The following is a 54550-nucleotide window of genomic DNA, read 5'->3' as shown; positions in this document are numbered from 1 at the left end:
CGACCTTGAAGGCGGCAGCCAGGCGTTTGCCTTTGCCTCCGGGCTGGCGGCGATTTCCACCGTGCTGGAACTGCTCGATGCGGGTGCGCATATCGTCTCCGGCAACGACCTGTACGGCGGCACCTTCCGCCTGTTCGACAAGGTGCGTCAGCGCAGCGCCGGCCACCGTTTCAGCTTTGTCGACTTGAGCGACTTGCAAGCGTTTGAAGCGTCGTTGCAAGACGACACACGCATGGTCTGGGTCGAGACCCCGAGCAACCCGCTGCTCAGCCTCACTGACCTGAGTGCCATCGCGCGAATCTGCCGCGACCGCGGCATCATCTGCGTGGCCGACAACACCTTTGCCAGCCCATGGATCCAGCGCCCGCTGGAGCTGGGTTTCGACATCGTGGTGCACTCCACCACCAAATACCTCAACGGCCACTCCGACGTGATCGGCGGCATCGCCATTGTCGGCCACAACCCGGAGCTCGCCGAGCGCCTGGGTTTCCTGCAGAACTCGGTCGGCGCGATTGCCGGCCCGTTCGATGCATTCCTGACGCTGCGCGGCGTGAAAACCCTGGCGCTGCGCATGGAGCGCCATTGCAGCAATGCCCTGGAGTTGGCCACCTGGCTGGAACAACAGCCGCAAGTCTCACGGGTTTATTACCCAGGCCTGGCCTCGCATCCCCAGCACGCACTGGCACGCAAGCAGATGCGCGGGTTTGGCGGGATGATTTCGGTGGATTTGAACAGTGACCTGGCCGGCGCCACACGCTTTCTGGAAAACGTGAAGATCTTTGCCTTGGCCGAAAGCCTGGGCGGCGTCGAAAGCCTGATCGAACACCCGGCGATCATGACCCACGCCAGCATCCCGGCAGCAACGCGGGCGCAGCTGGGCATTGGCGATGGTTTGGTGCGCTTGTCGGTGGGCGTTGAGGACGTCGAAGACCTGCGGGCCGACCTGGCGCAGGCATTGGCTCTGATCTGACCCAATCACCCAAATAATAAAGCCCCACCTGTGGGAGCTGGCTTGCCTGCGATAGCATCACCTCGGTACATCTGAAGCACCGAGGTGTCTGCATCGCGGGCAAGCCCGCTCCCACAGGGTTTACGCGTCAGGCTGAGGTGATATTCGCACGCGCCGCGTGCAGCTTTTTGTAGCTGTCGATCAAGCGCAAATGCCGATCCAGCCCTTCCAGCTTCATGCTGGTTGGCGTCAAGCCATAAAAACGCAGCGTGCCGTTGACCGAGCCGATCACCGCGTCCATGCGCTCATTGCCGAACATGCGGCGGAAGTTGGCCTCGTAATCCGCGAGTTCCAGGTCCTCGTCCAAGTGCATCTCCAACACCGCGTTCACCGCCTGATAGAACAGGCCGCGATCAATGGTGTTGTCGTTGTACTGCAGGAACATCTCCACGCACTCTTTCGCCTCCTCATACTGCTGCAAGGCGAGGTAGATCAGCAGCTTCAACTCCAGAATGGTCAGTTGGCCCCACGCGGTGTTGTCGTCGAACTCGATGCCGATCAAGGTGGTGATGTCGGTGTAATCGTCCAGCTCGCTTTCCACCAGGCGCTCAGCCAGTGCTTTGAGCTCGTCATCGCTGAGGCTGTGCAGGTTGAGGATGTCGGCCCGGAAAAACAGCGCCTTGTTGGTGTTGTCCCAGATCAGGTCGTCCACCGGATAAATTTCCGAGTAGTCCGGCACCAGGATGCGGCAGGCGGTTGCGCCGAGGTGTTCGTACACCGCCATGTAGGACTCTTTGCCCATGCCTTCGAGAATGCCGAACAGGGTCGCGGCTTCCTGAGCATTCGAGTCTTCGCCCTGGCCCGAGAAATCCCATTCAACGAACTCGTAGTCCGACTGGGCACTGAAGAAGCGCCACGAGACCACGCCGCTGGAGTCGATAAAGTGCTCGACGAAGTTGTTCGGTTCGGTGACCGCGTGGCCTTCAAAGGTCGGCTGCGGCAGGTCGTTCAAGCCTTCGAAGCTGCGGCCCTGAAGCAATTCGGTGAGGCTGCGTTCCAGCGCCACTTCCAGGCTCGGATGGGCGCCGAACGAGGCAAATACGCCGCCGGTGCGCGGGTTCATCAAGGTCACGCACATCACCGGGAATTCACCGCCCAGTGACGCGTCCTTGACCAGTACCGGGAAACCCTGGGCTTCCAGGCCTTGAATACCGGCAAGAATTCCCGGGTACTTGGCGAGCACTTCAGCCGGTACGTCCGGCAGGGCGAATTCGCCTTCGATGATTTCGCGCTTGACCGCGCGCTCGAAAATCTCCGACAGGCACTGCACCTGCGCTTCGGCCAGGGTATTGCCCGCGCTCATGCCGTTGCTGAGGTAAAGGTTTTCGATCAGGTTGGACGGGAAGTACACCACCTCGCCATCGGACTGACGCACGAACGGCAGCGAAACAATACCGCGCTCTTCATTGCCCGAATTGGTGTCAAACAGGTGCGAGCCACGCAGCTCGCCATCGCGGTTGTAGATTTTCAGGCAGTAGGCGTCGAGAATTTCAGGCGGCAACTCGTCTTTGCGGCCGGGCTGGAACCAGCGCTCATCCGGGTAATGCACGAACGGCGCGTTGGCCAGTTCTTCACCCCAGAACTGGTCGTTGTAGAAAAAGTTGCAGTTAAGCCGCTCGATAAACTCGCCCAACGCCGACGCCAGTGCGCCCTCTTTGGTCGCGCCCTTGCCGTTGGTAAAGCACATCGGCGAGTGGGCGTCGCGGATATGCAGCGACCAGACGTTGGGCACGATATTGCGCCACGAGGCGATTTCAATCTTCATGCCCAGGCCCGCGAGAATGCCGGACATGTTGGCGATGGTCTGCTCCAGCGGCAGGTCTTTGCCAGCAATGTAGGTGCCCGCCTCAGAACTAGCACCAGGCATCAGCAACGCCTGGGCATCGGCGTCGAGGTTGTCCACCTCTTCAATCACGAACTCGGGCCCGGCCTGCACGACTTTCTTCACGGTGCAACGGTCGATGGAGCGCAGGATGCCCTGGCGGTCCTTGTCGGAGATATCCGCCGGCAACTCGACCTGGATCTTGAAGATCTGGTTGTAGCGGTTTTCCGGATCAACGATGTTGTTCTGCGACAGGCGAATATTTTCGGTGGGAATATTGCGCGTTTCGCAGTACAGCTTCACAAAGTACGCCGCACACAACGCCGACGAAGCCAGGAAGTAATCGAACGGACCCGGGGCCGAACCATCGCCTTTATAGCGAATAGGCTGGTCGGCAATCACCGTGAAGTCATCGAACTTGGCTTCAAGCCGAAGGTTGTCGAGAAAGTTGACCTTAATTTCCATGCGGGCACACCAGAACGAGCTAAACAAATTGGCCGCCATTATGAAGATTTTCGCCGGGAAGTCTCAGGGTTTTCCGAATTGGCTGCCGATCGGTGCCTCTTTGCATCGCTGCGTCAGCTGCTTGCAGCCCTCAGCTGACGTAGCGATGCATCAGGCTATAACGCTCGCGGACTCAGGCGCTGCGCAAGGCTCGTTCGGTTAACGATGAGTTCGTCTCGCACATCGGGCCCTCTATAAACCATGGACGTCTCATGGTGTATGTAATCACCCGAACGATCCGCGCTCAGCCAATTGAACGACCCGACACACAGCAATTCTTCATCGGCCATGACAATCTTGCTATGCACCTTGTTGACCACACGAACCTGCACATCACGGGATTTCAAAGCAGCTATGGCCTCCTTGAATTCTGCTACTTTGCCTGTATCACCATCGGGCTTACCGCGCTTGATATCAGTATTGAAGCGCAAGTCGGTATAGACCGTTACTTCGACACCACGCTTCACCGTCCCGCCCATGACGTCCAAAGCACCGCTTTCATGCATCCTGTGTAACTTAACCCACGGCGTCACTATCTGAACCTGGTGGCGGGCCATCTCCAAGGTACGCAACAGGAACCGATCATGTTCGGCAAACTCATGCAAATGGCTCAATCCGGTGCGCGTAGTGAGCAAATCGACCCTAGGCTGGAAATCAAACTTCAGCTCATTCGCCGCGTCACTGAGCAGGTAGAGGGCCAAGCGTCCGCGCGGTTTGCTGGCGGACACCTGGGTGAACAAGTCCATATCACCGAACACCAGGAAGCTATCTTTAGCCCGCGAAACAGCAACGTTCAGCATGCTGTCCCTGCGGTCTATAAAAGGACCATCGGCATGTTTGGAGTAAACCGCCGAAAAAATCACCACTGGCCGTTCTGCCCCCTGAAAGGAGTGAACAGTGCCGATGGTGACTTCACCGTCGCCTTTGCCGGTACGGATACCCAACGCTGAGCACGCCTCGATGATCGACTGAGTCTGTGCGCCGAAGGGGGTTATCACACCCAGAATCTCCCACAGTTCCTTCTTGTAGCGTTGTGTGAGTTCCTGTTCATTAGCCTTAATCCACGCGGCAATCGTCTGCGCTTCGAGCAGGTTGTGACGGCTACCGCCCTGTTTCTGCTGGCACCTGCCATCAATGTGCAGATAGCCGAGCCCAGGCAAGCCACCGTGCGGTTTTGCACCCCGGCGCGGTTCTAACTTGCCTTTGTAGCAAAGGGCATTGCAGTAATCGATGATCGAGTCATAGCAACGACGGTGTTCATACAAGTACATACCCCGGGCGAGGTCGCGATCGTAATGGTAACGGCTGGTCGACTGCGCAATTGACATGACACTGCCGTTGGCGGCACTGCGTCCGCTGTCGCAGAAGGCAGCGTAGTCATCATCCACCTTGTCCCGAGACAACAGGCCCGCGCTGATCAGGTTGCCGATGTCGACAGCAGCGGGAATCGACCAAATAGGTTCAATTTGCTGAGTATCACCAATGACCAACGCCTGCTTGGCCAATGCGAATGATGGCGCTGCGACCTCAGGCAAGACCTGACCAGCCTCGTCGACGATCAGCAAATCGACAAAATTCAATGCGTAATCATCAACAAAACCGTTGCCATCGTGGCGCTTGCAGTGCAGTTCTGCTGGTAGCCTGAAAAACGTAGCCACGACGCACGGTGTCAGCTTCATCCAGCGCCGCCAGTTCTTCTCCAAGGTCTTGCGACCCTTTTTGCCACGGCTTTTAAGAATTTCTGGCAATTCGTCAGCGACTTCCATCAACCAACGTCCTTCCCAGTAATGCGTAGTGAGCAAGAAGATCTCGAAACGCAAAGAGGTATCCGCCCAACTGTCGCAATCATCAAATGTCACCTGTGCGGCCGCTTTGCCAGCAGCCTTCGGTAATACCGCGATGACCGTCTGCCAATTCGACACCTCACGTTGCACGCTCTGCATCAACTCGCGGACCTGCGCCAGTTGCGTTTCAAGTGGTTTCAACGCCTGGGCGGCCAGAGCAACAACGGCGGTCAACTGACGTTCGATCGAGCTGACATCGGCGGCTGCCTGCAGCGCGGTATCAGCTTCATCAACTCGCAACTTCGCCAGTCGAAGACGTTTAGCCGCGACTGGACCGAACCAGCTAAACAGCGAGTAGATCAATGGTTCATGAGCCAGGTAATGCTTGAAATCCTTGAGGCGGGCTTGCGCTTTGGCAAGCTGTTCGGCGTGGTTCGTGAGTTGGGCTTCAAGACGTGCGATCCCCGCCTGTGGATCATTCCCCAGCAGCCGTTGAACAGCGTTGCGGACAGCCACCAATGTTGCCCACCCTTTCTCAATCTCGGCGAGCTGGTGCTGACGCGTTCGTATCTCTGCCTGAAGTTTACTCACTGTATTCTTGACGGTAGGAACCGGCTCACCTGCAAATGCGATGGCGGCTTTGCCAAGATAAGCTTGCTGCGCTTTATCAAGATAGGCCTGCGACTCAAGTTCCTGGAAAAAGCTTTTGGTTTGATAGGTGCGGGCCATTTCCGCTTCTGCCGAGGACTTGGGGAAGTACGCCCCGAAGCTCTTGATGTCGGGTAGCCAGCGTCCCGCAAAGGGGCCGGTGCCCTCTGAGAAATCTTTACCGAACGCCTTGATGATGTTGGTGACAGCCTGGTTGTTCGTAGAACTGGCGACAATCACTGGCGGCTCATCACCGTCTACCGCAGCCTTGGCCCAGAGCGAGGCAACAACGGACAAGAGCAATGTGGTTTTACCGGTTCCAGGAGGCCCGTTAACGGCCAACACATCACCGCTCTCGCCGCAAAGCAGGTGCGCCAGGCTATCGCGTTGGGCGGGTGCTAACGCGTATTCGTCACCGGCATGCCCTAGCCGCCTGGCGAACAGGCTATTGGTGGGTAAACAGGGTTCGTCTGGTGTGGGTTCACGTTGAGCGAAACGATCAAACAAGGGCGCCGTGGGTTTTGCCTCTCGCAGATGATCATAGAGCGCGACGATATTGCGGCTAAAACCTTCTGCCTTTTGTTCCTTGAAAATAAAACAATAATTGACCGGATCAAAACCATCATCGACCCCATTCCAACCGTCGGAAACCGTGTGGAACATCTTCTTGCAGAACCGTAGATAGCTGATCCACTTTTCTTGATATTGATCGGCACTAAGCTCGCTACCGGCCGCAGGCAGATCCAGCTGTGGCGCATGTTCTGCTGACAGAAACGTGTCCAGGTCGAACTGAGCACCGATGGTGAAATTATCGCGATCCAATGGATCAAGGATGTCGCGAGGCACCAGCGCCTGTGCAGTCGGATAAATACGCCCATCGCGGGTCACTGATACGCGGCACAGAACTGGAGTGATCCACGCGGGTAAACCATTGCGCGCCTGACGGTGTTCCAGGCGCGACTTGTACACAAAGGGGCGCAGGGTGACTTCAACGTGCAGCTGTTGGGCAGGCTCGCCCGCAAACAACAAGCTGAGCTGCTCATCAGGTACACAGCCCTTGGCTAACGCGTCAATGGGCAAAGCAGTATAGGTTTTGACTTGGCTCGGCGATAAAGCGCCATTGCCGTTTTCGGCATCGGCCAGTGAATTACGCCAATAATTTGCGAGCTTTGAAGAGTAGTCGTTCATCGTCCTGATTCATGAAGGCCGTCACTCACTGTGACGGTCGGTTGATGGGTAATGGGCGCCGAGAGTAGCGTTTCGACACGCGGATGACTAATCACCACAGGTGTTGAGATAAGAAAGTCCAAGGTGCCTGGGCATCGAGGATAAGGATTATGCCATCCACCTCATCATCAGTGCTCATCCTTGGCCAAGCGGTCCATACCACGCCGTTGCGACGGCGCTGACCCAACTGAAATCCGGCGTTAAAGGCTAACCACTTACGCCGCTTTCGAGTCTTGCGCCTTTGTCGACAACGCGCAGTCCTAGGCCAGCGCCTTGGGCAAATCCGTTATTGGCGCTGATTCGAAGCTATGCTGGACCCCGACCCACATTACGCTGGCGCGGCAATAAAGAGTTTTGCGACGCGGTAATCGAGGTCAGCGTTGGCCTCCTTGAATATCTGGCCGGATTGGATCTGACGCCTTACTTGAACGGAAAAGCCCATGTCCATCACTGACAACCTCCTCGCCTTCACCTTCGCCGCTACTGTGCTGACGCTCACGCCGGGGCTCGACACCGCTTTGGTGCTGCGCACCGCCACGGTAGAAGGCAAGCGCCAGGCGCTGCACGCTGCCTTCGGCATCAACGCGGGCTGCCTGGTGTGGGGCGCGGCCGTGGCTTTTGGGCTGGGCGCGTTGATTGCAGTGTCGGAGGTGGCGTTCAACCTGCTCAAGTACTGCGGCGCCGCTTACCTGGCCTGGTTGGGCGTGAACATGCTGCTGCGCCCGCGCCGTTCACTGTCATCGGCCAACGCTGACGCCAGGCCCGGCGGCAACTGGTTTTTCAAGGGCATGCTGGGCAATGTGCTGAACCCCAAGGTGGGGATTTTCTACGTGTCGTTCCTGCCGCAGTTCATTCCCCAAGGCCATTCGTTGATTGCCTGGACTTTCGGCCTGGTGAGCATTCACGTGGTATTGGGGCTGGCATGGTCGTTGGCGTTGATTGGCGCCACCCGGCCACTGTCTGGCTTCCTGCGCCGAGAAAAGGTCATCCAGTGGATGGACCGCACCACTGGCTTGATCTTTGTTGTATTTGCCGCGCGCCTGGCATTCAGCAAGCGCTGAGTGCCGGCTGTTTAGCCAACAACACCCACGCCACCACCACCGACATCGCCACCGCCACGGCGCCTGCCAGGTACACCGACCCTACCCCGGCGGCGCCGGCCAAAGCGCCGGCCAACGGGCTGCTGATCCCTAACGCAATATCGAGGAAAGCCACATAGGCACCCATGGCCAGCCCGCGCGTTTGCGGGGGCGCACGCTTGATCGCCTCGACACCAAACCCCGGGAACGCCAACGAATAACCGAAGCCGGTCAGCGCTGCACCCAAGTACGCCATCAGCGGTGAGCCTGCGCCCCAGATCAACAACTGCCCCGCCGCTTCGATCAGCACACAGACCAACGCGACGACTGCGCCACCGAGCTTGTCCGGCAGGTGCCCGAAGAAGATTCGCGCGCCAATAAATGCCAGGCCAAACGCGGTGAAAGCGAACGACGCGTTGCCCCAGTTCTTGGACGCAAACAGCAGCGCAATAAACGCTGTGATCAGCCCAAAACCGATGCTGGAAAACGCCAGTCCCAGGCCCGGCAACCACACCGTGCCCAGCACTTTGTAAAACGAGGTGCGCCGCTGGCTAGTGGGCGCAACGCCCTTGGCCCCCGCAACGATGGCAAAGGCGCACAGCGGCAGCAGCAGGGTCGCGATACTGATTCCACTGAACCCCCACTGGCTATTGATCGCCACGCCCAACGGTGCCCCGAGCGCAAATGCGGCATAGATCGCAATGCCGATCCAGGCCATGACCTTGCCGGCGTTCTGCGGCCCGACCAGGCCCATGCCCCAGCCCATCGAGCCGGTGATGATCAGGCTTTCACCCAAGGCCAGCACCACGCGCCCGGCGAGCAGCACCCAGACTGACAGCGCCGGTGTGTCGACAAACGCCAGCGACGCCAGGTACAGCACGCCGGAACTGGCCGCCACCAGCATACCAATCAACATCGCGCGCTTGGGCCCACGCATATCGGCAAAATTGCCGGCCCAGGCCCGTGACAGCAACGCCGCGGCGAACTGCGCACCGACCACCATACCGACCACCAAGGTGCTCATGCCCAGCGTGTGGTTCAGGTGCAACGGCAGCACCGGCAACTGCAGGCCGATGATCAGGAAACCGACGAACACCGCCAGGGTGATCGGCAGCAGTTTCAGCACGACATTTTGAGTCATGAAAACCGCCTGTCAGAGGGTGAAGTAATCGCTTTGATCGAGGTCTGTCAGCAAGTCCGGGCCGCTGGGCACCCAGCCCAGCAGGTCGCGGGTATGCGCGCTGGAAACGGCCATGTCAGCCCCGGCCATCATCGCGAACCAACCAAAATGCTCACGCGGCCGAGCTTCCACCGGCACACCGAGGCGACGCCCGATCACTTCAGCGATAGCTTTAAATGGCACGGCCTCGTCCGCAACCGCGTGGTACACCGCTTGGCTGACGCCCTCCTCCAGCGCCAGGCGGTAGACCCGCGCCGCGTCGGTGCGGTACACGCCAGACCAGCAATTCTCGCCGTCGCCGATATAGGCCGAGACGCCCGTCTGCCGCGCCAGCCGAATCAAAATCGGCAGAAAACCATGGTCGCCCACCCCATGCACCGACGGCGCCAGCCGCACGGTTGCCGCCCGTATGCCCCGCTCAGCCAACAGCCGCGCGGCGGGTTCGGATTGGCGCGGGGCGCCGGCGTTCGGCAAGTCACTCTCCAGCGCGCCGCGCGCCAGGCCCGACAAGCCTGAGGTCACGATCAGCGGCGTGTCCGAACCTTTGAGCACACTTTCCAGCGCCTCGATCACGCGACGGTCCTGCGCGCAGTTTTCGATGAACCGTGTGAAATCATGGTTGAACGCGGTATGGATGACCGCGTCCGCGCCCCACGCCGCACGGCGCAGAACATCCAGGTCATCCAGCGAGCCGCGCAGCACTTTCGCACCGGTGGCCGCCAGTGCCTGGGCCTTGTCATCGCTGCGGGCCAAACCGGTGACCAGGTAGCCGGCGCCGATCAGGTCCTTGACCACTTCGGAGCCCACCCAGCCGGTGGCTCCCGTGACAAATACATGCATGAGGTGACTCCTGTTAGCGCAAGCGGATCGAGAGTTCGATGTCATCGGCAAAGGGTACAGACAGGTAGCCGTTCGCAGGCTCGCGTACGTGCGCCAGGTAATGCGGGCAATAGTCGGTATTGTCGGCTATCACCAGCGCGCCGGGCCGCAGGTGTTTTTCCACCAGGTTCAGCACATCGCCATACAGGCTCTTGGCGCCATCGAGCAGCAGCAGGTCGACCGCTTCCGGTAGGCCCGTGGCCAACGTCACCAAGGCATCGCCCTCGCGGATCTCAATCAGGTCACTCACCCCGCCTTGAATGAAATGCTCGCGTGCCAGGGCGATCTTCGAGGGCTCGAATTCGCTGCCAATCAACACGCCGCCACCGTTGTCGCGCAACGCGGCGGCCAGGAACAAGGTGGACAGGCCAAACGACGTCCCAAACTCCACGATAGCCTGCGCCTTGGTGCTGCGCGCCAACAGGTACAGCAAGGTGCCGGTGTCGCGGGAGACCGGCAGCCACAGATCTTTGAGCATCGTGTAGAGCGCGAGGTAGTCGGTTTTGCTGTGCATCAGACGGTCGCGTTCTTCACGCGAAACGCTGTTGATCAGTGGGCTGGTGGCCGCGTTGGCTTGTGCGTAGAGGCGTTCGATCAGGGGCGCCATTGGCGCGGTGGTCAGGGTCGACATGATTGATTTCCGTGAGGTTGGGGCTAAGATGCGACCAATTCGTCGCATTAAAAGTATGCGAGTGATTCGTCGCATTCGCTATTCGCGTTAGCCCCGCTGCTGGAGCCCCAGATGACAACCCGCCAGACCGCCCGTATTTCCTCACGCAAACAGCCACAACAAGCGCGTTCCACCGAGCTGGTGGCGGCGATCCTGGAAGCGGCTATTCAGGTTTTGGCCAAGGAAGGCGCCACGCGTTTTACCACCGCGCGGGTGGCGGAAAAGGCCGGTGTGAGTGTCGGTTCGGTGTACCAGTACTTCCCCAACAAGGCCGCCATCCTGTTCCGACTGCAGAGCGATGAGTGGCAGCAGACCACGCAGATGCTGCGCGACATTCTGGACAAAACCGACGTTGCGCCGCTCGAGCGCCTGCGCACCCTGGTGCATGCGTTTATCCATTCCGAATGCGAAGAAGCGCAGATGCGCGTCGCCCTGAGCGACGCCGCGCCGCTGTACCGCGACGCGCCCGAAGCCGTGGAAGTGCGCGCGGCAGGTCAGCGCGCCTTTGAGACGTTCATGCTTGAATTGCTGCCCGAGGTGCCTAGTGAAAGCCGCGCGCTGGCCTGCGATTTGATCCTGACCACGCTCAGTTCGGTGGGTAAGGATTTTTCCGGCAGCCCACGTACGGCGGCAGAAATATCTGTTTACGCCGATGGAATGGCTGATATGTTTCGCGCCTACGTAAACGCACTCAATCAGCTGTAAAGCACTCATCTCCAGCAAAGGAATGCCCATGAACTTCTTCAAGAAGTTGTTCGGTACTGCCAAAAAACCCGACGCCGAAGCGGCCCTGCCCGCGCCGACTGAACCTGTTGAACCGGTTGAAACTGCAGCAGATGCAGCCAATATCGCAGCGCGCCTTGCCAGCGGTGAATGCCTGGACCGTCACTGGCAGACCGTGGGGAGCGTGGAACAGGACGTGCTGACGTACATGATCAGCCCAAGCTTTACCGGCGGTCCTCATTGGCCCTCCACCCGCCAGGCGTACCGTGTGGTGCGCCGTGATAAATCCATCGTCCTCGCCACCGAAGGCCTGTCCGATCCCTTCGACGATGCAGAAGGCCTGGGCAATGGGTTTGAGATGGAATTGTTCCTGGAAACGCCGGATATTCCCGACGACGCCCGTGGCGAGCCGGGTGATGTCGACCCTTTGCGCCGCAGTTGGGCGTTCGAACTGCTCGAACACGTCGCCAAGACCGTGGCCAACGCGGGCGGCATTACCCACCAGTTGGACACTCACGGCGTACTGTCTTTGGAACTGCCTGGGTTCAGCCTGTCACATCAAATGAGCGATCAAGTGCCCAAGCTGTTCGTCACCGAAGACGACGCCACCGGCGTGCTGCTCGGTGGGCCGCAACCCGACTTCCCTACCCGCCTTGAAGACATGCCGCTGTCGCCGGTGCGACTGGTGCCGGTGGTGTTGATTACCGCGTCGGAGCTTGAGTATGTGCGTACAGGTGGGCGTGCGGCTCGAGAGGACCTGGTGGCGCGCTTGAACGCCGCTGGCGTAGGGCATACCAGCGCCTTGTATCGCGAAAGCGTGGTATGAGGGGGCGTTGCGCCGCCGCGTTGATTGTTTAACGAAGCCACAACTGAAGGTACACAAACGGCGATTTAACGCACCTGCGCGTGGTGGGAGCATCGGCAACCATGATTTCGCTATTGCGTGTGTTCTCTCGCCACCTGCAACCTTGCTTCCCGAAGGCGCAGGCGCGTCCCTGCGAAAACCCGCTGTTCAATATCATCCTGGCCTTCTGGGCGCTGTGGCATTGCCGCCATGCGCGTCCGCCCGATGCACGCCTCTGATCAAGTTGAAACGCCTTACCGGCATTCATTTTTCAGAAGGATCATTCCATGACCGCAGCCATACGCCCTGTCATCGGTGCTGCCCAGCGCAGCGCTTCGTATTACACCGCCAGCCTCAACGACGCTACCCAGTACCCGACCCTGCAAGGCCAGGTCAGCGTTGACGTGGTGATTATCGGCGGCGGCTTCACCGGCGTTGCCAGTGCCGTCGAGCTGGCTGAACGCGGGCTCAAGGTCGCGATTGTCGAAACCAACCGGATCGGCTGGGGCGCCAGTGGGCGCAATGGCGGGCAAGTCACCGGCAGCCTGTCGGGCGATGAGGCCATGCGCGAGCAAATGCGCAACCGCCTGGGCACGCAGGTCGACGACTTCATCTGGCACCTGCGCTGGCGTGGCCACGAGATCATCGAGCAACGCGTGAACAGGTACGCAATCGACTGCGACCTCAAGCACGGCCACTTGCATGCGGCGATGAAGCCCTCGCACCTGAGCGAACTTCGTGCTTTCCACGATGAAGCACAACGGCGCGGCATGGGCGATCAGGTCAGTCTGCTCGATCAGGCCGCCATGCGTCAGCATCTGGACAGCCCGCTGTACCTCGGTGCGCTAAAAAACACGCGCAACCTGCACGTGCATCCACTGAACCTGTGCCTGGGCGAAGCCCGCGCGGCGCACAGCCTGGGCACGTTGATTTTTGAGAATTCCGAAGTGCTGGAAATCGTGCATGGCGACCGGCCTGCCGTGATCACTGCCCTTGGCCGCATCGACGCGCGCCAGGTGCTGCTGGCCGGCGACGTGTACCACAGGCTCGAACCCAAACAGCTCAAGGGCAAAATCTTCCCGGCCATGGGCGGCATTGTCACAACCGCGCCGCTGGGCACGCTGGCGCAGCAGATCAACCCACAGGACCTGGCGGTGTACGACTGCCGGTTCGTGCTCGACTACTACCGCCTGACGGGCGATGGTCGTTTGCTGTTCGGTGGCGGCGCGAACTATTCCGGGCGCGACTCACGCGACATCGCTGCGGAGTTGCGCCCATGCATCGAGCGTACGTTTCCCGCATTGAGGGGGGTAGACATCGAGTTCCAGTGGAGTTGTGCGATGGGCATTGTGATCAATCGCATCCCGCAGCTGGGCAAGCTCTCAGAGAATGTCTGGTACTGCCAGGGTTACTCGGGGCATGGCATCGCCACCAGCCACATCATGGGCGAGATCATGGCCGAAGCGCTGACCGGCACGCTGGAAAAGTACGACACCTTTGCCGGCTGCACACACATCAAGGTGCCGCTGGGCGATGTGTTCGGCAACCCGATGCTGGCGGTGGGCATGTGGTACTACCAGATGCTCGAGAAGCTGCGCTGACCCACTCAGGGTTGAGCGGGTTGCTTGCGGTACAGGCCCGTGAAGTAGTCCGGGCTGTCCGGCGCCGAGTTATGTTCGATCACCGCGAAGTTTTTCACCCGTTGGATGTGGTACGGACCAACGCGCTGCGACGCCAGCGGCTCGCGCACGATGATCAGGTTTTCGGTTTCCATCGGCACCGTATAGTGCGCCGTCGCGGTCTCTTTTGCGCTCGCGGCGTTCTTGAGGATGAGGGTGATTTCTGCCAGTAGCGCGCGCATCCAGAGCATCCTTGCTGAAATTGGGGGCCGCAGTGTAAAGGCAAACAGCGCCGGGTTCGAACAAATCCCTGTTGGCATGCCGGCAATCGCTGATATGTTCGCTCCAGATCAGCAAAAGGATGGGCCATGGAACCGTTAGCCACAAACGCAGCATTGGTAATCATCGACATGCAACAGGGCATGCACCATCCCAAGCTTGGGCGCCGCAACAACCCAGAGGCCGAGTTGCACATGCAGCAGCTTCTGGGCGCGTGGCGGCAGTCGCAACGCCCGGTCGTGCATGTCCGGCATATGTCGCGCACACCCGGCTCGGTCTTTTGGCCAGGCCAGCCAGGCTGTGAATTCCAGGAAGCGCTGGCGCCGCTCGCGCATGAGCAGGTGCTGGAGAAAAACGTGCCGGATGCGTTCGCGGTCACCGGCCTGGAGCGCTGGCTGCAGATGCGCGCGATCAGGCAGCTGGTGATCGTCGGCGTGATCACCAACAATTCCGTCGAGTCTACGGCGCGGTCCGCCGGCAACCTGGGTTTTGACGTGATCGTGGCTGCAGACGCTTGCTATACATTCGATCAAACCGACTTGTCGGGGCGGCTCTGGCCTGCCGAGGATGTGCATGCGCTGTCGCTGAGTAACCTGGCGATGGACTACGCCAGGGTCATGCAAACACTCGATATTCTTGCCGCTGCTTAAACGGCAAAAATGCCCGCGTTCACCAGCATCTCAACCAGTCCCTGGGGCCATACCGTGTCCTTGGTCGATCGCAACGCCTGAGCGGACCACCAGTGATGGTCGGCCATCACCTGCGTCTCTTGCGGCGTCCACTCTGCCCTGGAAAGCGCCTCGCTCGCGACGTGAACGATAAAGTAGTGCTCAATCGCCAATACCGTTTCACCGCTGGGCAGCATCAACTCAAAGCTGCTTTGTGCCACTGGCGCTTGAACAGTGCTGACCACAATGCCCGTCTCCTCGCGCAGTTCACGGATGGCTGCCGCGTGGAAGGTTTCGCCCGCCTCGACGCCGCCGCCGGGCGTGGCCCAGTAATCCCGGCCGGCCAGGGCGCCGTCTTTATGCACAAACCTGAACAGCAGGACTTCGCCCGCCGGGTTTATCACCAACAATCGTGATGCCTTGCGCTCGCGCATTCGCTTTATTCCTTGTTTGAAACCGGGTGCTGATGGGCTTGCAGATAGCCCCGTAACAGCAGCGTGGTCTGCTGCTCAAGTCCGGCTTCGAACGCGGGCGATGCGTTGCCTTCGAGCAGGGTCCGTACCGGGCCGACGATAGCGCTCAGGGAAATCCCGGCGGTCAGGATCGGGTCTTCGAAATGCGCATCCGGCGCCGTCTCCAGCATGGCGGCGATCACCGCTACCATGCGCTTATTGATGCGCGCGACCAATTCGGCACCGCCCCGCTCGCCCGCAATGGCATACAACGCCTTGGAAATGCCCTGGTCGCGCAACTTGGCGGTGACCAGCGCGCTGACCAGGCCGCACGCCATTTCCGCCACCGGCCTGCCCTGGTGCCGGCCGCACGCCAACTCGACCGCTTCGGCCACCCACTCGAGGTGTTTTTGCAGTACGGCGGCAAGCAGCGCGTCGCGGTTGGGGTAGTACTGGTAGAGGCTGCCCACCGACATGCCGGCGCGCTCAGCCACTCGGGTGGTGGTGCAGCGGATCAGGCCCTGCTGGGTCAAAACCTGAAGCGTTGCGGTGTGCAGTGCCTCGACGGTGGCGACTGAGCGCGCCTGAACCGCTGATTTTCTTGGCTTTAAAGTGACTTTGACGGCGCTCATGGAATGCGAATTCCAAAATCTGAAGGATCCTTCATATTAGAGCCTTACTCAGATGAAGCAAGGGTGACGGCTATGACGGGCTTGGCAAACAGCGGCACATTCACATTGGGCGACCGCCAGGTGAACCGCATCGGTTACGGCGCGATGCAATTGGCAGGCCCGGGCGTATTCGGCCCGCCCAAGGACCGAGCGGCCGCGCTGGCTGTACTGCGCGAGGCCGTCGAAGCCGGCGTGAACCACATCGACACCAGCGACTTCTACGGGCCGCATATCACCAATCAGCTGATTCGCGAGGCGCTGCACCCTTACCGCGATGACCTCACCCTCGTCACCAAGATCGGCGCCCGCCGTGACAGCGAAGGTGGCTGGCACGCCGCGCCTTCCAGGGAAGCGCTGATACAGGCCGTGCATGACAACCTGCGCAACCTGGGCCTGGATGTACTGGACGTGGTCAATTTTCGCGCGTCCCACAACCTGATGGGCCCCGGCGAAGGCTCGAACGAAGCGCCACTGACCGCGCTGGCAGAACTGCAACAGCAAGGCCTGGTGCGCCATATCGGCATCAGCAACGTGACGCCGACGCAGGTGGCCGAGGCGCGCAACATCGTCAAGTTCGTGTGCGTGCAGAACCTGTACAACATCGCGCACCAGCACGATAACGCCCTGATCGACGAGCTGGCACAGCAAGGCATTGCCTACGTGCCGTTCTTCCCACTGGGTGGTTTTACGCCGGTGCAGTCATCGACACTGACGCGTGTGGCAGAGCGACTGGGCGTGACGCCCAAGCAGCTGGCGCTGGCGTGGCTGCTGCGCCGCTCACCGAACATTCTGCTGATTCCCGGCACCTCGTCGGTGGCGCACTTGCATGAAAACCTGGCGGTGGGCGAACTTAAATTGACCGATGAGACTGTCGCTGAGCTGAATGCCATCGCGCACTGAACCACGCGCTATGTGGGCACCCCGTCATCGAGCCGGCGTGCCCTTTCGCCAAGTCGTTCGACCAGCCTGACCAAATAGCCGTCCGGGTCCTGCACAAGAAACTCACGCTGCCCGACCTCGACCTCACCGGCCCTGTACCAAACATCCTTGCAGGGCTTGAACATGGGATACGCCGCAGCATCCAGCCGCTCAATCACCGGACCTACCGCCGCGACATCAATCTGCAGATTCATACCGCGCCCCAACGGCAGGTCCAATGCCGCCGTTTGCCATTGATTGGCGCGCGGGTCGATTTGCTCGAGCATCACCTGCGCGCCGTTGAGGTCCAGGTAGGCAAACCCTTCGTCCAAGCGTTGGTAAGCCACGTTAAAGCCTACCCATGACACCCAGAATTCGAGGCTGGCATTCAGGTCAGTGACCATCAATTCCGGGACCAGCTTATTTCTTTGCATCATCATCCTGCGTCCAGTGTGGAGGTCAGCAACTGCGCGAGCTTCTTGCGCAGGTCACCGTGCTGCTCTTCAGCGTAAGGCGGTGCCGTTTTCCAGTCGTAGAACCATACGGGCATCGTGCGCTTGTCGTCCGGCTCCGTGGCGTAGCGAGGGAAAATATGGCTGTGCAACTGCGGTTCCGAGTTTCCCAGAATCTCGTAATTAATGCGCAACGCATCGGTGGCGGCCAACAGGGCATCGCCGATGCGCGCCATGTCGAGCAGGTACGTAGCGCGCGCGTTGGCGTCCAGGTCATTGAGGCTGGCGACCACGGGATCGGGCAGCAGCAGGCAGTAACCTGGCAAAAACTGAACGTCGCCCGTGACCGCCCAACCCGAGGCCATGCGGCAGATAACCTTGTCGTTGGCACCCTTGCGGGCCAGTTCTACGCGGTGTGAAATCAGCGGCATGCATTGTCCTTAATGACGCGGGGAAGAAAGCTGCAGGCTATGTGAACCAGACGCATCCATGCAAACATTGGCCGCGCTAACCCTGTCAGCTCAGCAACCGAACGGGCGCACGGCATGCCGACTGAGGAGTGGCTTCGATGGACAGTGCAGCGCAGCCGACTTGGAATAACCCGATGCGAATTACTTGCCTGCATACCGCTTCCAGCAATATCAGGGTCTTCGATGCCGCCGCAGAAAGGCTGGGGATCGCGCCCAATGTTCTGCAGCATGAAGTACGCGCAGACTTGCTCGCCGCCGCCGAACAGGCCGGTGGCCTGACCGTGGACATTGCCAACGCAACCGCCTCGGCGCTGCGCCTGCTCTCGCTTGAGGCCGACGCCGTGGTGCTCACCTGCTCGACGTTGGGCCCGGTGGTCGACGGGCTTTCGCCAGGCGCCGCCATTTTACGAACTGACCAAGCACTGGCCTTCGCGGCGGCTCAGGCAGGCGGCAACATTGCCGTCCTGTGCGCCGTGGAAACGACACTGGAACCCACCGCTCGCCTGTTCCAGCAGGCCGCGCAATTCACCAGCGCGTCGGTGGATGTGCAATGGGTGCCAGGCGCGTGGGCGCTGTTTAAGGCAGGCGATCTCGACGGCTACCTGGCCGTGATTGCGAGCGCGGCAGACTGCGCCTATAGGGATGGTGCCTCCACCGTCGCACTGGCCCAGGCTTCCATGAGTGGCGCCGCCGCGCGGGTCACCGCAGGGCCGCCGCCCCTCACCAGCCCGACGGCAGGCCTGAGCGCCGCCCTGCAGACCATCCTCAAGGGTCGATGACTGGCGGCGGTCAGCAAGCCTTTTCCAGCAGCACCGGCGATAGCCCGACCTGCAACAAGTACGCCTCCAAGGATTCGACACTGCCTGACGAAACAATCGCGCCGATATAGCCATCCGGACGCACCAGCACCCACTCGCCAGGCGCCAGTTCGTAAGCGTCTTGAAACTGCCCCTGGTCATCGATTAGCTCACCGTGTGCGCCGATGAGGTGGATATGCAGCCCGGCCCGAGGCGACACCAAGGCGGGTGCAACGCCGTATCCCAGCAGCGTCCAATGCGGCCCCTTGAATAGATCAAACAGGCGCAGTGATTGCCCGCCGGCGCCGCGAAGCCCCGCATCCGGCGCACGGTTGCCGACGCGTTCGGCGTGCCCCAGTGCGAGTGACGATTGCGGGTAGCCCAGGTCGAGTTGATGCACTTCCCTGCCCCGGCGCATGTCGCCGCGTTGCATGCCCTGGAGCAACTGGGTCGACAAGCCCAGCACCGCAGCGGCTATCGGGCGCCGCTCTTGTTCATAAGTGTCGAGCAGCGTTTCAGGTGCACCGTTGGCCACCGCCGCCAGTTTCCAGCCCAGGTTGTAGGCATCCTGCACGCTGGTATTGAGCCCCTGGCCGCCGGTGGGTGGATGAATGTGCGCAGCGTCGCCGACCAAAAACACCTGCCCGACGCGGTAGTGATCGGCCAAGCGGGCATTCATGCTGTAGGCCGACGCCCAGGACACGGCGTGCACCTGGATGTCATCGCGCCCGGTGCGCTTTGCGATGAAGGCCGTCAGCCCTTGTGCGCTGAGGTCGACCTGAGCCTGGAGCGCAATCGGCGCCTGAATCTGGAACAGCTCGGTGCCCGCCAGAGGGCACACGGCGACCTGCCGTAGCAGATCGCCTTCGCCGAAGCGGTGCCAGCAGTCGCGCGTAAGCCCTGACAACTGCACATCGGCGACCAGCGCACGCGCGCCCAGCGTCTTACCCGGAAAGCCGATTTCAAGGGCGTGACGCACAAAACTGCGGCCGCCATCGGCGCCCACCAGCCAGCGCGCGCGCACCGATTGCGTACCTGCCGCGCTGGCCAGCTGTACGCTGACGCCCTCGTCATCCTGCTCGAATCCCACCAACTCGCAACCAAACTCCGGCCAGTGCCCTAGCTCGAGCAAGCGTTCGCGCATCACGCGTTCGGTCAGAAATTGCGGCACCATCAACGGTTGTTGATACGGCTCGGCCGCCGTCGAGGCGTTGCGCTCGATGGAATCGGCATCGGTGTAGCTGCCATCGTCGCGGTAGCGCCGCTCAGTCGGATAGACTCCACCCACAGCGAACAGGCGATCCAGAATCCCGAGGTCTTCGAAAATTTCCTGTGACCGCGGCTGAATGCCCTTGCCACGCGAGCCGTGAAAAGGCTCGGCGTTTTTCTCGACCAGGCGGAACGTGATACCCCGTCGCGCCAAGTCGATCGCCAGGGTCAGGCCGGCCGCACCGGCACCGCAAATCACTGCATCGACAACGCATCGCTTGTTCATACGGATCACCTATATGTGCAATACGCACATATTATGACGGAGAAACACAGTGTCAACAAAAAGCGTGCAAAACGCACATATGAGCGCACAACTGCGTGACTTGCACGGCTCGCTCGTGGAGATCGTCGGGGTGATGAACCGCCCCCAGCGTGACGAAGCAATGGTGCGCGAGGCCGGGATTTCCCTGGACCGCGCGCTGTTTCCGCTGCTGGTGCTGGTTGAACGGCTGGGCCCGATTGGCGTGGTCGAACTGGCCGACCGCGTGGGCCGCGACTACACCACCGTGAGCCGCCAAGTGGCGAAACTGGAAAGCCTTGGCCTGATCCTGCGCCAGGAAAGCGCCGTGGACCGGCGTGTACGCGAGTCAGTCATCACCGAAAAAGGCAAGGCCATGACCGACCGCGTGGATGACGCCCGCGAGCGCATGGGCGTGTCGATCTTCTCGACCTGGGAGGAAGGCGATTTCGAAAACCTGGTACGCCTGATGCGTAAATTCGCCGAGGACATCAAGGACGACTCGATACGGGCAACCAAAGGTCTACGCTGACACCCCACGGGCAAGGGTCACCAGGGTAACGTCACGCCGTGCCGAGCCGTGAAGGTCAGGCCCGGCACACCGGCGTGCTTCCACGATGTCCACTACCAGCGGGCTGCTTTCGCCGATTTCGAGCCGCGCGCCGGGGCCGCCCATTTGCGTGCGCACCCAGCCGGGCGCGGCCAGCAGATAGCTACACGCCATCAATCGAGTGAGCGGGCGCTGCCGCTCGCAATCCCAGAACAAAAGCTATTTTTGTTGTACACAAAATATTTCTAAAGATTTACTGCCTCCGAGCCGAAACAAGCAGTGATAGCAAATCGCCGTCTCGCTGATAGAGACGATGATTTGGTCGCCCTCTCTGCCGATGGTCGTCTCGATGAAGATAAAAAATAAGCTGGTACTCGCGTTCGTCTCCGTGGCCTTTATCCCGGTCAGCCTGGTCGCGCTGATCTGCGTGATGAACACACGAACCCAGGCGGTGGAGCAATTCATCGACGGCAGCACCCGTGAAATACGCCAGATCGATGGCAACATCCGGCAATTCTTCGATGGCACCTTACAGAACGTCGATCAGATGTCCGCTGATCCTGTATACACTTCGCTGAACACGCTCAAGGATTACCGGCCTGCCAATGCGGCCAGCCAACCGCTGCCGGCCCAGGCTCAGCAGGTCATCGACCAATTCGCGCGCTTCGGCGCCACCCACCCTTCGGCGGCCATTTTGTCCATCGGCCTGGAAGACGGCACCTACGCCAAATGGCCCGATGACCCGCAACTGTCCCAGTACGACCCGCGTACCCGCCCCTGGTACAAGGCCGCGATGGCCAGCCCCAACAAAACCGTGCGCACCCCTGCTTACTATTACGACAAGGATGACGTGGCCCTGGTGGGCACCGCGCGCGCGCTGCTGGACACCACCGGCAAGGCCAAGGGCGTGTTCGTGGTGAGTGTGTCGCTGAAGAACCTCACCGAATTGCTCAAGAGCATCAAGCTGGGTGAAAGCGGTTACGTGATGCTGATCGAAGACGGCGTGGTGCTGGTTGACCCGCGCGATGCCGCGCACAACTTCAAGCCGCTCAAAGCGCTCGGCGCGCCTTACGCGCATCTGGCCGAAACGGCCCAGGGTTCCACCGAGGTGGTCATCGACGGCGTGCGCTACATGGCCAACGTCTGGACCTCGCCCGGCCTCGGCTGGCGCTACGTCGGGCTGATCGAATACAACGAGGTGATGGCGGCTGCCACGCGCATGACGTACCTGACCGCAGCCATTGTGGCGGTGCTGGTGTTGATCTTCGGGCTGATTGCAGCGGCGTTTTCCAAGGTGATCGTCAAGCCGATCGGCCAGGTCAGCACCGGTTTGCAGTCTATTGCCCAAGGTGAAGGCGATCTGCGCCATGAATTGCAGGTGCAGGGCAAGGATGAAACCGCCGAACTGGCTGGCTGGTTCAATAAGTTTCTCGCCGCTATCCGTCAGCTGATCCAGCATATCGGCGCGGCCTCGACCAACTTGCAGGACGCGTCACGGGTCAACAGCCAGGTGGCGCACAACATGAACGACGCCGCTGGGCGCCAGCGTGAGGCGGTGGAACTGGTGTCCACTGCGTTCAACGAAATGGTCGCCACCGCCAACGAGGTCGCGCGCTCCTGCAGTGGCGCTGCCGAGTCTGCCGAGAATGGCCATCGCCGCGTAGCCGAGGGCAAACAGCAGATCGAAGTCACCACCGATAACGTCAATCGCCTGGGCCGCCGCCTGACCGAGTCGTCCCAAGCGATGGTCGAGCTGGAAGCCGGCAGCCGCAGCATCAACCAGATCCTCGGCACCATTCGCGCCATCGCCGAACAGACCAACCTGCTGGCGCTCAACGCGGCGATCGAAGCGGCCCGCGCCGGTGATCAAGGCCGTGGGTTTGCCGTGGTGGCCGATGAGGTACGCGCGTTGGCCAAGCGCACTTCGGACTCCACTGGCGAGATCGAGCAACTGCTCGGCACCCTGGGCAGCAAGACCGAGGAAGTCACGCAGAAGATGAGCAGTTGCCTGGACCTGTCACGCGCCAGCGTGTCGTCGATTGAAAGCGCGCGAGACAGCTTTGAGGGCATTCAGCTGTCGGTGAATGAAATCCGCGACCAGAACCTGCAGATTTCCGCCGCCGCCGAGGAGCAACACAGCGTCGCCGAAGAGATCAACCGGCACATCCAGCAGATTTACGACGAGGCGCGATTGGTCGAAAGCCTGGCCAACTCAGCCCAGGATGATTCGGGGCGATTGGCAGGTTTGTCGGATGAGTTGAACGCCTTGGTGGGACGCTTCAAGTCCTAAAGCGTGCGGCGCTGGAAGTCTGCAATCTGGTGCCACATCGCCGCCGGGTTGGAATACATCGGGAAGTGCCCGCACTGGGCAATCAGCGCCAGCCGCACGCCATGGGCGCTTGGCGGCGCGGCCGAAATGCTGTTCTTCGGCAACGGCGAGGAACAGCCAGAGGTGGCGAATCAGGCGAAAGTTGATCATAGGCTCAGCGCCAATATACCTATCTAGCCTGCGGTGAAACCATCCAGCTGACAAAGGCCTGCAGGCGCGTGGAAAACGCCGCGCATTCGGCACTCGGGTTACGCGCCTCAAACAGGAAGTAGGCGATCTGGACACGCATCGACGGGTAATGCTGCACGAACAAAGCCACATGCTCTTCCAGCGTTTGCGGCCAGCCTGACGCGTCTGCCGTGCGCAACGTGTGCGTCGACCGAATCAACTTGCGCGCCGCTTCGCGTTGCAGGCGAAGTCGCTCAGGTGCCGAGTTGGCGTGTTCGATGCGTGTGAGGTAACCGCTCAACACCGGCTCGAAGTCACCATTGAGCGCCAAAGCGATCTCACGTGAGGGCCGAAACGGCTCGAAGCGCAGCGACAGATCATCGCCCCACACGCAACGGCAATGGTGCTTGAGCCAGAAGCCCCAGCGGTTGCGGTTCTCGGGCGCCAGCACCGCGGCGCGGTGGCCGATGTCGAAGTCGATCTTGCTCACCACCTCGTGCCGTTGCTCCAGGGCCTGGCGCAGCTGCTCCAACGCCTCGAGTACGTGCGCATCCGGCGGATCAGTCAGCACCAGCGTCACATCAAGGTCGGACTCGCCTGGGCTGGCATCGCCCCTCGCGACACTGCCGTAGAGGTAAAGGCTGTGCAAGCCCAGCCCTGCGCCTGCCAGAGACTCGCGCACATCGGCCAGCAGCGGTTGGAATTGAGTTTGAATGGGCGCATTGGCAATGGTCAGCACACAGCCATTGGCATCGATACCTGGAGGCGCGCTCATGGGCGATGCACCTCAATCACCAAGCCTTCCGACTCACTGGGCACACAGAAATGGCGCGTGATCAGGTCGAACTCGGCGTCCGTGGCGGCAAAATCATGCTCGCCCTGAGCATTGCGCGCATGCAAGCGGGCGCGGCAGGTGGCGTCGTCCAGTTCCAGGTAATGCAGGCGGTGCGGCGCTTGAGCTGCTTTTGCCAAACCCAGCAACCATTCACGGTTGGCCAGTGTGTTCGCCGGGAAATCGAGCACCACATTGATGCCTGATTTCAACAGATTGATCACCAACGGCCCCACCACCGCGCGAACACGCTGGGCGCAGCGCAGGTAATCGGCAATCGACAGAATCTCACCCGGATAGAGCTGCGCCAGCCACTGGTCTTCGCTGAGCACCAGGGCGGCTTGCTCGGCGGCCAGGGTTTGAGCCAGGGTGGATTTGCCGGAGGCAATCTTGCCGCACAACAGATGCAGGGTTGGCATGGAACGGTTCCTTATGTCGGGCCACGCAGCATGCCATTTTTCACGCCGAACGACGTTGCCAATACTCATAAAATGCCAGCGCCGCGACGTTCTTGTCTTTGGCCTCCAGCATGATGTCGAAGCGCTCGAGAAACTGCAGCGCGTAGTCATTGGTCCAGCGGTTCCACATTTGCGCGCTGTGGGCGTACAGATCGCGCTTGGCGACCACCTTCAGGAGCGCGTCCATTTCCAGCTTGTGCTCGGCGTCAAACCCCAGCGCTTGCAGGCTTTCCTGGGGCTGGGAGTAATGCATCGTCGGGCGTACGCCGCGCCAGCTTTCGATGACGCGGGCAACCCGTGGCGAATCGGGGTCGATGTATTCGTCTTCGTTGATCCAGCAGTGATGAATGTCCAGCACCACCGGTGCCAGGTCGGCGACTTGCAGACAGTGGTCCAGGCCGTAGGTTTTTTCGTCGTTTTCAAAGGTAATGCAATTACGCGCCACCTCGGACAAGCGTGACCACACCGCGCGGGTGCCTTCAACGCCCAAGCGGCCGGCGATGTGGACGTTGCACTTGAGGTCCTGAAAGCGGCGGCCGTAGCCCATCATGCGGATCATGTCGGCGTGGTATTCGAACTCGGCCACGCTGTTTTCCACCACGCCGAGGTTGTCCGAGCCCAGCACGCAATATTGCCCAGGGTGAAAGGACAAACGGATATCCGAGGCGCGAGCCAGGTCGCCGATGGCGGCGAACCCCTCGCTCAACTGACGCACAAGGGCCGGGTCTTTGTAGACATCTGCCACTTTCGGGTGGCTGTAGAACGGCAGCAGGTCACTGCTCAAGCGCAGCATGCGCAGCGTCGCAGGCAGCTCGGCGACATAGGCCAGCAGGCTCAATTGCGCCGCGAGGTTGTGGGTCACCACCTCGACCAATTTGCTGCGGGCGACCCGAGGTTCGACGCTCTCCATCCAGCGCAGGGTGGTGGTACGCGGGTTGTAGGGGCCTTCGATTAACTTGAGCGCACTGGCCGACGGCAGGCGTTCAGGGTGCTTGTACTGGCAGGCAAAGCCGATGCGAGGATGGGTCATGGAAAGGCCAGGTCATAAGTGAGCGTGAGGACAACACAATCTTAGGCGCATGCCGCCGCCAGGGGTTCATTCAACCCGCGTCGTGGGTGAATCAAGTTGAATCCCGGTTTCACCTGGCGGTCATCTATAAGGAACGATAACGCAATGGAGGTGACGATGAACCTTGCAATGACACTCTGCAGCCTGTTTGCCGGCTGGATGGCGATTGTGTTCTCCATGACGTGGGGCCTGTTGCGCGTCCTGCGCTGGCACCATGCTTAACACCCCCGACGGGCGCTACTTTGTGGTCAAGGGTCAGCTGTGGCGCTGCACCAACCCCGCGCTGGATGAAGCCACGCGCCAGCACTGGGTCAACGCTTTGATGGACGCGCGCCGCGCGGTCAAGTCGGCCAAGGCCAGCGGCGACGCCAGCCAATTGCGCGCGGCTCGCCAGCAGGTGCAGCAGGCCAAGGTCGCACTCGGTGAGCGTGGCCCGGTGTGGTGGCGCGATGGCAGCCCGGACTACAACCGTTACCAGGTGGCCAATACGCCGTATGCGGCGTGGTTTGAAAAACATCTCGACACGAAGCCCCACTGAACTTTCTTACAAATGCCAGGCTCCTTTCCTATGCGAAGTCACCGTGCCCTGATCCCAGGGTGCTGAACGATAAGGAGCCGCCACCGACATGACTACCCTCCCCGCCTATCCCACCGTCAGACCTGGCCCGCTGCACTCGATCTTGCTGGCCGGCGCCGTGCCATTGTTTTTGGGTGCGTTGCTCAGTGACATTGCCTACGGCCAGACCTACCAGATCCAATGGGCCAACTTTGCGTCCTGGCTGATCGCCGGCGCGCTGGTGTTCAGTGGCTTTGCGCTGTTGTTTGCGCTGGTCAACCTGCTGCGCGCCGAACGCAAGGCCGGGCGCCCGGCGGCTTATTTCCTGTTGCTGTTGGCGACGTGGGTGCTGGGGCTGGTCAACGCCTTTCAGCATGCCAAGGACGCCTACGCGATGATGCCTGGCGGGCTGATCCTGTCGGTGATTGTCACGGTGCTGGCCATCGCCGCAACGTGGATCGGCCTGACTAACCTGCGCTCGGGAGCTACCCAATGAAACCATTCCACACCCTGAGCGTATTGAGCGCCGCCCTGTTGCTGACCGCCTGTGGTAGCGAAGGCGACAAAACACAGGCCCGCGGCCCCGACCCGAAATTGCCCGAGCAACAAAGCAGCCTGTTGCCGAGCATGAAAATTGCCGAGCCCGCGCCCTGGGGCGAGCAGAAACCCAAGGTGCCCGAGGGCTACAGCGTTACCGCCATTGCCACCGACCTGGCTATCCCGCGCCAGACCCTGGTGCTGCCCAACGGCGACATCCTCGTCGCCGAAGGCCGTGGCGGCAGCGCGGCCAAGCTCAAGCCCAAGGACGTGATCGCCAGCGTGATCAAGGCCGAGGGCAACACCAAGGTCAAGGGCGGCAACCGCCTGACGCTGCTGCGCGACGCCGACGGTGACGGCACCTATGAATTGAAAACGGTATTTGCCGAAAACCTCAACGCGCCTTATGGCCTGGCCTACGCCAACGGCAAACTCTACGTCGCCAACCAGGATGCGCTGGTGCGCTTTGACTACGCCGACGGCCAGACCAAAGCCAGTGGCCCGCCCACCACAATCACCGACCTGCCGGCGCAGATCAACCATCACTGGACCAAGTCCCTGGCCGTGAGTGAGGACGGGCGCCAGCTGTACGTGGGCATCGGCTCCAACAGCAACATCACCGAGCGCGGCATGGAAGTGGAAATCGACCGGGCGATGGTCTGGCAGATCGACGCCGCCACCGGCGCGCACAAACCCCACGCCACCGGCATTCGCAACCCGACCGCGCTCACGATTCAACCCGGCTCCGGGCAATTGTGGGCGGTGGCCAACGAGCGTGATGAACTCGGCCCGGACCTGGTGCCCGACTACCTGACCTCGGTGCGTGAAGGCGCCTTCTATGGCTGGCCCTATAGCTACTGGGGCCAGAACGTCGACCCGCGCGCGCAACCGCAGAACCCGGCGAAAGTCGCCGCCGCCATCAAGCCTGATTACAGCCTGGGCTCCCACGTTGCAGCGTTGGGTGTGGACTTTTCCAGCCCTGCGATGGGTGAGAAATTCGCCGACGGTGCGTTTGTCGGCGAGCACGGCAGCTGGAACCGCGATAACCCGGTGGGCTACAAAGTGATCTTCGTGCCCTTCAGCAATGGCAAACCGGCGGGTGAACCGATTGATTTTGCCACCGGTTTTCGTGGCGATGACGGCAAGACGCGTGGGCGCCCAGTAGGCGTGACGGTGGACCCCAAAGGTGCGCTGATCATTGCCGATGACCTGGCCAATACCATTTGGCGCGTAACACGTAATCGCTAGTCCGTGTATGACAGGGGCGATTCGCCCCTGTCAGCCCTCACCGTGCAATTGCATTTCAAGCCAGGCCAGCAGCGCCGCAACTTCGCTGCGCGGGCCTGCGCCTTGGTGCCTGTAGACCGAAATCGCCTCGGGTAGCTGCACACTCTCGGCGCAGGGCCTTACCAGCGCCCCACTTTCAATCAAACGGCTGGCGGTGCGACGCCAGCCCATGGCGATACCGTGCCCTTCCACAGCGGCCTGCAACATCAACGGGTAGCTATCGAAGGTGGCGCCACGCGCATCCGCGGCCAATACCTGACCGAATGCCTGCAACCACTCATCCCACTCCATCAAATGCGGTGGCGCGGCGCTGTGGTGCAAAAACGTATGGGCGTGCAATTCGGTGAGTGGCAAGGGATGTTCAGCGTTCAGGTACGCAGGACTGCAGACCGGAAATACCTCGTCAGAGGCGGTGAGCATCAACGGGTGGGCGCCACTGGGGCGTCGGGTACTTTGCAGGGCCACGTCGAAGTGGTCCTTGAACTCCGTGAGGGGCCGGGTCGAGGTCACCACCTGGATTTCGATGTGCGGGTATTGCTGGTGAAACGTCGACAGGCGCGGCATCAGCCAATAAAACGCCTCGCAGAGCTGGCAGAGCAGCACAACACGGCGCTGGGCCGTGGACGCACGCAAACCCGCAGCGCCGTCACTGATGCTGTGCAGCGCCTGGCTGACCACCTGGCCCAATTCACGCCCTTCCTGGGTCAGGAAAACCGCACGATTACGTCGATAAAACAGCTTCACCCCGAGGTTGTCTTCCAGCCCACGAATTTGCCGGCTGACCGCCGCCTGGGTGATGTGCAGTTCATCCGCCGCCCTGGAAAAACTCTCCAGGCGGGCCGCCGCTTCAAACGGTAGCAGGCTGGCGAGCGGCGGCAGGTTTTTACCAAGCGTATTCATAATCTGAGGTTATGCATCCGGGGCCGAGAACTCGTTTGTAGCACAGCCCGGCGGGTGTGCACCATTCATCCATGACTTCACGGATGCCTCGGATGACCTCACTACGAACCTCTTTTTTTGTTGGCGTGCTGCTCGCGTGTGTCGCCACATTGGGCTGGGCGCTGAACTTCATCGCCCCTTATGTCACTGGTAACTACAGCCTCTATGACCTGATGGCCGTGCGGTTTCTGGGGGTCGGCGTGCTGGGCGTGGGCGGAGTGATCCTGTGCCGGGCCCAACTGAAATGGCTCAGCCCAAGGCAATGCTGGCTGGCCGCAGCGCTTGGTGCGGCAGGTTGCCTGGCGTACGGCGTGTGCATCGGCGCAGGCGTGATGTTGGGCGGCCCGGTATTGACGCCCGCGTGTGTCGGCATGGTGCCAGTGCTACTGGCCCTGGTTGGCAATGCCCGGAACAAGACCATGGCGTGGGGCCGGCTGGCGGCGCCTTTAGCGTGCCTGACGCTGGGGCTTTTGCTGTCGAACATCAGCAGCCTGCACCAACCGGCGTTGAGTACCGTTTCGTGGCTGGCCGGTGTGTTTTTTTCGTTCAGCGCCGTTGCCTTGTGGCTGGGATTCAGCGTGATCAATCAAAAACACCTGACAACCCTTCCGGCAACCGCCACCGGCCTCTGGACCGCGTTAATGCTGGTGGGGGCCGGCGGCACTGCCCTTTGCCTGCTGCCGTTGCTCTGTGTATTCAACCTGCTGCGCCTGCCAACCCTGGGATTTGGCTTCGCCCAGGCGGGTGCGCTGTATGCCTGGAGCCTGATCATCGCGCTGATGTCCACGGTGGTCGGCGCCTGGGCCTGGAATGCTGCCATCCGACGACTGCCGATGGTGCTCAGCGGCCAATTGATTGCCCTCGAATCACTCTTTGCGACCCTGCTCGGCCTGTGGTTTCACGGTCGCGGCCCTTCGTGGATGGAAGCCACCGGCCTCGCGGCGGTGCTGATCGGCGTGGTCATGGCGGTGGGTATTATCCTGACCGGCACAAAGCCCGCCGCAACGCGCGACACTGACGGGAGCGCCGAGGATGACCCACAGCATCGGCTCACTTGCACCCATCGAGACCTTTGAGTGTCACGACCTGGCTATCTGGTGAAAGCAGCGAAGAGCGATCGTCGGGCGTTAAAACGGTTGACCTGATTGCCTTAGGCAACTATATATTTGCTTAAGGCAACCAACCGAGCACTGCCATGACCACGACCCTTGTCGAACGCGCCGCGATCATTCGCGGTTTCAACCGTTTTTACACCCATCAGATCGGCGTGCTGCAGGAACACTTGCTGCAAAGCGATTTCTCGCTGACCGAAATCCGCGTGATGTACGAACTCTCCTCCCGTGGCGACCTGACCAGCGCCGACCTGTGCCAGATGCTCGGCCTTGATGCGGGCTACCTGAGCCGGCTGATCAGCGGTTTCGAAAAGAAAGGGCTGGTCCAGAAAGTGCGCTCCGTCACCGATGCGCGTGCGGTGCAACTGCACCTCAGCGACCTCGGTCGATCAGTGCTGGCGCCGCTGGAAAACCAGACCCAACAGGAAGTCATCGCCTTGCTCGAAGCCTTGCCCGAGCAGCAACAGCAGCAACTCACGGCGTCGATGCAGCGTATCCAGACACTGTTGCAAGGCGGCACGCCAAGTTACCTGCTGCGCGATCCGCAGCCCGGCGACATGGGCCGGGTGGTGCAACAGCAATCGGCGCTGTATGCGCGTGAGTACCACTGGAATTGGGAGTTTGAAGCGTTGGTGTCGGAGATTGTCGCCAAGTATTTGCGCGAATTCGACCCGAGCGCCGAGCGCTGCTGGATCGCAGAAAAGGACGGCGAAGTGGTGGGGTCAATCTTCGTGGTGCGCCATGACGAAACCACCGCCAAGCTGCGCATGCTCTACGTGGACGCCAGTGCACGGGGCATGGGCATCGGTCAGCGGCTGGTGGAAGAATGCCTGCGTTTTGCGCGCAATGCCGGTTACAAAAGCATGCTGTTGTGGACGGTCGACGCGCTGACCGATGCGCGCAAGCTGTATCAGAAAGCCGGGTTCCACCTGGTAGACCAAGAAGCGACGGTGAGCTTCGGCAAATCGTTGATCAGTGAAACCTGGGCCCGCGAGCTGTAAGGCGTTCCCGCGCTGTCGCCAGCGCGGGCGCTTGCGCGATTACAGGTCAGTGATTTCCTTATGGCGCGGTACCAGCGCCTTCATCACGCTCCACGCCACCAGGTAGGCCAGGGCACAGATCGCAAACATGATCATGTAGCCGGTGTGGATGTCGTTGATGGACTTGTAGTAGTCAAATACCCAGCCACCGATCTTGGTCATCACCACACCGCCCAAGCCCCCGGCCATACCGCCGATGCCAACCACCGAAGCCACGGTTTTTTGCGGGAACATATCGGACACCGTAGTGAAGATGTTGCACGACCACGCCTGGTGCGCCGAGGCGCCCACACCGATCAGCAGCACCGGCACCCAGAAGCTCAGGTAGCCGAAAGGCTGCGCCAGCAACACCACCAGCGGGAACAGCGCGATCACCAGCATGGCTTTCATGCGCCCGTCGTAGGGAGCATCGCCACGGGCCATGAAGTAGCTGGGAAACCAGCCGCCGCCGATACTGCCGACCATGGTCATGCTGTACAGCACGGCCAGCGGCATCACGATGTCCGCGCCTTTCATGCCGTATTGCGCCGACAGGTAAGTGGGCAGCCAGAACAGAAAGAACCACCACACGCCGTCAGTCATGAACTTGCCGAAGGCAAATGCCCAGGTTTGGCGGTAGGTAAGCAGTTTGAACCACGAGACTTTTTTCGCGGCAGCACCCACGGGTTCTGGCGTGAACGGCTGCACCGTCTGGTCGCTGCGAATGTAAGCCAGCTCTTCGGCCGACAAGCGTTTTTGCTGTTCCGGTTTTTCGTAAACCGCCGCCCACACCGCCACCCAGACAAAGCCCAGCATGCCGATGACCATAAAGGCCGCTTCCCAGCCCCATATGCCGGCAATCAAGGGCACGCAGATCGGCGCCAGGATCGCCCCCACGTTAGCCCCGGAGTTGAAGATACCGGTGGCTAGCGAGCGTTCTTTTTTCGGGAAGTATTCGGCAGTGGCCTTGATCGCGATGGGGAAGTTGCCCGCCTCGCCAATCGCCAGCACGGCGCGCGACAGCATGAAACCGGCAATCGACACTGGGATCACCGCCAGGCCGATAGCGCCGCTCACTGCAGCGATGCCCTCACCCATCGGCACCGAGAACGCATGCATGATGGCGCCGGTGGACCAAATGCCAATCGCCACCACATAGGCGGCCTTGGTGCCGATCTTGTCGACAAAGCGTCCGGCAAACAGCATGGAAATCGCGTAGACAAACTGGAACACCGCCGCGATGTTGGCGTAGTCCGTGTTGCTCCAGCCAAATTGCGTCGACAACTGCGGCGCCAGAAGGCTGAGGACTTGGCGGTCTAGGTAGTTGACGGTAGTGGCAAAGAACAACATCGCGCAGATGGTCCAGCGATAGTTGCCGACGGCCGTGCCGACGCGATGGGCGTTGATGGGCTCATTCAAATTCATGGCATCACTTTTTATTTTTGTTAGATAAGACATATGTAACGTCATATGTCGTCGTACAACTGTGACTTTTATATCGGGCCGCCTACCCGGTGTCAATCTCCAAAATTGCCTTTTAACCAGGGATTACGCAGATCTGAAAATGCTTAACTACGCGCAGTTGTAGGATGACAAATCCTGAATACCCGACTGGGTACTTTGCCGGGCACATCATCAAGCAGGCCGAAGGGCTGCATGCCGAGCTTCTCCAGCACACGGATCGACGCGGCGTGATCCGGTCGCACCAGCCCGAATACCTGAGGCAATCCCAGCGTTTGAAACGCCATCGTCAGCGCGTCGTGGCCAAGCTCGGTGGCATAGCCCTGCCCCCAGGCATCGACCGCGAAGCGATAGCCCAGGTTGATGCGCCGCTCGGTCAGGTAATTGAGCGGCGCCACTCCGCCAAAGCCGATGAGGTGATCGGGCGCCTCGCGACGGGCAATGGCCCACCAGCCATAGCCCTGGCTGGCCCATTGTTCGAGCCAGTGGTTGAGCAGGCGTTGCGCGTCGTCGAGGTTGGCCATTGGGCCACTCGGGTTGAACAGGTTTGTCTGCGGGTCGCCGAAGATCGCGAACAATCGGTGCACATCGCTGGGCTCTGGCGTGCGATAGATCAGGCGTGAGGCGGTGACGGGCATTCTGATAATTCCCTGGTCAGGTCGTGAAGTTCAATTCATCTGCAAAAAAAGGTAAATAGCGGTGAATTATTTCATGTCCGCTTGTATCTGAACTGACAGAGCGGTGCCATCGCAACGATGGCACCTCCCCTGTTCTGTTTTAGAGTGGCCCGCATGAAATTACGTAAGAAAAGCGTCAAACCCATCGGATTGAAAGACATCACCATCGTCGACGATGCCAAGGTGCGCAAGGCGATTACCGCCGCCGCCCTGGGTAACGCCATGGAGTGGTTCGACTTTGGTGTCTACGGTTTCGTCGCCTATGTGCTTGGCAAGGTGTTCTTCCCGGACGCCTCACCGAGCGTGCAAATGATTGCCGCCTTGGCCACCTTCTCGGTGCCCTTCCTGATTCGCCCGCTGGGTGGCCTGTTCTTCGGTGCGCTGGGCGACAAATACGGACGGCAGAAAGTCCTCGCCGCAACCATCGTCATCATGTCCTTGAGCACCTTTGCCATCGGCCTGATTCCCGGGTATGCCTCGATTGGCATCTGGGCACCGATCCTGCTGTTGCTGTGCAAAATGGCCCAAGGGTTCTCGGTAGGCGGTGAGTACACCGGCGCCTCGATCTTCGTCGCCGAGTACGCCCCGGACCGTAAACGCGGGTTCCTCGGCAGCTGGCTGGATTTTGGTTCGATTGCCGGTTTCGTGCTCGGCGCCGGTGTGGTGGTGCTGATTTCGACGATCCTCGGTGAGGCCGATTTCGAGGCGTGGGGCTGGCGTCTGCCGTTCTTCCTCGCCCTGCCTTTGGGCATCATCGGTTTGTACCTGCGTCACGCGCTGGAAGAAACCCCGGCGTTCCAGCAGCACATGGACAAACTTGAACAAGGCGACCGCCAGGGCCTGACCCACGGTCCCAAGGTGTCGTTCAAAGAGGTGGCTACCCAGCACTGGCGCAGCCTGCTGACCTGCATCGGTATCGTCGCGGCCACCAACGTGACGTACTACATGTTGCTCACCTATATGCCGAGCTACCTGTCGCACAACCTGCATTACAAAGAAAACAGCGGCGTGCTGATCATCATCGCCATCATGGTCGGCATGCTGTTCGTGCAGCCGTTCATCGGTTTTGTCAGCGACAAGATTGGCCGTAAACCCTTCATCATCGCCGGCAGCGTCGGGCTGCTGTTGCTGTCTATCCCGGCGTTTATGTTGATTACCAGCGGTAAAATCGGCCTGATTTTCGCCGGTCTGTTGATTCTGGCCGTGGTGCTGAACTTCTTTATCGGCGTGATGGCCTCGACGCTGCCGGCTATGTTCCCGACCCACATTCGCTATAGTGCGCTGGCCAGCGCGTTCAACGTCTCGGTACTGATTGCCGGCCTCACACCCACCGCGGTGGCCTGGCTGGTGGAAAGCACCAACAACCTGTACATGCCCGCTTACTACCTGATGGTGTTTGCGGTGGTCGGCCTGATTACCGGCCTGACCATGAAGGAAACCGCGAACAAGCCGTTGCGCGGTGCGGCGCCAGCAGCGTCCGATATGGAAGAAGCCAAGGAAATACTGCAAGAGCACCATGACAATATCGAGCAGAAGATCGAAGACATCGATGCCGAAATTGCCGCCCTGGAAGCCAAGCGCCAGAACCTGGTGCAACAGCATCCGCGAATCAACTGATACCTGACCGTGCGTGGCGGCCCCCGCCGCCACGCCTTTGGAGTGCCCAAGCATGGTTCCAAGCGTCACCGCAGCCCACTCGTTACTCAGCGCGGACGAACGCGCCGCCATCGCCGAAATCGAAGCCACCACCAGCATTCTGCAACTGGTAACCCGCCTGACGGGCATGCGCTTTGCCAGTATTGCCAAATTCACCGACCTGGAATGGGTGGTGTGCTCGGTCCATGACCCGCTGCACATGGGGATTCATGTCGACGACGTACTCGACCTGGAAACTACCTTGTGCAGTGAATTCTGCGTCGACCCGCAGGCACTGTTCATTCCGCAAATCAGCCAGAATGGCCGCTTCGCCACCCGCCCGGTGGTCAAGCAGTACGCCATCGAAAGTTACGCCGGTGCGCCGATCTTTCTGCCCGACGGCCGCCTGTTCGGCGCGCTGTGCGCACTGGACTCACGGGCAATGCTGTTTGACGACCCCAACCTGCCGGAAACCCTGAGCCTGTTTGCGCGGCTGATTGGCTGTATTTTCTTCGCTAACCTGACAACAGCTGATCAGTAACCACGGCCCTGCCCCGCCGTGCAGCACTCTCGCGCTTTGGCGGCATGCCAAACAATCGGCTGAACTGTGAAGGGTTTTCATAGCCCACAGCGCCCACAGGCTGGTGGATTTGGCTTTCCAATGGGCAATCGACTCGGGTGCCACCCTGGGTATCTGGCTTACCTGACCTCGCGGCGTACCACAGCGACCTACGTACCCCCCAGCGCTATCTGAAAAACTGACTCGGGGTTTTGCCAAACTGTTTCTTGAACATGCTGGTGAACGCGCTTGGGCTTTCATAGCCCAGCTCGATGGCCACATCGATGATCTTCTCCCCCACCGCAATGCGCTCCAGCGCCAGCAGCAACCGCGCCTGCTGGCGCCATTGGCCGAAGGTCAGGCCGGTTTCCTTGCGGAACAGGCGCTGGATGGTTTTCTGGTCCAGGTCCAGGCGATCACTCCAATCGGCGACCGTCGAGGCATCACCCGGTTCCTGCTGCAGCGCCTGGCAGATACGGTTGATGCGCAGGTCGGCCGGCTGGGGCAGTGACAACGGCAAGGCCGGCAGGATCGCGAGTTCGTCGAGGATCAGGTGCATGATCCTCGCCTCGCGCGAGTCCTCGGCGTACGGCGGCTTCAAACTCACCGAGGCTTTGATCAGCTCGCTCAACAACGGCGACACACCGACGGTCTTGGGCTCGCTCGGCAGGTTGGGGAAACAGTCCGGGCGCACAAACACGCTGCGCATCTTCAACGTGCCCACACAACGCAGCGAATGCACTTGCCCGCTGGGCATCCAGAACCCGCGATTGGGCGGCACCGTCCATTGGTTCAACGCCGAATACACCACCATCACGCCTTCGACGGCGTACAACAGCTGATGCTTTTCGTGACTGTGGTCGGGGATCACCCAGTTTTCGGGGTAATCGGTCGCAGAACTGATGACAGCCCAGTCGCCCTCGTCGATCTCCCGCAGAAATACATCCAGTGGTTTGATTATTTCGCCCTTTTTGCGATGGTTGGCGCCCGAATTACGCGAGACAGGCATTTTCAGCGAATCTAGCATAAACGCCGCAACATTTAGAAACGGGCAGCGCGCTAAAGTACGCACTGCCCCTGTTCGCTGCCTTGTATGGAATGCCTGCATGTCGAGCCTGACCGCGCCACCCGCCACTGCAACCGCTACGCCGCAAATAAGCCCCTTGGTCATGCGTGTCCTGGGCGCCTGTGCCCTGGCGCACATGATCAACGACCTGATTCAGGCCGTGCTGCCGTCGATCTACCCGATGCTCAAGGCCAACTACGGGCTGAGCTTTACCCAGGTCGGCCTGATCACCCTTACCTTCCAGTTGACCGCGTCCTTGCTGCAACCCTGGATCGGCTACCACACCGACCGCCATCCCAAGCCCTGGCTGCTGCCGGCGGGCATGGTGTGCACGCTGATCGGCATCCTGATGCTGGCGTTTGTCGGCACCTTCCCGTTGATCCTGTTGGCGGCGGCGCTGGTCGGGGTCGGGTCGTCGACCTTCCACCCGGAAACCTCACGCGTGGCACGCCTGGCCTCGGGCGGGCGCTATGGCCTGGCACAATCGACCTTCCAGGTTGGCGGCAACACCGGCAGCGCGTTTGGCCCGTTGCTGGCGGCGGCGATCATCATTCCCTACGGCCAAACCCATATCGCCTGGTTCGGGCTGTTCGCCGTGTTCGCGATCCTGGTGCTGTATGGCTTGAGCCGCTGGTACCGCCACCACCTCAACCTGTTCAAGCTCAAGCAGGGCGGCAAGGCCACCCACGGTTTGTCCAAGGGCCGCGTGACGTTTGCCCTGGTGGTACTGGCGCTGCTGGTGTTCTCCAAATACTTCTACATGACCAGCCTGACCAGCTACTTCACCTTTTACCTGATCGAGAAATTCCACCTGTCGGTGGCCAGCTCGCAGATGTACCTGTTCCTGTTCCTCGGCGCGGTGGCCGTCGGCACCTTTGCCGGTGGCCCGATTGGCGACAAGATCGGCCGCAAGAAAGTCATCTGGTTCTCGATCCTCGGCGCCGCGCCCTTCACCCTGGCCCTGCCCTACGTCGACCTGTTCTGGACGGCCGTGCTCAGCGTGGTGATCGGTTTCATCATCGCCTCGGCCTTCTCGGCCATCGTGGTCTTTGCCCAGGAACTGGTGCCCGGCAACGTGGGGATGATCGCCGGGATCTTCTTCGGCCTGATGTTCGGCTTCAGCGGGATTGGCGCCGCGTTGCTGGGCTTGCTCGCCGACAACCATGGCATTGAGTACGTCTACAAAATCTGTTCGTTCCTGCCACTGGCGGGCATCCTGACGATCTTGCTGCCTTCAACCAAAGGCGTCTGACCGGCCAATCATCGGCTGGCCGTATGCTATTACACGGAGTGCTCTGAAAAACCTGCGTGTGCGCTTACAATCCGGATATTCAAGCGCACACCCAGGCAGACCCGGCACGACATGACGCTCGACCCTCCTACGATTCTGATATTGACCATCGCGCTGGCCGCCGCTGCTGCCCTGTATCTGGCGGTGGAATGGCGCAGCGTGCGCGAGCCGTCGCTGCTGTTCTGGGCGGCAGGTTTCGCGATCATCAGCGTCGGCTCCACCCTGGCCCTGCTGCGCAGCAGCGGCCTGTTGATGATCGGTATCTGGTTTGCCAACGGCTTGCTGGTGAGCGCGCACTGGCTGTTTTTGCTCGGCGTGGCCCGCTTTACCCACGTGCGCCTGTCGCGCGCGTGGCTGCTGATGCTGGCCGCCTGGCTCGGCATGCTGCTGTTGCCCGGCGACCTGGCGTGGTCCAAAGCCATGCTGATGGTCAACTCATTGCTGGTCGCGTTGCCGACCTTGCGCGCCAGTTTCCTGCTGCGCCCCCACGGCAAATCCCTGAGCATCGGCGCGGTGCAATTGCGCTATGTATTGCTGCTTCACGGCGCGTTTTATGTGGCCAAGGCGCTGTCGGTAATCATCCCCGGCACGCTGATCGATCTTGCCGCGTTCAAGGGCGAAATCATCCAGGTTTCGTTGGTGGAGGGCGCGATGGCGATCATGTTGATCGCGTTGTCGATGACCGGCTCCGAGCGCTATCGGCGCGAACAGCAGATTGCCCGGCTGGCGGCCCGCGACCCGTTGACGGCGCTGTACAACCGCCGCGCCCTGGATGTGCGTGCGCCGCAGCTGTTTGCCCAGGTATCGCCGCAACACCCAGGCGCTTTGCTGTTGATCGATATCGACAACTTCAAACTGGTCAACGACCTCTACGGGCATACCGCCGGCGACCGGTTGCTGATTGCGCTGAGCGAGATGATCCGCACGGTGGTGCCCGAAGGCGCGCTGGCGGCTCGCCTGGGCGGGGATGAGTTTGTGATCCTGTTGACCAAGGCCTCGGCCGCCCAGATTGTCGAGCTGGGCAGCCGCTTGCGTGAGCAGTTCCGGCAGTTGGCCGCACACACCTTCACCACCCCGGCACCGGTCACCCTGAGCATCGGCGCCAACCTGTTCGACCAGCCACCGCCGAGTCTGACGGCGCTGATCGAACAAGGCGACACCACGCTCTATGAAAGCAAACGCGGCGGGCGTGACAGCATTCGGCTGGTGGACCGAACGGGAACCGGTTCGTACGGTTAATGACTTGTTGTGGCGAGCGGGCTTGCCCCGCGTTGGGTTGCGCAGCAGCCCCATAAAGGACGCCGCATTGTTTCAGGGACACCGCGTCGGCAGTTTTTTGGGGCTGCTGCGCAACCCAACGCGGGGCAAGCCCGCTCGCCACTGCAAGTCCGCTTGCCTCAGGTTTGGTGGTGACGGTGTGCAAACCCATTCACGACGATGTAAAGCAACGGCCCCACCGACACAAACACCGCCGTCAGCAAAAAATACGGCACCAGCGAAGCCACCGAGCGCCCTCGCCCGCGCGCATCCCGGTACATCCACGCACACGCAAGCAGCACCATCAGGTACAGGTCAATCAACACCTGCGCGGTGTCCGGCCGCGACATCAATTCCCGCCCAAATGCCAACAGTGATTGCTCGGCCGTGAGCATCGTAGCCAAGGTATACAACGAAAAACCCAGCAAACCGGCCAGGGCGAAATAAGGTCTGCGCATGGTGCCTTCCTTGAAAGGATCGAGGCTCAACATAGTGATAAGGTTGCGCCTCTCGCAATGACCTCGGAGGTCATGATCAGGCCATGGACACCCCTTTAACTGCCGGCCAGCACCTGCGCCAACTGCGTCGACAGGCCAAGCTCAGCCAGCTGGACCTGGCCTTGATCACGGGCGTTTCCCAGCGCCACCTCAGTTGCATCGAAACCGGCCGGGCCAAGCCAGGCCCGGGTACTTTGCATACTCTGCTGACGGCGCTGGAGGCCCCGCTGGAGCAGTGCAACCAGGTGTTCCTCGCCGCCGGCTACGCGCCGCGTTACACCGCCACCCCACTCGCCGCACCCGCCATGGCCGCCGTCCGTGAAGCCGTCAGCCATGTGCTGCACGCCAACAACCCCGCCCCGGCGATTCTGCTGGGCAGCGAGTGGCAAGTGCTCGCCGCCAACGCCAGCACCGGCCTGTTGTTTGAGCTGGTTGGGATTGAGCCGAATGCCGCCGATGGGCTGAACCTGCTGACCACGCTGTTGCAAACCGGCGGCCTGGGCGATCACCTGATCAACGCCGAAGAAATCCGCACCGTCGCCTGGCAACGCGCTACCCGCGAAGCGCTGGGTAATCCCGCATTAGCGGGCTTACTGGCCCGTTTGCCGGTGCCGAGCAGCACCGAGTTGCCCAATGAAATGCCGCCGCTGGTGTTCACGCGCATCCGCTCAGATCGCGGTGAACTGAATTTCCTGTCCACCTTCACCACCTTCGGCATGCCCCAGGACATCACCCTCACGTCACTGCGCATCGAACATCTGATTCCTGCTGACGCGCCCACGTGGCAAGTGATGCGCGCCGCTTACGCGGAATATGCGGCGCTGGTTTTGTGAAATATCTGTACGTAGACTGCCGCCATACCTCCCACCTGAAGGCGGCGAAAAAAACCTGATGCAAGTTACCGAAGTCTCCATTGCCCAATTGCGCGCTGCGCTTGAAAGCGGCCAGACCACTGCCGTTGAACTGGTTAAGGCTTACCTGGCACGCATCGAGGCCTATGACGGCCCGCAGACCGCGACCCAGTTGAACGCCGTGGTGGTGCGCAACCCGCAAGCGCTTGAAGAAGCCCAGGCCGCCGATGCGCGTCGGGCCAAGGGCGAAATCTTGGGGCCATTGGACGGCATTCCCTACACCGCCAAGGACAGCTACCTGGTCAAAGGCCTGACGGCAGCCTCCGGCAGCCCGGCCTTCGCCACGCTGGTGGCGCAGCGCGACGCCTTCACCATCGAGCGCCTGCGCGCCGGCGGCGCTATCTGCCTGGGCAAGACCAACATGCCGCCGATGGCCAATGGCGGGATGCAGCGCGGCGTTTATGGCCGTGCAGAAAGCCCGTACAACGCTGACTACCTGACGGCGCCGTTTGCCTCCGGCTCGTCCAACGGCGCGGGCACCGCAACGGCAGCCAGCTTCGCCGCCTTCGGGTTGGCCGAGGAAACCTGGTCGAGCGGGCGCGGCCCGGCGTCCAACAATGGCTTGTGTGCCTACACGCCGTCGCGCGGGATTATTTCCGTACGCGGCAACTGGCCGCTGACACCAACCATGGACGTGGTGGTGCCGTACGCACGCACCATGGCCGACCTGCTCGAAGTGCTCGACGTCGTGGTCGCCGAAGACACCGACACGCGCGGCGACCTCTGGCGCCTGCAACCGTGGGTGCCGATTCCGAGCGTGGCGTCGGTGCGCCCGGCCTCTTACGCTGACCTGGCTGTGGGCAGCGAATCCCTGGCCGGCAAGCGTTTCGGCGTGCCGCGCATGTACATCAATGCAGACCCCGAGGCCGGCACCAGCGAGAAACCCGGGATCGGCGGGCCGACCGGGCAAAAGATCAACACCCGCGCCAGCGTGATCGACCTGTGGCACGCCGCGCGCCAGGCGTTGGAAGCGGCTGGCGCCGAAGTGATTGAAGTCGACTTCCCACTGGTCTCCAACTGTGAAGGCGACCGCCCTGGCGCGCCGACGGTGTTTACCCGTGGCTTGGTCTCCAAGGAATTTTTGCACGACGAATTGTGGGAGCTGTCGGCCTGGGCGTTCGATGATTTCCTGCGCGCCAACGACGACCCGGCGCTCAACCGCCTGGCGGATGTCGACGGGCCGAAAATCTTCCCGCACGACCCTGGCACCCTGCCCAACCGTGAAGACGACCTGGCCGCCGGCATGGACGAATACGTGCGCATGGCCGAGCGCGGCATCACACCGTGGAACGAAATCAGCACGGTGCCGGACGGCCTGCGCGGGCTGGAACAGACCCGGCGCATCGACCTGGAAGACTGGATGGACGCACGGGGTCTGGACGCGGTGTTGTTCCCGACCGTGGCCGATGTCGGCCCGGCCGATGCCGACGTGAACGAAGCCTCGGCGGATATCGCCTGGAGCAACGGCGTCTGGGTGGCTAACGGCAACCTCGCGATCCGCCACCTGGGCGTGCCGACCGTCACCGTGCCGATGGGCGTAATGGCGGACATCGGCATGCCAGTGGGGTTGACCTTCGCCGGGCGCGCCTATGACGATTCGGCGCTGCTGCGCTTTGCTTCGGCGTATGAAGCCACCGGCAGCAAACGCCTGATCCCGCCGCGTACGCCGCCATTGGCAGCTGGCTAAACACGCTCCAAATGTGGGAGCTGGCTTGCCTGCGATAGCGGTGGGTCAGCCTGCCTATTTGCCACTGACAGACCGCCTTCGCGGGCAAGCCCGCTCCCACAGTTTTAACTGCATTTCAGGCCACGCCGATCAGCAGCAGCCTAAACGCGCTCCACATGTGGGAGCTGGCTTGCCTGCGATAACAGTGGATCAGCCAGCCCATTTGTCACTGACAGACCGCCATCGCGGGCAAGCCCGCTCCCACAGTTTTGACTGCATTTCAGGTCACGCAGGTCAGCAGCAGGCTAAAACACGGTCAACCTGTGGGAGCTGGCTTGCCTGCGATAGCGGTGGATCAGCCAACCTATTTCTCACTGACAGACCGCCTCCGCAGGCAAGCCATTTCCTGCATTCACATCAAGCCAGGTAGGGCACGGCAATCAGCAGGATGGCCGTGCCATGGGCCACGGTCGCCGGCAACACGCCGTAGCGCATGCGCACCAGTGCGCAGGCCAGCCCTTCGATCAGGGTGAACAGCAATACCGGCCAGCCCAGTTGGGTGACACTCAAGGCCAGGAACGCATGGCAGGCCGCAAAGGCTACGCCGCTGATCAATGCCGCGCGCAATGGCGTCACTTGCTGTTCGAGGTAGCCCTGCAAAAACCCGCGAAACAGCACCTCTTCCAACGCATTCGCGCCATAAGCCAGGACCACCATACCCGGCAGCCAGACCCAGTAGCCGTGAATCTCGAACGCCTCGATGCCTTGGTAAACCCGCAGCGGCACACCGAGCAAACAGCCCACCACAAGCCCCACGGCCAGGCCCAGCGCAGGATTGCCGATGGTCCAGCGCATCAACTGCCATAACTGCGGCGCCGTGCGTGCAAGCAACATGATCAGCAGCACTGACATCCCGCCCAGCGCCGCCAACACAAAGGCATTCGCGCTGAACGCAATCTGCACCTCGCTGCTGAGCGACCACATCCCCAGCGGCGTCATCGCGTCACGCATCAACACAAATGCCGTCAGCAGGATCAGGATGCGCATCGCCGGCATTGCCTTGGGCGTCAGTGCAAACCACAGCCCAAACAGCACCAGCCCCGGCGCCAGGTGAATGCCGTAGTTGATCAGTACGCCCATGCCTTGGCTGATCATGCCGGCTTCAACCGTGGGCGACAGCAATCATGTCGATCTCGACCGCTGCCGACTTCGGCAACTGCATCACCCCCACCGAGGTGCGGGTGTGCGTGCCAGCGCTGCCGAGAATTTCATGCAGCAGGTCCGACGCACCGTTGGCCACCTCGCTTTGCTGATCAAAGTCTTCGGCGCTGCGCACGTACACAGTGATACGTGCGATGGCCTTGACTTGATCCAGCGAGCCCAATGCCTGCTTGAGCAAGCCCAGGCAACGCAGCGCGCTGATGCCGGCGGCGATTTGCGCCTGGGCCAGGGTCAGGCTTTCGCCGACTTTGCCGGGCAGCACGATCGTGTCGCCAACCCGCGGGATCTGGCCGCTGATGTACAGGTGGTGACCATCGCGCACCAAGGGTGTGTAGTTGCCGCCGATTTTGAACTCATCCAGTTGATAGCCGAGACGCTGCTGGGCCGCCTGGTATTTTTCGTCTGCTGTCATGCTCGTCAAACCTCGTTGCGACGTTGCCACTCATCCACCACATCGCCCAGGGTCTTGGGGATGTCGCTGCGAATCCAGGCCATGAAAGGCCGGTCGAACTTGAACCCCGGACCGCAGTGTTCAAGCATGAAACGGCGAACGTTCTGGGTATTTTTGTAGTGGGGGGTGACGGGAGTTGCGCGGGTAATGACGTCGCTGTGCCAGTTAAAATCCATTTTCCCCTCGGGCGTTTTGTTGTGTCGGCAGTAGCATAGCGATGTGCTACTTAAGCAGGAAGCGGCAAGGTAAAAATCGCACCACCAGCTCTTGTGTTGGGATGTCGTACAAGACCTCGCAGCGTACATAACGAGACGATGACTAACCCTTTAAAGATATTTCGAAATTTCACTTTCTTTCCCCATCAGAAATATTGCATGGTTGTACGACGACTTAAATCATCGTGCCCGCCCCCAACAACAATAAGGAAACACCCATGCAAAACGTCAAAGTGCTGATCGGTTTTCTGTGCCTGTTCACCGGCTACGTCGCAGCTGCGCCTGCCCCCGCCGAAAAGGATGTGGCCCAAGCGGTCGACCAACTGACCCAAGCCATGTTGCACCTGGACCTCAAGCAGCTTCATGCGCTGACCTCCGACAAACTCACCTACGGCCACTCCAGCGGCAAGGTGCAGAACAAAGCGCAATTCATTGCTGATCTGGAAACCCACACCAGCGCGTTCAAGACCCTCGAAATGCAGAACCAGACCATTACCCTCGACGGCGACACCGCCCTGGTGCGCAATCACTTTCACGCACTGGCGGTGAACAGCGGCGTAGACACGCCAACCGACATCGACAACTTCCAGGTCTGGCAGAAGCAAAAAGGCAAATGGCTGCTGATCGGGCGCCAGGCTTACAAATACTGATGGCTGGCGGTGAGCTGGCGCGCCTCAGCTCACCATTGCACCACCTCGCGAACCTTCACCAGCGCCTCGCGCAGCGCCGACATGCTCACCGAGCCCAACGCCAAACGCAGCGCGTGGGGCACGGTTGCCGAGACCGCAAACGGCTCGGCGGTCGACACCGAAATACCCTCGCGCTGCAAGGCCATGGCGATCTGATCGGCCCTGGCCTCTTCACCCAGCGGCAGCCACAGAAAATACGATGACGGGTGGCTGATGTAATGCACGCCCTTGAGCACGTGCGCCGCCAAGGCCTGTCGCGCGCTGGCATCCTGGCGCTTCTGCGCTTCCAGTTGGTCGACCGTGCCGTCCTCGATCCAGGCCACGGCCATCGCACTCATGACACCGGGCACGTTCCAGGTGGTGGCCATGATGGTGCGTTCCAGTTTCTTTACCCAGGCCGGGGGCGCGGCAATAAAGCCGACCCGCAACCCGGTCGCGACGCTCTTGGAAAACCCGCCGACGTACACCGTGCGCTCAGGCGCCAGGGTTGCCAATGGCGGCGGCGCTTCTGCCGCCAGAAACGCGTAGGCCGCGTCCTCGATGATCATCAGGTTGTGTTGTCGGGCAATGCCGACTAATTCCTCACGCTGTTCCAGGCTCATCACCCAACCCAACGGGTTATGCAAGGTCGGAATGCTGTACACCGCGCGCACCGGGCGTTTGCTGCACAGGCGTTGCAGGGCGTCCAGATCCGGGCCACTGGCAGTGACCGGGATCGCGACGATTTCCAGGTGCAGGGTTTCGGCCAGCACTTTAAAGCCTGAATACGTCAGGGCATCAACGGCAATCACATCCCCCGGTTTGAGCAATGCCATCATCGTCACCGCCAAGCCGTGCTGGGCACCGCTGACCACCAGCACTTGCTCGGCCTCCACCACCAGCCCTCGGCTCAACAGGTGCCGCGCCACCGCCGCGCGCTCGTGCAGGCGGCCGGCATGGGGCTGGTAGCGCAGCAGCGCCTCCAGGTCGCCCGACAGCGCCAGTTGGCGCAACGCCGTGCGCAGCAAATCGGCCTGGCCTGGCAGCGACGGGTAGTTGAAATTGAGGTCGAGCATGCCCGTCGCCACCGTCATCTGCCCACTGCCCTGCCCCGGCGGCAACGAGATCTCGCGCACGAAAGTGCCGCGCCCGGTTTCGCCACTGACCAGGCCCATCGCCTCAAGCTCGCTGTACACCCGGCTGGCCGTGACCAGCGCCAGGCCATGGTCGGCGGCCAATTGCCGGTGGGTGGGCAGGCGCGTGCCGGGTGGCAGCGCACCGCTGCGGATATCCGCGGCAAAAGCATCGACCAACGACTTGTAGCGAGCACGTGGCATAGGTGATGTATCCATGACAATTTTTTGATTGTCTTAATCTTCAATCCTAGGATAGCCAAACGCAACCTAACCTTTTCAGGCACACCCCCATGGAACGCACCCTTCGCCTCAACAGCCTCGACAGCAGCACTCAAGGTTGGATCAACGGTTTTATTGGCGTGCTCATTTTCAGCGGCTCACTGCCGGCGACGCGCCTGGCGGTGATGGAGTTCGACCCGGTATTTCTGACCATGATCCGCGCCACCCTGGCCGCCGCGCTGGGGCTGTGCCTGCTCGGTGTGTTAAAGGAGACACGCCCCGCGCGCGCGCAGTGGATGCCGCTGGCAGTCGTCGCGCTCGGTGTGGTGATTGGCTTCCCGCTGCTGACGGCACTGGCATTGCAACACGTCACCTCGGCGCACTCCATCGTATTCATCGGCCTGCTGCCGCTGGCCACGGCGGTATTCGGCGTGCTGCGTGGCGGCGAGCGGCCGCGCCCGGTGTTCTGGCTGTTTTCGATGCTCGGCAGCCTGTTGGTGGTGAGTTACGCCGTCGCCCAAGGCTTGAGCGCCGCGCCCGTGGGTGACGTGCTGATGCTGTTGGCGGTGCTGGCATGCGGTTTGGGCTATGCCGAGGGCGCCAAATTGTCGCGCACCTTGGGGGGTTGGCAGGTGATCTGCTGGGCGCTGGTGGTGTCGCTGCCAGTGGTGGCGCCGCTGAGTCTGATCCTCGCCCCCGCGACCTTGACCGGCATCAGCCTGCCGGCCTGGCTGAGCCTGGGCTATGTGGCGTTGTTCAGCATGCTCATCGGCTTTGTGTTCTGGTACCGCGGCCTGGCCCAGGGGGGCATCGCCGCCGTCGGCCAGTTGCAGTTGCTGCAACCCTTCTTTGGCCTGGCGCTGGCGGCAGGCCTGCTGCATGAGCAGGTCAGCCTCGGCATGGTGCTGGTGACGGTTGCGGTGATCGGCTGCGTGGCCGGTGCGAAGCGCTTCGCGCGCTAACGCTGCGGCGCAACCATCTTGAACTTGATGGTGATGTCGTTGGACACCACGCTGTTGCCCGCCCACTCACCTTCGCCAATCTTGAAGTCGTCGCGCTTGAGCACGAACTCACCGTCGAACACGCCGATGCCGCTTTGCTCCTTGAGCAGCACAGTGATGTCCACCGGCCGCGTGATGCCCTTGATCGTCAGGTTGCCGGTGATCGTGTAGCGGTTGTCGCCCAACGCGATGGCGCCGTTGGACTCATACACGCCAACCGGATAGGCCGTGGTGTCGAACCACGCCGGTTGTTGCAGTTGGGTATTGGCGTCCGGGCTGCCGGCGTCGATGCTGGCGAGCTGGATCTTGAGCAACGCATGCGCCGCCTCGGGCTTTTGCGTATCGAACGTCAGGGTGCCTTCAAAGTCGCTGAAGGTGCCATACACCCGCTGCCCGAACTGCTGGAAGGTAAAGCTGATCTGGCTGGCGGTGCGGTTGACGTCTTTGTATTCCACGGCCTGCGCGCTGGAAAACCAACCGAAGACGAGGGCCAGCAAAAACACCTTGGACATTCGACGCTTCATGAAACGCTCCGCGAGAGAAAAGGACACACGTGCTGAGCTAACACGCCATGGCATGGATTTATTCCCATCGGGCGCGCGTCCTGCTAAACAGAGTAGTCGCGAAAAACAATAAGGACTTTTCATGCCCACTCCTTCTCTGCAGGACACCACCGCCCCCGAAGGCATCTGCTACGGCTGTGGCGGCAGCAACCCGCATGGCCTGCACATCAAAAGCCGTTGGGACGCCGATGGCATCCATGTCATCGCCGAGCATCAACCCGAGGCCAAATACAGCGGCTGGCCCGACCTGGTCTACGGCGGCCTGATCGCCATGCTGGTGGACTGTCATTCCAACTGGACGGCCATGGCTTATCACTACCGCGCCGAGCAACGTGCACCCGGCAGCTTGCCGCGCATCGATTGCGTCACCGGCAACCTCGGCATCAAATTCATCAAGCCCACGCCCATGGGCGTCACGCTCAGCCTGTGCGCGCGGGTTGAGGGCGAGGTGGGACGCAAAAGCCGCGTGGTCTGCGAGGTGTACGCAGGTGACGTGCTCACTGCCATCGGTGACTCGGTGTTCGTGCGCGTCGATACCGACCAACTGGCCGCTGCCGCGCATGGTCGCGCGGGCTGATCCTGGTCTACATTGATTGCCACCGCTAATCGAGGAATGCACCGATGACTCGTCTCACCGCGAAAGACTTTGCCCCCGAACTGCTGGAGCTCTACGACGGCTACGCCCACGGCAAGCTCAACCGCCGCGAATTTCTCGACCGCGCCGCGCTGTTCACCTTCGGCGGCCTCACCGCCTCTGCGCTGCTGGCGGCTCTGAGCCCCAACTATGCGCTGGCCGAACAGGTCAAGTTCACCGACCCGGAGATCATCGCCGACTACATCACCTACCCCTCGCCCAAAGGCAACGGCACGGTGCGCGGCTACCTGGTACGCCCGGCCAACGCCAGCGGCAAGGTGCCAGCCGTGGTAGTGGTTCACGAAAACCGTGGCCTGAACCCCTACATCGAAGACGTCGCCCGCCGCCTGGCCAAAGCCGGCTTCATCGCCCTGGCGCCGGACGGCCTCACCTCCATGGGCGGCTACCCGGGCAACGATGAAAAAGGCGTGGAACTGCAACAGAAAGTCGACCCGGAAAAACTCATGAACGACTTCTTCGCCGCCATCGAATGGCTGATGCACCACGACAACAGCACCGGCAAAGTCGGGATTACCGGCTTCTGCTATGGCGGCGGCGTGACCAATGCCGCGGCGGTGGCTTATCCGGAGTTGGGCGCGGCGGTGTCGTTCTACGGCAAGCAGCCGGAGGCAAAAGATGTGCCGCGGATCAAGGCGCCGATCATGCTGCACTACGGCGAGCTGGATACGCGGATCAACGAAGGTTGGCCGGCGTATGAGAAGGCCTTGAAGTCGGCGGGCACGACGTACGAGGCGTACATCTACAAGGGCGCCAACCACGGGTTTCACAATGACTCAACCCCCAGGTATGACGAGGCGGCGGCGAATCTGGCGTGGGAAAGAACGCTCGGCTGGTTCCATAAATACCTGGCCTGACCCCACTCTAAAATGTGGAAGCTGGCTTGTCGTGGCGAGCGGGCTTGCCCCGCGCTGGGGCGCGAAGCGGCCCTAAAACCTGACGACTCAATCATGCTGGAAAGGCGCGGTGACTGTTCTGGGGCTGCTGCGCAGCCCAACGCGGGGCAAGCCCGCTCGCCACAACAAGCCAGCTCTCAGCTTAGAAATAGGGGCGGACCACGCTTAATCCAAAACCGTGGTCTGACCCCGATTTTCAATTTTTACAGTAAAAAACTGTGGGAGCTGGCTTGCCTGCGATGGTGGTCTGTCAGTAACCAATAGGCTGGCTGACCCACCGTTATCGCAGGCAAGCCAGCTCCCACATTGGCTCTTCGCTGATTTCCAGATCAATGCTCCAACGCATACCGCCGACAATGGTTGAGATAACCCTGCTCATGGCTCCCCACCAACTGCACCACACTGGTCCATAACCACGACGGCGCATCCAGCTGTTTCGAGCGGTTTTCCTGCAGCACGCCCATCCACTGCTTGCGCGTATCGCGGTCCATTTGCCGGGCATGGGCGATGCCGACCACGCGGGCCAGGTAGCCGGCGGCGTGCATGGCGTCGGTTTCGCTGAGCTCATCCAGCTCCAGCTTCATGTCCTGGGGCAGCAGCTCGCGGATGAAGAATCCGTGATCCAAAAAGCGCGTCGCCAGCATGCGCTCACCCAAGCCCGGCGACAGCTGGCGCGCGCCTTCCACCACCCGTCGCCCATTGTCGCGGGGCATCTTCGCGCGTGGTGTACGCGGTGCAGCGGCGCCGACGGCTTCCTTGATATCGATCAGGCAATATTCCTGATCATCCTTGTCGCCCACGCCCAGCAGTGCCGCATAGCGCAGCAAGCCGAGGGAACTGCAGCCCTTGACCCAATAGGCTGAGTCCAGCAGTTCAACCTTGGCGTCTTTGGGCCGGCCTTTGAGCGAGGTGACCAACTGGTGGATTTCATCCGAGGCGCACAGGGTTTGCAGGGCGCCCTTTTCTGCCCGCGACAGCGACCAGAAGTGCTTGCCCAGTGGAATCGTCGGCCGCACGTTTTCAATGCGTTCACGCGCCAGGTTTTTCCAGGTGCGCTCCACCGCGCTGCGCATGCCGGCCTTGACCTGGGATGGGCGTGGCGGCACTTCGTCGGGCTTGTCTTTGAAGGCTTGTTCGTAGCCGCCGATCATCTCTTCAAGCATGCGCGCGGTGGTCACTCCCGGCAGGTCCGAGCCGCGTGCGGCGGTGGCCAACGACAAGGCCAGGCGCACCAGATCGTGGGCCGGGTTGCCGATCACGGTCTGGTCAAGGTCGCGGATGTGCATGTCGATACGGCCCTTGATATCGCCGGTCGGGCCCAGGTTGCCGGCGTGGCAATCGCCGCAGATCCAGATCGCCGGGCCGTGCGGCAAGCGGCGGCCTGGCTGGCTGTGCAGCCATTCATAAAACTGCACCGTGCTGCCGCGCACATAGGCGTGGGCGGAGCGCGCCATCTTCAAGTTGCGCAGTTGCGTGAGGTGGGGCATGCGGTCGGCGGGGCGCGGGGTTTTCATGGATGAACTCAGTACGGGGAGATGCGGTAGAGCGTAGCCCCACAAGGAATGTTTCATTATGTTTCAAAAAAACTGGCAAAGAGCCTGTTTCAATTCATAAGCCACACCAAATAATCCGTCGCTAATCCGTCTTTCTAATCGCCCGCCCCTGCGCGCTAGCATCGGCCTTACTCGATGCAGCGAGTCACAACCCTAACTGCACACATCCACAAACACTGCCGCCCTAAAAAAAGAGATAAAGCAGATGAATGACGTGATGAACACTGCACTCCAGGCGCCCACCAAGATCAACCTGGTCAAGGCCCGTGGCTCGCTGGTGTGGGACGACCAAGGCAAGGAATACATCGACTGCACCGCCCAGGCATGGTCGAACAACCTGGGGGCCAACGACCCGCGCGTGGTGGAGGCGGCGATTGCGCAACTGCGCGACATGACCCACATCCGCCCCAACTTCGGCTCCCCCGCCCACACCCGGCTGGTGGCGAAGCTGCGCGAAGTCTCGCCGGCCTCGCTCAACCAGATGGGTTTTGCCCTGCATGGCAGCCTCGCCGGTGAAATGGCGATGAAACTGGCGTTCAAAAACCGTCCCGGCGCGCAGAACCTGCTGGTGCTGCAAGACGGTTACCACGGCCGCTCCCTGGCCACCCTCGGCGCCAGCTGGCCGCACCCGAATAACCCATTCCTGGCGATTCAGCCGCGCTTTACCCGCGTGCCGCACCCGAACCCGTATCGCACCCGACTCGGGCTGGACCCGGAAACCGAGTCCCAGCTGTGCCTGGGTCTGCTTGAAGACACCATTCTCAAGGGCGTCGACGGCGGTGTGGCAGCAGTGATGATGGAGCCTATCCAGGGCAATGGCGGGCACATCGAGTTTCCGCGCTCGTACTACAAAGGCGTGCGCGAGATCTGTGATCGCCTCGGCGTGTTACTGATTTTTGATGAAGTGCAAACCGGTTTCGGGCGCATGGGCACGATGTGGGCGGCGGACTATTACGACGTACTGCCCGACATCATCGTGTTCGGCAAAGGCGTGGGCGGCGGCTTTCCGCTGGCCGGCATCCTGGCCGACGACACACTCAAGTGGTTTGACGAAGGTGAAGAAGCGCTGACTTTTGGCCACTTTCCCGTTTCGCTGGCCGCGGGTTACGCCGCCGTCGAAGCCATCGTCGCCGACGGTCTGTGCGACAAGGCGCGCGACTCGGGCGAATACATCACCGCACGGCTCAAAGAGATGCAAACCCGTCACCCGCTGATCGGCGACGTGCGCTGCCCGGGCCTGATGGCCTCCATTGAGTTGGTCAAGGACCGCACCACCAAAGAGCCCGCATGCCGTGAATCCCAAGAGGTCTATCGCCTTGGGCTGGAGCGCGGCGTATTGTTCGGCGAGAGCCGTTACGCGGGCCTGGGCAACCTGATCAAGGTCAAGCCGCCGCTGGACATCGAGCGCCCACTGCTGGCCAAGGCCCTCGACGTGCTGGATGAAGTGATCGGCATCATCGAGGAGCAACGGCCATGAGCACGATTGTCGAAAGCCCCGTCACCGCCCCACCGAATAGCCAAGCCACGCTGTCCAGCGACGACGCCGACCTGGCGAGCCTTGGCTACGAGCAAAAGATGCACCGCACCATGAGTGCCTTCACCTCGTTTGCCCTGGCCTTCTCCATGGTCTCGATCAACACCGGCGTGGTCACGCTGTTTGCCGACCCGTTCAACCGCGTCGGCGGCATCGGCATCCTGCTATGGCTGCTGGTGATCCCGCTGGTGTGCTGCATCGTGATGGTCTACTGCCATTTGGCCGGGCGTATTCCGCTTACCGGTTACGCCTATCAGTGGTCGAGCCGCCTGGCCGGCAATCACTTCGGCTGGTTCACTGGCTGGGTAGCGTTCACCTCGTTTGTCGCCGGCACGGCGGCCACTTCGGCCGCCATCGGCACGGTGTTCGCCCCCGAGATTTGGGCCAACCCTACACAAGGCCAGATCCAGGGCCTGAGCATCGGCGCGACGCTGGTGGTAGGGCTGCTGAATATCTGCGGGATTCGCCTGGCTACGCGGATCAACGACATCGGCGCGATCATCGAAATCATCGGCACGGTGCTGCTGGCGATTGCCTTGTTCTTTGGCGTGTTTTTCTTCTTCGAACACACCCAAGGCGTGGCGATCCTGACCTCGGCGAAGCCCGTGAGTGGCGGCGACATCAGCTTCACCACCCTCGCCCTCGCCACCTTGTTGCCAGTGTCGGTGCTGCTGGGTTGGGAAGGCGCTGCTGACCTGTCCGAAGAAACCAAAGACCCGCGCCGCGCCGCGCCCCGGGCGATGATTCGCGCGGTGCTGGTGTCCAGCGTGCTGGGTTTCGTGGTGTTTGCGCTGCTGAGCATTGCGATACCGGGCTCGGTCAGCGAGCTGCTCAGCCACAGTGAAAACCCGGTGATCAATATCGTGCGCCTGCAACTGGGCGACGCGGCGGGCATCGGTATGATCGTGATTGCCTTCGCCTCGATCCTCGCGTGCTTGATCGCCAATATGGCAGTGGCCACGCGCATGACCTTCGCGCTGTCGCGGGACAATATGCTGCCGGGCTCCAAGGTGCTGGCGAAGATCAACCCGCACTTTGGCACGCCAGTGGCGGCCATCGTGCTGATCACTGCCATCGCCGTGCTGCTCAACCTGGCCAGCGGCGGGTTTGTCACGGCGATCTACTCGATGGTCGGCCTGACCTACTACTGCACCTACCTGCTGACCTTGATCGCCGCCTTCCTCGCCTACCGCAACGGCCGCATGCCCGGCGCCCCGGACGGTGTGTTCAGCCTGGGCCGCTGGCTGTTGCCGATGATCCTGCTGGGCGGCGCCTGGGCCATCGCGGTGATCCTCACCCTCAGCGTGCCTGAAGAAAGCCGCACCGGCGCGATCACCACTGGCGTTACACTGGCGGTCGGCGTGCTGTGGTGGCTGTTCTCACTGCGCAAGCGCCTCAACAACGGCAGCGCGGGGCCGAGCAGTCAGTTGCTCGATCACTAGCCACGCACAAAACCCCGGCAACGGGGTTTTGCTTGTCACTCTCAAGGAGGTCTATCGATGTTTGCCCAGGCTACCTGGCTCAACCCGCCACAACAGTGGACCCGCGAAGACGACAGGCTGACGGTCACCACCGATGCCCACACCGATTTCTGGCGCGAAACCCACTACGGCTTCGTGCGTGACAACGGCCATTTTCTGTTTGTGCAAACGCCGGGGGAATTCACCGCCCAGGTGAAAATCCAGGGCGGCTTTGCGCACTTGTACGATCAGGCCGGGCTGATGGTGCGGATTGATGAAACGCAGTGGGTGAAGGTCGGCGCCGAGCTGTCCGATGGCGTGACGCTGCTCAGCAGTGTGTTGACCGATGGCGTGTCGGACTGGGCCACTGGCGTGTTCCCCGGTGACCCGCAAGCCTTCTGGATTCGCGCAACCGTGGCCAACGGCGTATTACGCGTGCAGGTCTCGGTGGACGGCGTGAGCTGGCCGCTGGTGCGGTTGGCGCCCTTCCCTGTCGCGCCGTCGTATCAAGTCGGGCCGTACTGCTGCACGCCTGAACGCGGCGGTCTGGAAGTGCGCTTTTGCGAATGGCAGGTCAGCGCGCCGAACGGCAAATCGCTGCACGACCTGTCCTGACTAGGTGCGGCTGCTCGCCACTTCCACGGCCAGTTCGGCGAAGTTGCGCGCGGCCATGCTCGGGTGCGGCGGCAAGGCCACCGCCACTTCGCACATCGGCATGTCGCTGATCACCGGGAACGCCAGGCCGGGCCGTGCGTAAAAACGTGCGGTGGAGAGTGCCGTGATGCTGATTCCGCGCTCCGACGCTACCGCCTGCAATTCGGTTTCCACCGTCGAGGCTTCGTGCACGATCCGCGCCGGCTGCCCGTTGCGGTAGGCATCGGCGGTCCAGTAACTGCGCCA

56 protein-coding genes and 3 pseudogenes (2 of these 59 only partly in view) are annotated in these 54550 nt (G+C 61.3%); 30 read left to right on the top strand and 29 right to left on the bottom strand.

The window, feature by feature from the left end:
- Window positions 1-970, top strand: the 3' portion of a protein-coding gene (locus tag ACM530_RS24355; RefSeq protein WP_145161086.1) for a cystathionine gamma-synthase. 197 nt of this gene lie to the left of the window's left edge; 970 of the gene's 1167 nt are visible here — the last part of the coding sequence; its start codon lies off the left edge, out of view; it ends in the stop codon at window positions 968-970.
- A gap of 127 nt (window positions 971-1097) precedes the next feature.
- Here the strand turns inward: ACM530_RS24355 and ACM530_RS24350 are convergent, their stop codons facing one another.
- Window positions 1098-3296 carry an OsmC domain/YcaO domain-containing protein gene (locus ACM530_RS24350; protein WP_416363375.1) on the bottom strand — a complete coding sequence of 733 codons (2199 nt, stop codon included), beginning with the start codon at window positions 3294-3296 and terminating at the stop codon, window positions 1098-1100.
- A 155-nt stretch (window positions 3297-3451) separates the two neighbouring features.
- Window positions 3452-6955 (bottom strand): AAA domain-containing protein, encoded by a 3504-nt coding sequence (locus ACM530_RS24345; protein WP_416363374.1) that lies wholly within the window; start codon window positions 6953-6955, stop codon window positions 3452-3454.
- Between the two features lie 479 nt (window positions 6956-7434).
- Here ACM530_RS24345 and ACM530_RS24340 point away from each other — a divergent pair, with 479 nt between their 5' ends.
- Entirely contained in the window at window positions 7435-8055 is a 621-nt protein-coding gene (locus ACM530_RS24340; protein WP_145161091.1) for a LysE family translocator, read from the top strand.
- Here the strand turns inward: ACM530_RS24340 and ACM530_RS24335 are convergent.
- Genes ACM530_RS24335 through ACM530_RS24325 form a run of 3 tightly spaced genes read right to left on the bottom strand, consistent with a single transcriptional unit; the run spans window position 8042 to window position 10763 of the window.
- Entirely contained in the window at window positions 8042-9214 is a 1173-nt protein-coding gene (locus ACM530_RS24335) for an arabinose transporter (RefSeq protein WP_416363373.1), read from the bottom strand. The two genes, ACM530_RS24340 and ACM530_RS24335, sit on opposite strands and share 14 nt — an antisense overlap.
- A gap of 12 nt (window positions 9215-9226) precedes the next feature.
- Window positions 9227-10093 carry an SDR family oxidoreductase gene (locus tag ACM530_RS24330; protein WP_262210961.1) on the bottom strand — a complete coding sequence of 289 codons (867 nt, stop codon included), beginning with the start codon at window positions 10091-10093 and terminating at the stop codon, window positions 9227-9229.
- A 13-nt stretch (window positions 10094-10106) separates the two neighbouring features.
- Window positions 10107-10763: an O-methyltransferase gene (locus ACM530_RS24325; protein ID WP_369303096.1), complete on the bottom strand. Its 657-nt coding sequence runs from the start codon at window positions 10761-10763 to the stop codon at window positions 10107-10109.
- A gap of 111 nt (window positions 10764-10874) precedes the next feature.
- Here ACM530_RS24325 and ACM530_RS24320 point away from each other — a divergent pair, with 111 nt between their 5' ends.
- From ACM530_RS24320 to ACM530_RS24305, 4 genes are all read left to right on the top strand, one after another.
- On the top strand, window positions 10875-11507 hold the full coding sequence (locus tag ACM530_RS24320; protein WP_416363372.1) for a TetR family transcriptional regulator: 633 nt from the start codon (window positions 10875-10877) through the stop codon (window positions 11505-11507).
- A gap of 28 nt (window positions 11508-11535) precedes the next feature.
- Complete coding sequence (locus tag ACM530_RS24315) at window positions 11536-12351, top strand: suppressor of fused domain protein (protein ID WP_416363371.1); 816 nt, start codon at window positions 11536-11538, stop codon at window positions 12349-12351.
- Window positions 12352-12452: 101 nt separating this feature from the next.
- Window positions 12453-12608, top strand: coding sequence for a hypothetical protein (locus tag ACM530_RS24310; RefSeq protein WP_178119684.1), 156 nt, complete (start codon window positions 12453-12455; stop codon window positions 12606-12608).
- 48 nt (window positions 12609-12656) lie between these two features.
- Window positions 12657-13970 carry an NAD(P)/FAD-dependent oxidoreductase gene (locus ACM530_RS24305; RefSeq protein WP_416363370.1) on the top strand — a complete coding sequence of 438 codons (1314 nt, stop codon included), beginning with the start codon at window positions 12657-12659 and terminating at the stop codon, window positions 13968-13970.
- A gap of 5 nt (window positions 13971-13975) precedes the next feature.
- Here the strand turns inward: ACM530_RS24305 and ACM530_RS24300 are convergent, their stop codons facing one another.
- Complete coding sequence (locus ACM530_RS24300; protein ID WP_416363369.1) at window positions 13976-14230, bottom strand: hypothetical protein; 255 nt, start codon at window positions 14228-14230, stop codon at window positions 13976-13978.
- Window positions 14231-14356: 126 nt separating this feature from the next.
- On the opposite strand from ACM530_RS24300, the gene ACM530_RS24295 reads away from it, so the two are divergent.
- On the top strand, window positions 14357-14917 hold the full coding sequence (locus ACM530_RS24295) for a cysteine hydrolase family protein (RefSeq protein WP_145161106.1): 561 nt from the start codon (window positions 14357-14359) through the stop codon (window positions 14915-14917).
- On the opposite strand, the gene ACM530_RS24290 is transcribed toward ACM530_RS24295, so the two are convergent.
- Entirely contained in the window at window positions 14914-15369 is a 456-nt protein-coding gene (locus ACM530_RS24290; protein ID WP_416363368.1) for an NUDIX hydrolase, read from the bottom strand. The genes ACM530_RS24295 and ACM530_RS24290 overlap by 4 nt on opposite strands.
- A gap of 5 nt (window positions 15370-15374) precedes the next feature.
- A complete protein-coding gene (locus ACM530_RS24285) occupies window positions 15375-16019 on the bottom strand; it encodes a TetR/AcrR family transcriptional regulator (RefSeq protein WP_145161110.1) in 645 nt (214 codons plus the stop codon).
- A 72-nt stretch (window positions 16020-16091) separates the two neighbouring features.
- On the opposite strand from ACM530_RS24285, the gene ACM530_RS24280 reads away from it, so the two are divergent.
- Window positions 16092-16958, top strand: a complete 867-nt coding sequence (locus ACM530_RS24280; RefSeq protein WP_369303102.1) for an aldo/keto reductase family oxidoreductase — start codon at window positions 16092-16094, stop codon at window positions 16956-16958.
- Between the two features lie 8 nt (window positions 16959-16966).
- Here ACM530_RS24280 and ACM530_RS24275 read toward each other — a convergent pair whose 3' ends face one another.
- Together ACM530_RS24275 and ACM530_RS24270 are read right to left on the bottom strand one after the other, a co-directional pair.
- The gene (locus tag ACM530_RS24275; RefSeq protein ID WP_416363367.1) at window positions 16967-17413 is read right to left on the bottom strand and encodes a bleomycin resistance protein; all 447 of its coding nucleotides are present in this window, start codon (window positions 17411-17413) and stop codon (window positions 16967-16969) included.
- Window positions 17413-17859, bottom strand: a complete 447-nt coding sequence (locus ACM530_RS24270; RefSeq protein WP_416363366.1) for an HIT family protein — start codon at window positions 17857-17859, stop codon at window positions 17413-17415. Before ACM530_RS24270 ends, ACM530_RS24275 begins: the two co-directional genes overlap by 1 nt.
- Before the next feature lie 137 nt (window positions 17860-17996).
- On the opposite strand from ACM530_RS24270, the gene ACM530_RS24265 reads away from it, so the two are divergent.
- Entirely contained in the window at window positions 17997-18677 is a 681-nt protein-coding gene (locus tag ACM530_RS24265; RefSeq protein ID WP_416363365.1) for an aspartate/glutamate racemase family protein, read from the top strand.
- 10 nt (window positions 18678-18687) lie between these two features.
- Here ACM530_RS24265 and ACM530_RS24260 read toward each other — a convergent pair whose 3' ends face one another.
- A complete protein-coding gene (locus ACM530_RS24260; protein ID WP_416363364.1) occupies window positions 18688-20190 on the bottom strand; it encodes an FAD-dependent oxidoreductase in 1503 nt (500 codons plus the stop codon).
- 79 nt (window positions 20191-20269) lie between these two features.
- Here ACM530_RS24260 and ACM530_RS24255 point away from each other — a divergent pair, with 79 nt between their 5' ends.
- On the top strand, window positions 20270-20737 hold the full coding sequence (locus ACM530_RS24255) for a MarR family winged helix-turn-helix transcriptional regulator (protein ID WP_145161118.1): 468 nt from the start codon (window positions 20270-20272) through the stop codon (window positions 20735-20737).
- Here ACM530_RS24255 and ACM530_RS24250 read toward each other — a convergent pair.
- Window positions 20729-20929 (bottom strand): hypothetical protein, encoded by a 201-nt coding sequence (locus ACM530_RS24250; RefSeq protein WP_416363363.1) that lies wholly within the window; start codon window positions 20927-20929, stop codon window positions 20729-20731. The genes ACM530_RS24255 and ACM530_RS24250 overlap by 9 nt on opposite strands.
- Before the next feature lie 139 nt (window positions 20930-21068).
- On the opposite strand from ACM530_RS24250, the pseudogene ACM530_RS24245 reads away from it, so the two are divergent.
- Window positions 21069-22190, top strand: a pseudogene (locus ACM530_RS24245) (cache domain-containing protein); the annotation flags it as partial.
- An 87-nt stretch (window positions 22191-22277) separates the two neighbouring features.
- Window positions 22278-23045, top strand: coding sequence for a methyl-accepting chemotaxis protein (locus ACM530_RS24240; RefSeq protein WP_370004774.1), 768 nt, complete (start codon window positions 22278-22280; stop codon window positions 23043-23045).
- Here the strand turns inward: ACM530_RS24240 and ACM530_RS24235 are convergent.
- From ACM530_RS24235 to uvsE, 4 genes and pseudogenes are all read right to left on the bottom strand, one after another.
- Window positions 23042-23152: pseudogene (locus ACM530_RS24235) on the bottom strand (alpha/beta hydrolase); the annotation flags it as partial. The gene ACM530_RS24240 and the pseudogene ACM530_RS24235 overlap by 4 nt on opposite strands.
- Before the next feature lie 101 nt (window positions 23153-23253).
- Window positions 23254-24027, bottom strand: a complete 774-nt coding sequence (locus ACM530_RS24230) for a nucleotidyltransferase domain-containing protein (RefSeq protein WP_416363362.1) — start codon at window positions 24025-24027, stop codon at window positions 23254-23256.
- A complete protein-coding gene (locus tag ACM530_RS24225; protein WP_416363361.1) occupies window positions 24024-24503 on the bottom strand; it encodes an AAA family ATPase in 480 nt (159 codons plus the stop codon). Before ACM530_RS24225 ends, ACM530_RS24230 begins: the two co-directional genes overlap by 4 nt.
- Before the next feature lie 40 nt (window positions 24504-24543).
- On the bottom strand, window positions 24544-25572 hold the full coding sequence (gene uvsE, locus ACM530_RS24220; RefSeq protein WP_416363360.1) for a UV DNA damage repair endonuclease UvsE: 1029 nt from the start codon (window positions 25570-25572) through the stop codon (window positions 24544-24546).
- A gap of 253 nt (window positions 25573-25825) precedes the next feature.
- Between uvsE and ACM530_RS24215 the strand changes: the two genes are divergently transcribed.
- From ACM530_RS24215 to ACM530_RS24205, 3 genes are all read left to right on the top strand, one after another.
- Window positions 25826-26149: a hypothetical protein gene (locus ACM530_RS24215; protein ID WP_106579008.1), complete on the top strand. Its 324-nt coding sequence runs from the start codon at window positions 25826-25828 to the stop codon at window positions 26147-26149.
- An 88-nt stretch (window positions 26150-26237) separates the two neighbouring features.
- Window positions 26238-26663, top strand: a complete 426-nt coding sequence (locus ACM530_RS24210) for a DUF2231 domain-containing protein (RefSeq protein WP_416363359.1) — start codon at window positions 26238-26240, stop codon at window positions 26661-26663.
- Window positions 26660-27952: a PQQ-dependent sugar dehydrogenase gene (locus ACM530_RS24205; RefSeq protein ID WP_416363358.1), complete on the top strand. Its 1293-nt coding sequence runs from the start codon at window positions 26660-26662 to the stop codon at window positions 27950-27952. Before ACM530_RS24210 ends, ACM530_RS24205 begins: the two co-directional genes overlap by 4 nt.
- A 30-nt stretch (window positions 27953-27982) precedes the next feature.
- Here the strand turns inward: ACM530_RS24205 and ACM530_RS24200 are convergent, their stop codons facing one another.
- Window positions 27983-28891, bottom strand: coding sequence for a LysR substrate-binding domain-containing protein (locus tag ACM530_RS24200; protein ID WP_416363357.1), 909 nt, complete (start codon window positions 28889-28891; stop codon window positions 27983-27985).
- Between the two features lie 92 nt (window positions 28892-28983).
- Between ACM530_RS24200 and ACM530_RS24195 the strand changes: the two genes are divergently transcribed.
- Window positions 28984-30006, top strand: a complete 1023-nt coding sequence (locus tag ACM530_RS24195) for an EamA/RhaT family transporter (RefSeq protein ID WP_416363356.1) — start codon at window positions 28984-28986, stop codon at window positions 30004-30006.
- 119 nt (window positions 30007-30125) lie between these two features.
- Window positions 30126-31043 (top strand): bifunctional helix-turn-helix transcriptional regulator/GNAT family N-acetyltransferase, encoded by a 918-nt coding sequence (locus ACM530_RS24190; protein WP_416363355.1) that lies wholly within the window; start codon window positions 30126-30128, stop codon window positions 31041-31043.
- A 39-nt stretch (window positions 31044-31082) separates the two neighbouring features.
- Here ACM530_RS24190 and ACM530_RS24185 read toward each other — a convergent pair whose 3' ends face one another.
- On the bottom strand, window positions 31083-32486 hold the full coding sequence (locus ACM530_RS24185; protein ID WP_369303113.1) for an MFS transporter: 1404 nt from the start codon (window positions 32484-32486) through the stop codon (window positions 31083-31085).
- Between the two features lie 143 nt (window positions 32487-32629).
- Window positions 32630-33160 carry a GNAT family N-acetyltransferase gene (locus tag ACM530_RS24180; RefSeq protein ID WP_416363354.1) on the bottom strand — a complete coding sequence of 177 codons (531 nt, stop codon included), beginning with the start codon at window positions 33158-33160 and terminating at the stop codon, window positions 32630-32632.
- A gap of 153 nt (window positions 33161-33313) precedes the next feature.
- On the opposite strand from ACM530_RS24180, the gene proP reads away from it, so the two are divergent.
- Together proP and ACM530_RS24170 are read left to right on the top strand one after the other, a co-directional pair.
- On the top strand, window positions 33314-34816 hold the full coding sequence (gene proP / locus ACM530_RS24175; RefSeq protein ID WP_145161138.1) for a glycine betaine/L-proline transporter ProP: 1503 nt from the start codon (window positions 33314-33316) through the stop codon (window positions 34814-34816).
- A 52-nt stretch (window positions 34817-34868) separates the two neighbouring features.
- A complete protein-coding gene (locus ACM530_RS24170; RefSeq protein ID WP_416363353.1) occupies window positions 34869-35375 on the top strand; it encodes a GAF domain-containing protein in 507 nt (168 codons plus the stop codon).
- On the opposite strand, the pseudogene ACM530_RS24165 reads toward ACM530_RS24170, so the two are convergent.
- Together ACM530_RS24165 and ACM530_RS24160 are read right to left on the bottom strand one after the other, a co-directional pair.
- Window positions 35350-35481, bottom strand: a pseudogene (locus ACM530_RS24165) (AraC family transcriptional regulator); the annotation flags it as partial. The gene ACM530_RS24170 and the pseudogene ACM530_RS24165 overlap by 26 nt on opposite strands.
- Before the next feature lie 99 nt (window positions 35482-35580).
- Complete coding sequence (locus ACM530_RS24160) at window positions 35581-36402, bottom strand: AraC family transcriptional regulator (protein WP_242198225.1); 822 nt, start codon at window positions 36400-36402, stop codon at window positions 35581-35583.
- A gap of 97 nt (window positions 36403-36499) precedes the next feature.
- Between ACM530_RS24160 and ACM530_RS24155 the strand changes: the two genes are divergently transcribed.
- Window positions 36500-37711 carry an MFS transporter gene (locus tag ACM530_RS24155; protein WP_416363352.1) on the top strand — a complete coding sequence of 404 codons (1212 nt, stop codon included), beginning with the start codon at window positions 36500-36502 and terminating at the stop codon, window positions 37709-37711.
- Window positions 37712-37822: 111 nt separating this feature from the next.
- Window positions 37823-38989, top strand: a complete 1167-nt coding sequence (locus tag ACM530_RS24150) for a GGDEF domain-containing protein (RefSeq protein ID WP_416363351.1) — start codon at window positions 37823-37825, stop codon at window positions 38987-38989.
- Window positions 38990-39147: 158 nt separating this feature from the next.
- Here the strand turns inward: ACM530_RS24150 and ACM530_RS24145 are convergent, their stop codons facing one another.
- Entirely contained in the window at window positions 39148-39465 is a 318-nt protein-coding gene (locus tag ACM530_RS24145; protein ID WP_416363350.1) for a DUF2834 domain-containing protein, read from the bottom strand.
- A gap of 83 nt (window positions 39466-39548) precedes the next feature.
- Here ACM530_RS24145 and ACM530_RS24140 point away from each other — a divergent pair, with 83 nt between their 5' ends.
- Both ACM530_RS24140 and ACM530_RS24135 read left to right on the top strand, forming a co-directional pair.
- Window positions 39549-40337, top strand: coding sequence for a helix-turn-helix domain-containing protein (locus tag ACM530_RS24140; protein WP_416363349.1), 789 nt, complete (start codon window positions 39549-39551; stop codon window positions 40335-40337).
- A gap of 55 nt (window positions 40338-40392) precedes the next feature.
- On the top strand, window positions 40393-42102 hold the full coding sequence (locus ACM530_RS24135) for an amidase (RefSeq protein ID WP_416365118.1): 1710 nt from the start codon (window positions 40393-40395) through the stop codon (window positions 42100-42102).
- Window positions 42103-42498: 396 nt separating this feature from the next.
- Here ACM530_RS24135 and ACM530_RS24130 read toward each other — a convergent pair whose 3' ends face one another.
- From ACM530_RS24130 to ACM530_RS24120, 3 genes are read right to left on the bottom strand one after another with little or no spacing between them, the layout of a single operon-like run.
- Complete coding sequence (locus ACM530_RS24130; RefSeq protein WP_416363348.1) at window positions 42499-43236, bottom strand: CPBP family intramembrane glutamic endopeptidase; 738 nt, start codon at window positions 43234-43236, stop codon at window positions 42499-42501.
- Window positions 43237-43243: 7 nt separating this feature from the next.
- Window positions 43244-43714, bottom strand: a complete 471-nt coding sequence (locus ACM530_RS24125) for a RidA family protein (protein ID WP_119740019.1) — start codon at window positions 43712-43714, stop codon at window positions 43244-43246.
- 5 nt (window positions 43715-43719) lie between these two features.
- Window positions 43720-43929 (bottom strand): DUF6434 domain-containing protein, encoded by a 210-nt coding sequence (locus ACM530_RS24120; RefSeq protein WP_145161156.1) that lies wholly within the window; start codon window positions 43927-43929, stop codon window positions 43720-43722.
- A gap of 257 nt (window positions 43930-44186) precedes the next feature.
- On the opposite strand from ACM530_RS24120, the gene ACM530_RS24115 reads away from it, so the two are divergent.
- A complete protein-coding gene (locus ACM530_RS24115) occupies window positions 44187-44618 on the top strand; it encodes a nuclear transport factor 2 family protein (protein WP_106578990.1) in 432 nt (143 codons plus the stop codon).
- Window positions 44619-44647: 29 nt separating this feature from the next.
- Here ACM530_RS24115 and ACM530_RS24110 read toward each other — a convergent pair whose 3' ends face one another.
- Complete coding sequence (locus tag ACM530_RS24110; protein WP_416363347.1) at window positions 44648-45973, bottom strand: PLP-dependent aminotransferase family protein; 1326 nt, start codon at window positions 45971-45973, stop codon at window positions 44648-44650.
- A gap of 89 nt (window positions 45974-46062) precedes the next feature.
- Here ACM530_RS24110 and ACM530_RS24105 point away from each other — a divergent pair, with 89 nt between their 5' ends.
- The gene (locus ACM530_RS24105; protein ID WP_416363346.1) at window positions 46063-46953 is read left to right on the top strand and encodes a DMT family transporter; all 891 of its coding nucleotides are present in this window, start codon (window positions 46063-46065) and stop codon (window positions 46951-46953) included.
- Here the strand turns inward: ACM530_RS24105 and ACM530_RS24100 are convergent.
- Window positions 46950-47516: a YceI family protein gene (locus ACM530_RS24100; protein WP_416363345.1), complete on the bottom strand. Its 567-nt coding sequence runs from the start codon at window positions 47514-47516 to the stop codon at window positions 46950-46952. The genes ACM530_RS24105 and ACM530_RS24100 overlap by 4 nt on opposite strands.
- Before the next feature lie 121 nt (window positions 47517-47637).
- Between ACM530_RS24100 and ACM530_RS24095 the strand changes: the two genes are divergently transcribed.
- Both ACM530_RS24095 and yghX read left to right on the top strand, forming a co-directional pair.
- Window positions 47638-48132 carry a PaaI family thioesterase gene (locus ACM530_RS24095; RefSeq protein ID WP_416363344.1) on the top strand — a complete coding sequence of 165 codons (495 nt, stop codon included), beginning with the start codon at window positions 47638-47640 and terminating at the stop codon, window positions 48130-48132.
- Between the two features lie 44 nt (window positions 48133-48176).
- Window positions 48177-49064 carry a YghX family hydrolase gene (gene yghX, locus ACM530_RS24090; RefSeq protein ID WP_416363343.1) on the top strand — a complete coding sequence of 296 codons (888 nt, stop codon included), beginning with the start codon at window positions 48177-48179 and terminating at the stop codon, window positions 49062-49064.
- Between the two features lie 368 nt (window positions 49065-49432).
- On the opposite strand, the gene ACM530_RS24085 is transcribed toward yghX, so the two are convergent.
- Entirely contained in the window at window positions 49433-50617 is a 1185-nt protein-coding gene (locus ACM530_RS24085) for a DUF2252 domain-containing protein (RefSeq protein ID WP_416363342.1), read from the bottom strand.
- A 256-nt stretch (window positions 50618-50873) separates the two neighbouring features.
- On the opposite strand from ACM530_RS24085, the gene ACM530_RS24080 reads away from it, so the two are divergent.
- Genes ACM530_RS24080 through ACM530_RS24070 form a run of 3 tightly spaced genes read left to right on the top strand, consistent with a single transcriptional unit; the run spans window position 50874 to window position 54265 of the window.
- The gene (locus ACM530_RS24080; RefSeq protein ID WP_416363341.1) at window positions 50874-52133 is read left to right on the top strand and encodes an aspartate aminotransferase family protein; all 1260 of its coding nucleotides are present in this window, start codon (window positions 50874-50876) and stop codon (window positions 52131-52133) included.
- A complete protein-coding gene (locus ACM530_RS24075) occupies window positions 52130-53632 on the top strand; it encodes an APC family permease (protein ID WP_416363340.1) in 1503 nt (500 codons plus the stop codon). The genes ACM530_RS24080 and ACM530_RS24075 overlap by 4 nt, the downstream gene beginning before the upstream one ends.
- 57 nt (window positions 53633-53689) lie before the next feature.
- Window positions 53690-54265, top strand: coding sequence for a DUF1349 domain-containing protein (locus tag ACM530_RS24070; protein ID WP_262211000.1), 576 nt, complete (start codon window positions 53690-53692; stop codon window positions 54263-54265).
- On the opposite strand, the gene ACM530_RS24065 is transcribed toward ACM530_RS24070, so the two are convergent.
- Window positions 54266-54550 carry the 3' end of a LysR family transcriptional regulator gene (locus tag ACM530_RS24065; RefSeq protein ID WP_416363339.1) on the bottom strand. It continues 609 nt past the right edge of the window, so 285 of the gene's 894 nt are visible here — the last part of the coding sequence; its start codon lies beyond the right edge, outside the window; its stop codon occupies window positions 54266-54268.

Origin of the sequence: Pseudomonas sp. NFX183 (assembly GCF_047943075.1) — a bacterium.
Taxonomy (GTDB): Bacteria; Pseudomonadota; Gammaproteobacteria; order Pseudomonadales; family Pseudomonadaceae; genus Aquipseudomonas.
The sequence above is the reverse complement of the archived record's forward strand: the minus strand, read 5'-3'. Positions and strand labels throughout refer to the sequence as shown.

What these genes read in the sequence shown, in the direction of transcription:
- ACM530_RS24350 (WP_416363375.1), bottom strand. Translation starts at nt 3,296, where the DNA reads ATGGAAATTAAGGTCAACTTTCTCGACAACCTTCGGCTTGAAGCCAAG.
- ACM530_RS24345 (WP_416363374.1), bottom strand. Translation starts at nt 6,955, where the DNA reads ATGAACGACTACTCTTCAAAGCTCGCAAATTATTGGCGTAATTCACTG.
- ACM530_RS24340 (WP_145161091.1), top strand. Translation starts at nt 7,435, where the DNA reads ATGTCCATCACTGACAACCTCCTCGCCTTCACCTTCGCCGCTACTGTG.
- ACM530_RS24335 (WP_416363373.1), bottom strand. Translation starts at nt 9,214, where the DNA reads ATGACTCAAAATGTCGTGCTGAAACTGCTGCCGATCACCCTGGCGGTG.
- ACM530_RS24330 (WP_262210961.1), bottom strand. Translation starts at nt 10,093, where the DNA reads ATGCATGTATTTGTCACGGGAGCCACCGGCTGGGTGGGCTCCGAAGTG.
- ACM530_RS24325 (WP_369303096.1), bottom strand. Translation starts at nt 10,763, where the DNA reads ATGTCGACCCTGACCACCGCGCCAATGGCGCCCCTGATCGAACGCCTC.
- ACM530_RS24320 (WP_416363372.1), top strand. Translation starts at nt 10,875, where the DNA reads ATGACAACCCGCCAGACCGCCCGTATTTCCTCACGCAAACAGCCACAA.
- ACM530_RS24315 (WP_416363371.1), top strand. Translation starts at nt 11,536, where the DNA reads ATGAACTTCTTCAAGAAGTTGTTCGGTACTGCCAAAAAACCCGACGCC.
- ACM530_RS24310 (WP_178119684.1), top strand. Translation starts at nt 12,453, where the DNA reads ATGATTTCGCTATTGCGTGTGTTCTCTCGCCACCTGCAACCTTGCTTC.
- ACM530_RS24305 (WP_416363370.1), top strand. Translation starts at nt 12,657, where the DNA reads ATGACCGCAGCCATACGCCCTGTCATCGGTGCTGCCCAGCGCAGCGCT.
- ACM530_RS24300 (WP_416363369.1), bottom strand. Translation starts at nt 14,230, where the DNA reads ATGCGCGCGCTACTGGCAGAAATCACCCTCATCCTCAAGAACGCCGCG.
- ACM530_RS24295 (WP_145161106.1), top strand. Translation starts at nt 14,357, where the DNA reads ATGGAACCGTTAGCCACAAACGCAGCATTGGTAATCATCGACATGCAA.
- ACM530_RS24290 (WP_416363368.1), bottom strand. Translation starts at nt 15,369, where the DNA reads ATGCGCGAGCGCAAGGCATCACGATTGTTGGTGATAAACCCGGCGGGC.
- ACM530_RS24285 (WP_145161110.1), bottom strand. Translation starts at nt 16,019, where the DNA reads ATGAGCGCCGTCAAAGTCACTTTAAAGCCAAGAAAATCAGCGGTTCAG.
- ACM530_RS24280 (WP_369303102.1), top strand. Translation starts at nt 16,092, where the DNA reads ATGACGGGCTTGGCAAACAGCGGCACATTCACATTGGGCGACCGCCAG.
- ACM530_RS24275 (WP_416363367.1), bottom strand. Translation starts at nt 17,413, where the DNA reads ATGATGCAAAGAAATAAGCTGGTCCCGGAATTGATGGTCACTGACCTG.
- ACM530_RS24270 (WP_416363366.1), bottom strand. Translation starts at nt 17,859, where the DNA reads ATGCCGCTGATTTCACACCGCGTAGAACTGGCCCGCAAGGGTGCCAAC.
- ACM530_RS24265 (WP_416363365.1), top strand. Translation starts at nt 17,997, where the DNA reads ATGGACAGTGCAGCGCAGCCGACTTGGAATAACCCGATGCGAATTACT.
- ACM530_RS24260 (WP_416363364.1), bottom strand. Translation starts at nt 20,190, where the DNA reads ATGAACAAGCGATGCGTTGTCGATGCAGTGATTTGCGGTGCCGGTGCG.
- ACM530_RS24255 (WP_145161118.1), top strand. Translation starts at nt 20,270, where the DNA reads ATGAGCGCACAACTGCGTGACTTGCACGGCTCGCTCGTGGAGATCGTC.
- ACM530_RS24250 (WP_416363363.1), bottom strand. Translation starts at nt 20,929, where the DNA reads ATGGCGTGTAGCTATCTGCTGGCCGCGCCCGGCTGGGTGCGCACGCAA.
- ACM530_RS24240 (WP_370004774.1), top strand. Translation starts at nt 22,278, where the DNA reads ATGAACGACGCCGCTGGGCGCCAGCGTGAGGCGGTGGAACTGGTGTCC.
- ACM530_RS24230 (WP_416363362.1), bottom strand. Translation starts at nt 24,027, where the DNA reads ATGAGCGCGCCTCCAGGTATCGATGCCAATGGCTGTGTGCTGACCATT.
- ACM530_RS24225 (WP_416363361.1), bottom strand. Translation starts at nt 24,503, where the DNA reads ATGCCAACCCTGCATCTGTTGTGCGGCAAGATTGCCTCCGGCAAATCC.
- uvsE (WP_416363360.1), bottom strand. Translation starts at nt 25,572, where the DNA reads ATGACCCATCCTCGCATCGGCTTTGCCTGCCAGTACAAGCACCCTGAA.
- ACM530_RS24215 (WP_106579008.1), top strand. Translation starts at nt 25,826, where the DNA reads ATGCTTAACACCCCCGACGGGCGCTACTTTGTGGTCAAGGGTCAGCTG.
- ACM530_RS24210 (WP_416363359.1), top strand. Translation starts at nt 26,238, where the DNA reads ATGACTACCCTCCCCGCCTATCCCACCGTCAGACCTGGCCCGCTGCAC.
- ACM530_RS24205 (WP_416363358.1), top strand. Translation starts at nt 26,660, where the DNA reads ATGAAACCATTCCACACCCTGAGCGTATTGAGCGCCGCCCTGTTGCTG.
- ACM530_RS24200 (WP_416363357.1), bottom strand. Translation starts at nt 28,891, where the DNA reads ATGAATACGCTTGGTAAAAACCTGCCGCCGCTCGCCAGCCTGCTACCG.
- ACM530_RS24195 (WP_416363356.1), top strand. Translation starts at nt 28,984, where the DNA reads ATGACCTCACTACGAACCTCTTTTTTTGTTGGCGTGCTGCTCGCGTGT.
- ACM530_RS24190 (WP_416363355.1), top strand. Translation starts at nt 30,126, where the DNA reads ATGACCACGACCCTTGTCGAACGCGCCGCGATCATTCGCGGTTTCAAC.
- ACM530_RS24185 (WP_369303113.1), bottom strand. Translation starts at nt 32,486, where the DNA reads ATGAATTTGAATGAGCCCATCAACGCCCATCGCGTCGGCACGGCCGTC.
- ACM530_RS24180 (WP_416363354.1), bottom strand. Translation starts at nt 33,160, where the DNA reads ATGCCCGTCACCGCCTCACGCCTGATCTATCGCACGCCAGAGCCCAGC.
- proP (WP_145161138.1), top strand. Translation starts at nt 33,314, where the DNA reads ATGAAATTACGTAAGAAAAGCGTCAAACCCATCGGATTGAAAGACATC.
- ACM530_RS24170 (WP_416363353.1), top strand. Translation starts at nt 34,869, where the DNA reads ATGGTTCCAAGCGTCACCGCAGCCCACTCGTTACTCAGCGCGGACGAA.
- ACM530_RS24160 (WP_242198225.1), bottom strand. Translation starts at nt 36,402, where the DNA reads ATGCCTGTCTCGCGTAATTCGGGCGCCAACCATCGCAAAAAGGGCGAA.
- ACM530_RS24155 (WP_416363352.1), top strand. Translation starts at nt 36,500, where the DNA reads ATGTCGAGCCTGACCGCGCCACCCGCCACTGCAACCGCTACGCCGCAA.
- ACM530_RS24150 (WP_416363351.1), top strand. Translation starts at nt 37,823, where the DNA reads ATGACGCTCGACCCTCCTACGATTCTGATATTGACCATCGCGCTGGCC.
- ACM530_RS24145 (WP_416363350.1), bottom strand. Translation starts at nt 39,465, where the DNA reads ATGCGCAGACCTTATTTCGCCCTGGCCGGTTTGCTGGGTTTTTCGTTG.
- ACM530_RS24140 (WP_416363349.1), top strand. Translation starts at nt 39,549, where the DNA reads ATGGACACCCCTTTAACTGCCGGCCAGCACCTGCGCCAACTGCGTCGA.
- ACM530_RS24130 (WP_416363348.1), bottom strand. Translation starts at nt 43,236, where the DNA reads ATGATCAGCCAAGGCATGGGCGTACTGATCAACTACGGCATTCACCTG.
- ACM530_RS24125 (WP_119740019.1), bottom strand. Translation starts at nt 43,714, where the DNA reads ATGACAGCAGACGAAAAATACCAGGCGGCCCAGCAGCGTCTCGGCTAT.
- ACM530_RS24120 (WP_145161156.1), bottom strand. Translation starts at nt 43,929, where the DNA reads ATGGATTTTAACTGGCACAGCGACGTCATTACCCGCGCAACTCCCGTC.
- ACM530_RS24115 (WP_106578990.1), top strand. Translation starts at nt 44,187, where the DNA reads ATGCAAAACGTCAAAGTGCTGATCGGTTTTCTGTGCCTGTTCACCGGC.
- ACM530_RS24110 (WP_416363347.1), bottom strand. Translation starts at nt 45,973, where the DNA reads ATGCCACGTGCTCGCTACAAGTCGTTGGTCGATGCTTTTGCCGCGGAT.
- ACM530_RS24105 (WP_416363346.1), top strand. Translation starts at nt 46,063, where the DNA reads ATGGAACGCACCCTTCGCCTCAACAGCCTCGACAGCAGCACTCAAGGT.
- ACM530_RS24100 (WP_416363345.1), bottom strand. Translation starts at nt 47,516, where the DNA reads ATGAAGCGTCGAATGTCCAAGGTGTTTTTGCTGGCCCTCGTCTTCGGT.
- ACM530_RS24095 (WP_416363344.1), top strand. Translation starts at nt 47,638, where the DNA reads ATGCCCACTCCTTCTCTGCAGGACACCACCGCCCCCGAAGGCATCTGC.
- yghX (WP_416363343.1), top strand. Translation starts at nt 48,177, where the DNA reads ATGACTCGTCTCACCGCGAAAGACTTTGCCCCCGAACTGCTGGAGCTC.
- ACM530_RS24085 (WP_416363342.1), bottom strand. Translation starts at nt 50,617, where the DNA reads ATGAAAACCCCGCGCCCCGCCGACCGCATGCCCCACCTCACGCAACTG.
- ACM530_RS24080 (WP_416363341.1), top strand. Translation starts at nt 50,874, where the DNA reads ATGAACACTGCACTCCAGGCGCCCACCAAGATCAACCTGGTCAAGGCC.
- ACM530_RS24075 (WP_416363340.1), top strand. Translation starts at nt 52,130, where the DNA reads ATGAGCACGATTGTCGAAAGCCCCGTCACCGCCCCACCGAATAGCCAA.
- ACM530_RS24070 (WP_262211000.1), top strand. Translation starts at nt 53,690, where the DNA reads ATGTTTGCCCAGGCTACCTGGCTCAACCCGCCACAACAGTGGACCCGC.